The 56,570-nt window shown below is 68.6% G+C and carries 48 protein-coding genes and 1 riboswitch (2 of these 49 only partly in view); of the genes, 24 read left to right on the forward strand and 24 right to left on the reverse strand.

Annotated features, from left to right (window positions below):
- Window positions 1–293 carry the 5' portion of a hypothetical protein gene (locus ABDZ95_RS00985; protein WP_343788990.1) on the reverse strand. The gene continues 568 nt to the left of window position 1, outside the view, so the window shows 293 of its 861 coding nt (coding positions 1–293); the start codon lies at window positions 291–293; its stop codon lies beyond the left edge, outside the window.
- Window positions 294–349: 56 nt separating this feature from the next.
- Between ABDZ95_RS00985 and ABDZ95_RS00990 the strand changes: the two genes are divergently transcribed.
- The 3 genes from ABDZ95_RS00990 (at window position 350) to ABDZ95_RS01000 (ending at window position 2,856) form a co-directional block, all read left to right on the forward strand.
- Window positions 350–688, forward strand: a complete 339-nt coding sequence (locus ABDZ95_RS00990; protein ID WP_343788993.1) for a DUF1491 family protein — start codon at window positions 350–352, stop codon at window positions 686–688.
- Window positions 689–818: 130 nt separating this feature from the next.
- Complete coding sequence (locus tag ABDZ95_RS00995) at window positions 819–1,199, forward strand: hypothetical protein (protein ID WP_343788996.1); 381 nt, start codon at window positions 819–821, stop codon at window positions 1,197–1,199.
- 67 nt (window positions 1,200–1,266) lie between these two features.
- On the forward strand, window positions 1,267–2,856 hold the full coding sequence (locus tag ABDZ95_RS01000) for a hypothetical protein (RefSeq protein ID WP_343788999.1): 1,590 nt from the start codon (window positions 1,267–1,269) through the stop codon (window positions 2,854–2,856).
- Here the strand turns inward: ABDZ95_RS01000 and ABDZ95_RS01005 are convergent.
- On the reverse strand, window positions 2,853–2,987 hold the full coding sequence (locus ABDZ95_RS01005; RefSeq protein WP_343789002.1) for a hypothetical protein: 135 nt from the start codon (window positions 2,985–2,987) through the stop codon (window positions 2,853–2,855). The genes ABDZ95_RS01000 and ABDZ95_RS01005 overlap by 4 nt on opposite strands.
- Before the next feature lie 199 nt (window positions 2,988–3,186).
- Between ABDZ95_RS01005 and ABDZ95_RS01010 the strand changes: the two genes are divergently transcribed.
- Entirely contained in the window at window positions 3,187–4,818 is a 1,632-nt protein-coding gene (locus ABDZ95_RS01010; protein ID WP_343789005.1) for a peptide chain release factor 3, read from the forward strand.
- On the opposite strand, the gene yczE is transcribed toward ABDZ95_RS01010, so the two are convergent.
- Window positions 4,793–5,410 carry a membrane protein YczE gene (gene yczE / locus ABDZ95_RS01015; protein WP_343789008.1) on the reverse strand — a complete coding sequence of 206 codons (618 nt, stop codon included), beginning with the start codon at window positions 5,408–5,410 and terminating at the stop codon, window positions 4,793–4,795. The two genes, ABDZ95_RS01010 and yczE, sit on opposite strands and share 26 nt — an antisense overlap.
- A 60-nt stretch (window positions 5,411–5,470) precedes the next feature.
- Here yczE and yczR point away from each other — a divergent pair, with 60 nt between their 5' ends.
- From yczR to ABDZ95_RS01030, 3 genes are all read left to right on the forward strand, one after another.
- The gene (gene yczR, locus ABDZ95_RS01020; RefSeq protein ID WP_343789011.1) at window positions 5,471–6,910 is read left to right on the forward strand and encodes a MocR-like transcription factor YczR; all 1,440 of its coding nucleotides are present in this window, start codon (window positions 5,471–5,473) and stop codon (window positions 6,908–6,910) included.
- A gap of 367 nt (window positions 6,911–7,277) precedes the next feature.
- A complete protein-coding gene (locus ABDZ95_RS01025) occupies window positions 7,278–7,622 on the forward strand; it encodes a hypothetical protein (RefSeq protein ID WP_343789014.1) in 345 nt (114 codons plus the stop codon).
- A gap of 108 nt (window positions 7,623–7,730) precedes the next feature.
- Entirely contained in the window at window positions 7,731–8,972 is a 1,242-nt protein-coding gene (locus ABDZ95_RS01030) for a hypothetical protein (RefSeq protein ID WP_343789017.1), read from the forward strand.
- Here the strand turns inward: ABDZ95_RS01030 and cysQ are convergent.
- Entirely contained in the window at window positions 8,969–9,754 is a 786-nt protein-coding gene (cysQ, locus tag ABDZ95_RS01035; RefSeq protein WP_343789020.1) for a 3'(2'),5'-bisphosphate nucleotidase CysQ, read from the reverse strand. The genes ABDZ95_RS01030 and cysQ overlap by 4 nt on opposite strands.
- Window positions 9,755–9,843: 89 nt before the next feature.
- On the opposite strand from cysQ, the gene chpT reads away from it, so the two are divergent.
- The 5 genes from chpT (at window position 9,844) to recA (ending at window position 15,018) form a co-directional block, all read left to right on the forward strand.
- Window positions 9,844–10,500: a histidine phosphotransferase ChpT gene (gene chpT / locus ABDZ95_RS01040; protein ID WP_343789023.1), complete on the forward strand. Its 657-nt coding sequence runs from the start codon at window positions 9,844–9,846 to the stop codon at window positions 10,498–10,500.
- A 104-nt stretch (window positions 10,501–10,604) separates the two neighbouring features.
- The gene (locus tag ABDZ95_RS01045; protein ID WP_343789025.1) at window positions 10,605–10,976 is read left to right on the forward strand and encodes a response regulator; all 372 of its coding nucleotides are present in this window, start codon (window positions 10,605–10,607) and stop codon (window positions 10,974–10,976) included.
- Between the two features lie 5 nt (window positions 10,977–10,981).
- Complete coding sequence (locus ABDZ95_RS01050) at window positions 10,982–11,797, forward strand: CheR family methyltransferase (RefSeq protein ID WP_343789028.1); 816 nt, start codon at window positions 10,982–10,984, stop codon at window positions 11,795–11,797.
- Between the two features lie 63 nt (window positions 11,798–11,860).
- On the forward strand, window positions 11,861–13,753 hold the full coding sequence (locus tag ABDZ95_RS01055; protein WP_343789031.1) for a M20/M25/M40 family metallo-hydrolase: 1,893 nt from the start codon (window positions 11,861–11,863) through the stop codon (window positions 13,751–13,753).
- Between the two features lie 167 nt (window positions 13,754–13,920).
- Window positions 13,921–15,018, forward strand: coding sequence for a recombinase RecA (gene recA, locus ABDZ95_RS01060; protein WP_343791199.1), 1,098 nt, complete (start codon window positions 13,921–13,923; stop codon window positions 15,016–15,018).
- Window positions 15,019–15,182: 164 nt separating this feature from the next.
- On the opposite strand, the gene ABDZ95_RS01065 is transcribed toward recA, so the two are convergent.
- The 3 genes from ABDZ95_RS01065 to ABDZ95_RS01075 form a co-directional block, all read right to left on the reverse strand.
- Window positions 15,183–16,169 carry an alpha/beta hydrolase gene (locus ABDZ95_RS01065; protein WP_343789034.1) on the reverse strand — a complete coding sequence of 329 codons (987 nt, stop codon included), beginning with the start codon at window positions 16,167–16,169 and terminating at the stop codon, window positions 15,183–15,185.
- 2 nt (window positions 16,170–16,171) lie between these two features.
- A complete protein-coding gene (locus ABDZ95_RS01070; protein WP_343789037.1) occupies window positions 16,172–18,370 on the reverse strand; it encodes a TonB-dependent receptor in 2,199 nt (732 codons plus the stop codon).
- A gap of 118 nt (window positions 18,371–18,488) precedes the next feature.
- Complete coding sequence (locus ABDZ95_RS01075; protein WP_343789039.1) at window positions 18,489–18,935, reverse strand: hypothetical protein; 447 nt, start codon at window positions 18,933–18,935, stop codon at window positions 18,489–18,491.
- A gap of 59 nt (window positions 18,936–18,994) precedes the next feature.
- On the opposite strand from ABDZ95_RS01075, the gene alaS reads away from it, so the two are divergent.
- Window positions 18,995–21,640, forward strand: a complete 2,646-nt coding sequence (gene alaS / locus ABDZ95_RS01080) for an alanine--tRNA ligase (protein ID WP_343789042.1) — start codon at window positions 18,995–18,997, stop codon at window positions 21,638–21,640.
- 26 nt (window positions 21,641–21,666) lie between these two features.
- Here the strand turns inward: alaS and ABDZ95_RS01085 are convergent, their stop codons facing one another.
- From ABDZ95_RS01085 to ABDZ95_RS01100, 4 genes are all read right to left on the reverse strand, one after another.
- Entirely contained in the window at window positions 21,667–22,227 is a 561-nt protein-coding gene (locus tag ABDZ95_RS01085; protein WP_343789045.1) for a DUF2939 domain-containing protein, read from the reverse strand.
- A gap of 80 nt (window positions 22,228–22,307) precedes the next feature.
- Complete coding sequence (locus ABDZ95_RS01090) at window positions 22,308–22,925, reverse strand: DUF2939 domain-containing protein (RefSeq protein ID WP_343789048.1); 618 nt, start codon at window positions 22,923–22,925, stop codon at window positions 22,308–22,310.
- Between the two features lie 186 nt (window positions 22,926–23,111).
- The gene (locus ABDZ95_RS01095) at window positions 23,112–24,326 is read right to left on the reverse strand and encodes an NADP-dependent isocitrate dehydrogenase (RefSeq protein ID WP_343789051.1); all 1,215 of its coding nucleotides are present in this window, start codon (window positions 24,324–24,326) and stop codon (window positions 23,112–23,114) included.
- A 103-nt stretch (window positions 24,327–24,429) separates the two neighbouring features.
- On the reverse strand, window positions 24,430–24,762 hold the full coding sequence (locus tag ABDZ95_RS01100) for a hypothetical protein (RefSeq protein WP_343791248.1): 333 nt from the start codon (window positions 24,760–24,762) through the stop codon (window positions 24,430–24,432).
- On the opposite strand from ABDZ95_RS01100, the gene ABDZ95_RS01105 reads away from it, so the two are divergent.
- The 4 genes from ABDZ95_RS01105 (at window position 24,659) to ABDZ95_RS01120 (ending at window position 28,277) form a co-directional block, all read left to right on the forward strand.
- Window positions 24,659–24,871, forward strand: a complete 213-nt coding sequence (locus ABDZ95_RS01105; protein ID WP_343789054.1) for a hypervirulence associated TUDOR domain-containing protein — start codon at window positions 24,659–24,661, stop codon at window positions 24,869–24,871. The genes ABDZ95_RS01100 and ABDZ95_RS01105 overlap by 104 nt on opposite strands.
- Window positions 24,872–24,890: 19 nt before the next feature.
- Window positions 24,891–26,051 carry a DUF1176 domain-containing protein gene (locus ABDZ95_RS01110; protein WP_343789057.1) on the forward strand — a complete coding sequence of 387 codons (1,161 nt, stop codon included), beginning with the start codon at window positions 24,891–24,893 and terminating at the stop codon, window positions 26,049–26,051.
- A complete protein-coding gene (locus tag ABDZ95_RS01115) occupies window positions 26,048–26,962 on the forward strand; it encodes an NAD(P)/FAD-dependent oxidoreductase (RefSeq protein ID WP_343789060.1) in 915 nt (304 codons plus the stop codon). The genes ABDZ95_RS01110 and ABDZ95_RS01115 overlap by 4 nt, the downstream gene beginning before the upstream one ends.
- 358 nt (window positions 26,963–27,320) lie before the next feature.
- Window positions 27,321–28,277: a LysR substrate-binding domain-containing protein gene (locus ABDZ95_RS01120; RefSeq protein ID WP_343789063.1), complete on the forward strand. Its 957-nt coding sequence runs from the start codon at window positions 27,321–27,323 to the stop codon at window positions 28,275–28,277.
- Here the strand turns inward: ABDZ95_RS01120 and ABDZ95_RS01125 are convergent.
- The 8 genes from ABDZ95_RS01125 to ABDZ95_RS01160 form a co-directional block, all read right to left on the reverse strand.
- Window positions 28,274–30,082, reverse strand: a complete 1,809-nt coding sequence (locus ABDZ95_RS01125) for a DUF885 domain-containing protein (RefSeq protein ID WP_343789066.1) — start codon at window positions 30,080–30,082, stop codon at window positions 28,274–28,276. The two genes, ABDZ95_RS01120 and ABDZ95_RS01125, sit on opposite strands and share 4 nt — an antisense overlap.
- A gap of 29 nt (window positions 30,083–30,111) precedes the next feature.
- The gene (locus ABDZ95_RS01130) at window positions 30,112–31,950 is read right to left on the reverse strand and encodes a DUF885 domain-containing protein (RefSeq protein ID WP_343789069.1); all 1,839 of its coding nucleotides are present in this window, start codon (window positions 31,948–31,950) and stop codon (window positions 30,112–30,114) included.
- A 71-nt stretch (window positions 31,951–32,021) separates the two neighbouring features.
- Window positions 32,022–32,351 (reverse strand): hypothetical protein, encoded by a 330-nt coding sequence (locus ABDZ95_RS01135; protein ID WP_343789072.1) that lies wholly within the window; start codon window positions 32,349–32,351, stop codon window positions 32,022–32,024.
- Entirely contained in the window at window positions 32,351–34,402 is a 2,052-nt protein-coding gene (gene cckA / locus ABDZ95_RS01140) for a cell cycle histidine kinase CckA (protein ID WP_343789075.1), read from the reverse strand. Before cckA ends, ABDZ95_RS01135 begins: the two co-directional genes overlap by 1 nt.
- A gap of 225 nt (window positions 34,403–34,627) precedes the next feature.
- Complete coding sequence (locus ABDZ95_RS01145) at window positions 34,628–35,719, reverse strand: Glu/Leu/Phe/Val family dehydrogenase (RefSeq protein ID WP_343791201.1); 1,092 nt, start codon at window positions 35,717–35,719, stop codon at window positions 34,628–34,630.
- 85 nt (window positions 35,720–35,804) lie between these two features.
- Window positions 35,805–36,812 (reverse strand): alpha/beta fold hydrolase, encoded by a 1,008-nt coding sequence (locus tag ABDZ95_RS01150; protein WP_343789078.1) that lies wholly within the window; start codon window positions 36,810–36,812, stop codon window positions 35,805–35,807.
- Window positions 36,812–37,393 (reverse strand): uracil-DNA glycosylase family protein, encoded by a 582-nt coding sequence (locus tag ABDZ95_RS01155; protein ID WP_343789081.1) that lies wholly within the window; start codon window positions 37,391–37,393, stop codon window positions 36,812–36,814. The genes ABDZ95_RS01150 and ABDZ95_RS01155 overlap by 1 nt, the downstream gene beginning before the upstream one ends.
- A gap of 12 nt (window positions 37,394–37,405) precedes the next feature.
- Window positions 37,406–37,720 carry a DUF3253 domain-containing protein gene (locus tag ABDZ95_RS01160; protein WP_343789084.1) on the reverse strand — a complete coding sequence of 105 codons (315 nt, stop codon included), beginning with the start codon at window positions 37,718–37,720 and terminating at the stop codon, window positions 37,406–37,408.
- 83 nt (window positions 37,721–37,803) lie between these two features.
- Here ABDZ95_RS01160 and ABDZ95_RS01165 point away from each other — a divergent pair, with 83 nt between their 5' ends.
- Entirely contained in the window at window positions 37,804–38,241 is a 438-nt protein-coding gene (locus ABDZ95_RS01165; RefSeq protein ID WP_343789087.1) for a PaaI family thioesterase, read from the forward strand.
- Here the strand turns inward: ABDZ95_RS01165 and ABDZ95_RS01170 are convergent, their stop codons facing one another.
- On the reverse strand, window positions 38,242–38,844 hold the full coding sequence (locus ABDZ95_RS01170) for a TetR/AcrR family transcriptional regulator (RefSeq protein WP_343789089.1): 603 nt from the start codon (window positions 38,842–38,844) through the stop codon (window positions 38,242–38,244).
- A 132-nt stretch (window positions 38,845–38,976) separates the two neighbouring features.
- Here ABDZ95_RS01170 and ABDZ95_RS01175 point away from each other — a divergent pair, with 132 nt between their 5' ends.
- From ABDZ95_RS01175 to ABDZ95_RS01190, 4 genes are all read left to right on the forward strand, one after another.
- Window positions 38,977–40,173 carry an efflux RND transporter periplasmic adaptor subunit gene (locus ABDZ95_RS01175; protein ID WP_343789092.1) on the forward strand — a complete coding sequence of 399 codons (1,197 nt, stop codon included), beginning with the start codon at window positions 38,977–38,979 and terminating at the stop codon, window positions 40,171–40,173.
- Window positions 40,174–40,180: 7 nt separating this feature from the next.
- Window positions 40,181–43,423, forward strand: a complete 3,243-nt coding sequence (locus ABDZ95_RS01180) for an efflux RND transporter permease subunit (protein ID WP_343789095.1) — start codon at window positions 40,181–40,183, stop codon at window positions 43,421–43,423.
- Window positions 43,423–44,862 (forward strand): efflux transporter outer membrane subunit, encoded by a 1,440-nt coding sequence (locus tag ABDZ95_RS01185; RefSeq protein ID WP_343789103.1) that lies wholly within the window; start codon window positions 43,423–43,425, stop codon window positions 44,860–44,862. The genes ABDZ95_RS01180 and ABDZ95_RS01185 overlap by 1 nt, the downstream gene beginning before the upstream one ends.
- 137 nt (window positions 44,863–44,999) lie before the next feature.
- Window positions 45,000–45,815: a methyltransferase domain-containing protein gene (locus ABDZ95_RS01190; RefSeq protein ID WP_343789106.1), complete on the forward strand. Its 816-nt coding sequence runs from the start codon at window positions 45,000–45,002 to the stop codon at window positions 45,813–45,815.
- On the opposite strand, the gene gltB is transcribed toward ABDZ95_RS01190, so the two are convergent.
- The 4 genes from gltB to ABDZ95_RS01210 all read right to left on the reverse strand — a co-directional run bounded on the left by gltB (window position 45,816) and on the right by ABDZ95_RS01210 (window position 54,026).
- On the reverse strand, window positions 45,816–50,294 hold the full coding sequence (gene gltB / locus ABDZ95_RS01195) for a glutamate synthase large subunit (RefSeq protein ID WP_343789108.1): 4,479 nt from the start codon (window positions 50,292–50,294) through the stop codon (window positions 45,816–45,818).
- Complete coding sequence (locus ABDZ95_RS01200) at window positions 50,291–51,724, reverse strand: NAD(P)-dependent oxidoreductase (RefSeq protein WP_343789112.1); 1,434 nt, start codon at window positions 51,722–51,724, stop codon at window positions 50,291–50,293. The genes gltB and ABDZ95_RS01200 overlap by 4 nt, the downstream gene beginning before the upstream one ends.
- A 168-nt stretch (window positions 51,725–51,892) precedes the next feature.
- Complete coding sequence (locus ABDZ95_RS01205; protein WP_343789115.1) at window positions 51,893–52,576, reverse strand: TorF family putative porin; 684 nt, start codon at window positions 52,574–52,576, stop codon at window positions 51,893–51,895.
- Between the two features lie 91 nt (window positions 52,577–52,667).
- Window positions 52,668–54,026 (reverse strand): ammonium transporter, encoded by a 1,359-nt coding sequence (locus ABDZ95_RS01210; protein WP_343789118.1) that lies wholly within the window; start codon window positions 54,024–54,026, stop codon window positions 52,668–52,670.
- Window positions 54,027–54,278: 252 nt separating this feature from the next.
- Window positions 54,279–54,403: riboswitch (SAM riboswitch) on the forward strand.
- Between the two features lie 98 nt (window positions 54,404–54,501).
- On the opposite strand from ABDZ95_RS01210, the gene metX reads away from it, so the two are divergent.
- Both metX and metB read left to right on the forward strand, forming a co-directional pair.
- A complete protein-coding gene (gene metX, locus ABDZ95_RS01215) occupies window positions 54,502–55,506 on the forward strand; it encodes a homoserine O-succinyltransferase MetX (protein WP_343789121.1) in 1,005 nt (334 codons plus the stop codon).
- Window positions 55,503–56,570, forward strand: partial view of a cystathionine gamma-synthase gene (metB, locus tag ABDZ95_RS01220; protein ID WP_343789124.1) — the 5' portion only. Its footprint extends 126 nt past the window's final position; 1,068 of the gene's 1,194 nt are visible here — the first part of the coding sequence; it begins with the start codon at window positions 55,503–55,505; its stop codon lies off the right edge, out of view. The genes metX and metB overlap by 4 nt, the downstream gene beginning before the upstream one ends.

A 56,570-nucleotide genomic window follows, 5' to 3' on the forward strand; every position in this document is an offset into this window, starting at 1 on the left:
GGATCGTTGCACGACACGGCGCCGGCGCGGGAACGCGCCCGGGCTGCGACGGCGCCGAGATCGGTTTCGGCCGCGCCCGCACGCAGCGCCGCGCCGCGCGCCTGCGCCGTCGCCGCGGCCAGCGCGCGATCGATGTGGGGCTGGAACAGGTCGCAGCGCGCATGGGCGGCGACAACGAAAGCCCGTTCGTAATAGGTGTTGGCCGGATCCGCGAACGCCGTCGCCGGCGCGATCAGCGCCGCGGCCGCGATCATCGCGGCCTGGGTCCTCAGGGCGTTCTGCCGTATGGTCATGGACCGCACCCTACGCATGATGCGTTCCGGTCCGGTTTCCGAGCAGGGTTATCGATTTGCTACTGTCGAGCGACGTCTGGGTGGCCGCCCTCATCCGCCGCGCCGAGATCGGCGGCGCCTTCGCCACGGTCGCGCGCAAGGGAGACGCGCGCGCCGGCACGGTCATTGTCAAGGTGTTCAACACCGCCGAACGCCGCGCCCGACTCTATAGTGAGGCTTTCGGACCCGACGGCGAGCGCCTCTGGATGCAGCCGGTCGAGAGCGAGTTCGAAACCGAGCTCGACGACTACCTCCAGCGCCAGATCCGCTATGACCCCGACCTCTGGATCGTCGAGATCGAGGATCGGGAAGGCCGGCATTTCATCACGGAGAAGGTGGCCGGCGGATCGTCGTGACTGACCCGTTAACGCCGTCGCCGCCGGTGCGAAATCCTTAACTGCGTTCGCACACGGAACCTCAAGCCGGGGCGCCTATGGTCACCCTCAGCGGGCCGACATGAGCCCGCGGTGGTGGTGGGTGTTCCCGATGCTCTTTCTTCTGAACGACGTGGTGTTCGATCTGGACGAGACCTGCCCGGTCACGCCCGGCGACGCGCGCCGTTTCGAGAAGCTGAGCCTGGACTATGTGCTGGAACTGGGCTGCGAGCTGTTCGCCGAGGACCCGTTGCTGCACCTCAACGACCCACAGCGTGCGCGCCGTCTGGCCTGGCTGATCCACGACCGCTCGCCGGACGTCAACGCCGCCCTGTTCGCCGCGCCCGCCGCCGGCTGCAATCCCGATCTGGTCGAGCCGCAGTTCTGCGCCTTGCCGGACATGGTGATGCGCCAGCTGAAGACCCGCGCCTCGAAGGGCAAGCTGGACGCCGTGGCCGCCGACAAGGCGGTGTGGATGCGCCTCGCCGCCTGATCTGGCGCAGAGCTTGAACGATCCCGACCGCACCCGCTAGGGTAGCGTGGTCTCGGGGGAGTCGGGTGTGACGTTTTCAGTGTTGTTAAGGGGCCTGCCGGTCATCCTCGGCGCTCTCGTCGTCAGCCTCGCCGCGCCGGCGCATGCACAGTGGCGAATGGCGGAAAGCCGGAACTTCGTCATCTATTCGCAGGGCAGCGAGGCCACCCTGCGCCAGTACGCCCGGACACTGGAGCTCTACGACTACGTCCTGCGCGCGCGAATGGGCCTGCCTCTCGACGCCCCGCCTGCGCGGAAGCTTCCCATCTACCTGGTCCCCGGAACGGCGGCGCTGCGCGAGATTCGCCCCGACATCGGGTTCGAGGTGGCGGGCTTTTATGTGCCTGCGACGGAGGGAATTTTCGCCACGGCGATCCGTGATCGCGACATGGACTCGCTGCTGCACGAGTATTTCCACCACTTCAGCTTCCAGATCGGCGCGGCGGAAATGCCCGGCTGGATGATCGAGGGCCTCGCCGAGTATTTCATGACGGCCGAGGTGCGCGACAACGTCATCCGGGTCGGCGATTTCAACCGCAACCGCGCGGACTGGCTGCTCTACGAGACCTGGATACCGCTCGACGCCCTGCTCTCGAAACGCCCGGGCGAGATTCCGCGCGGCTCCCAGCAGAACACCTACTATCCGGTCGCATGGCTGCTGACCCACTGGTTCATGAGCGATGACGCGCGGCGCAACCAGCTCGCGGCCTATGTGAACGCCGTCCACGGCGGCGCGGACCCCGTGCGGGCCATGGAGGCCGCCACCGGCCTTTCCTTGCGGGAGCTCCGCAGCCAGTTGCGCGTCTACATGAACCGCTCGCTGCGGGTGCTGGTCTATGAGGTCGATCGGCCCGAGCCGGAGATCGAGATCACCGTCCTGCCCGCCTCGGCCAACGACCTTCTTCTGTTGGCGCAACGGCTGAAGGCCGGCGTTCCGGACGACCAGCGCGCGGCGACGGCGGCGCTTGTCAGACAGAGAGCCGCCCGACACCCGGATGACGGCTTCGCGATGCTGCAACTCGGCCATGCCGAACTGCACTTCGGCGATGCGGAGGTCGGCGAGACCGTCCTGCGGCAGTTGCTGGAGCGCGACCCCGCCAACGTCGAGGCCCTGCAACTGATGGCCAGTCGCCAGATGCAGCTGGCCCGTGAGACGACCGACGATGCGCGGCCCTATCTGTTGAACGCCCAGAACTACCTGCGTCGGGCCTACGCCGCAGACCCGCAGCAATACTACACCCTGTACCTGCTGGCCCAGGTCCGGGAGTCCGCGCCGGACTACCCGACCGAGAACGATCTGTTGACCTGGTCGCTGGCATTCGAACGGGCCCCGCAGTTGCCCGGAACCCGCTTGGGCTACGCGTCGGCGATGATGCGAAATGGCGAGTTCGAACCGGCGATCCGGTTGCTCAGGCCCTTGGCGAACGCCCCGCATGGCGGCTCGGCGGGCGAGGCCGCCCGGGAGTTGCTGTCACGCGCCGAAGCCGGCGAACCGCCGCTGACGCGCGAGGAGATCGAAGCCGCCGGAGACACCTCCGTCGAACCCGCCCCGGAAGAAGCCCCGGAGCCGCCGGCCGGCGGCGGTGAAGACGACGCTTCGGAAGGCGCTGAAGCCTAGATCACCGCGTTGAAGACGATGTGGACGATCGTTGCCCCCAAGGCGATCACGCCAAATCCCGTCAGAAGGCAGATCGCCGGGTGCGGGCCGTCGCGGGTCGGAGGGGGTTCGTGAAGCGGTTGCGTGGTCATCGGGCCATTCCTTCGTTTCCAAAGGCGGCGCTCCGATTGCGTGACCGGAACGTCTCGCCTCACTGAACAATGAACTCCGATATCCCTGCGTTGCCAAGGGATATTCACTTTCGGTGACAGACCGGAGGTCTGGCAGGCGTCGCCACGGGTGACTTTCGACGCCGTCCGCGCTAGGTCGCGCGGCTCCGAGGAACGCCCCATGTCGAAACTGACCGTCCCCGAAGAAGCCGGCCGTCGCCGGACCTTCGCCATCATCGCCCACCCGGACGCCGGTAAAACGACGCTGACCGAGCACATCCTGCTGTCGGGCGGCGCCATCCGCGCAGCCGGAGCCGTGCGGGCGCGTGGCGAGAACCGGCGCACCCAGTCCGACTGGATGAAGATCGAGAAGGAGCGCGGCATCTCGGTCTCGGCGTCGGTCATGACGTTCGAGCACGACGGCAAGATGTTCAACCTGCTGGACACGCCGGGCCACGAGGACTTCTCGGAAGACACCTACCGCACCCTGACCGCGGCCGACTGCGCCATCATGGTGCTGGACGCCGCCAAGGGCATCGAGCCGCAGACGCTGAAGCTGTTCGAGGTCTGCCGCCTGCGCGACATCCCGATCATCACCTTCATCAACAAGCTGGACCGCGAGGCGCAGGATCCGATGGCCCTGCTGGACGAGATCGCGTCGCGGCTTCAGCTCGACCCTGCCCCGATCTGGTGGCCCGCCGAGAGCGGCAACCGCCTGCGCGGCATGGTCGAGATGGGCACCGGTCGGTTCCAGCCCTATGCCCGCAAGCCGTCCGGTTCGAAGGAAGACGTCCCCCACCCTGACGCCCTGCCTCTGGCCGACGCCGCACAGTATTTCGAGGCGGGCGAGCACGAAGCCCTGATCGAGGCGCAGGAGCTGGTCGAGGCCGGCTATCCGGCGTTCAACGTTCAGTCCTTCCTCGAAGGCCATATGACCCCCGTGCTGTGGGGCTCGGCCCTGCGCCACTTCGGCATTGACGAACTGCTGAAGGCCATCGGCGACTGGGCGCCCGCGCCCAAGGTAATGAAGGCCCGCAAGGAAGCGCCGCCCGAGACCCGCAACGCCCCGGCCCCGGTCGACCTGACCGTCGAGCCAGGCTCGAACGAGGTCACCGGCTTCGTCTTCAAGGTCCAGGCGAACATGGACCCGAACCACCGCGACCGCATCGCCATGTTCCGCATGGCCTCGGGCAGCTTCAAGCGCGGCATGAAGCTGAAGGTCCAGAATACCGGCAAGTCGCTGTCGGTGAACGCCCCGATCATGTTCTTCGCCTCGGACCGCGAACTGGCCGAGGACGCCTTCGCCGGCGACGTGATCGGCATTCCAAACCACGGCGTGCTGCGCGTGGGCGACAGCCTGTCGGAAAGCGGCCTGATCCGCTTCGCCGGCCTGCCGAACTTCGCCCCTGAAATCCTGCAGCGCGTGCGGGTGAAAGATCCGCTGAAGGCCAAGCACCTGAAGAAGGCGCTGGAAGGTCTGGCCGAAGAAGGCGTGACCCAGTTGTTCCGTCCGGAACTGGGCTCGGACTTCATCGTCGGCGCCGTCGGTCAGCTTCAGTTCGAGGTCATGGCCGATCGTCTGGGCGAGGAGTACGGGCTGGATGTTATCTTCGAGCCGTCGCCCTACGCCGAGGCCCGCTGGATCGGCGGCGACAAGGCCGACGTCGAGGACTTCATGAGCAAGTACCGCCCGCAGATGGCCACCGACATCGACAGCGACCCGGTCTTCCTGGCCAAGTCCAGCTGGGAGACCGGCTACGTCGGCGAGCGCTTCCCGAAGATCGCCTTCACGAAGACGAAGGAACGCGGCTGACCGCCAGCGCGGGGGCTGCCTTCAGGGTGAACATCGGCAGGAAGATCTGAAGCAGCGGCCCGGTCGTCAGCACGAAGAGGATCGTGCCGAAGCCGACCTTGCCGCCCATCAGCCAGCCCAGCGCCAGCACCGTGGCCTCGACGCCGGTCCGGATCCACCGGATCTCCCAGCCCGTGACCTTCAGCAGGCCGGTAGTGATGCCGTCGCGCGGCCCCGGCCCCAGACCCGCGCCGATATAGGCTCCTGTCGCGACCGCATTGAGCGCCACGGCCGCGGCGAGGAAGACGGCCTGCAGCCAGAGCCCGTCCAGCACCGGCAGGAAGTGCAGGCAGAGATCGGCCGAGGCGCCGATCATGAAGACATTGGCGATCGTGCCGATCCCCGGCTTCGGGCGCAGCGGGATCCACAACAGAAGAACCAGCAGGCCGACGCCGTTGACGATCGTGCCCATGCTCAGGCCGGTCACGTCCGACAGCCCCTGATGGAAGACGCTCCACGGGTTCAGGCCGAGACTGGCCCTAACCATCAGAGCGATGGACAGCCCGTAGAGGAACAGGCCGAAGAAAAGTTGGGCGAGGCGACGAGCAAACATGCCGCCACTCTTGTTGAAATCGGCCTTGCTTTACAGGTCCACTTTACTGATGCTGGACCTATGACCGGCCCCGTCGTCAACCCGCTCGTTCTTGCAAGACATCTGGGAGCGGGCGCTGACAGTGCGTCGGGCGACGCCGCCTATCGCAGCCTCGCCGAGGGTCTGAAGCGGCTAATCCTTGATGGCCGCCTCCCTCTCGATGCCCGCTTGCCCGGCGAGCGGCGGCTTGCGGAAACCCTGGGCCTCAGCCGGATCACCGTGACCGCGGCGCTGGACCGGTTGCGGGCGGATGGGTTCGTGGTCAGCCGTGTGGGCTCAGGCAGCTATACGGCCCTGCCGCCCGGCCCCTCAGGCCGGCGCGATCCCGTGCACCATCGCGAGGCCGCGGGCGTCATCGACATGGCGACGGCGGTCATGCCGGCCAGCGAGCATGTTCACGCCGCCTATGCCGAGGCTCTGGCGTCCCTTCCGCTTCATCTTCCCGGCCACGGCTACAGCCCGGTGGGCCTTCACGCCCTGCGCGCGACCGTCGCTTCGACATATGACGCCGAAGGCCTGTCGACCTCGCCCGAACAGGTTGTCATCGCCGCCGGCGCCCAGAACGCCTTCGCCCTGTTGCTGCGGGCCCTGTGCCGACCGGGCGACGCGGTGGTCATCGATCATCCGACCTTCCATCACGCCATCGACGCGATCGTCCGAGCCGGGATGAAGCCCGTCCCGGTCGCCCTTCCGGACGAGGGATGGGATGTCGAAACGCTGACCGCGACCATCGCCCGGACGCGCCCACGCCTGATCTATCTCGTGGGGGCGCATCACAATCCGACAGGGCGCGTGATGTCCGCGGAAACCGAAGCCGCCATCGCAGCCAGCGCGGAGAACGTCGGCGCCGTGGTGGTCTTCGACGACACCCTGAAAGAGCTCTGGTTTGACGCACCGCCGCCCCGGCCACACGACCTCGGCAGACACGTCGTGCGACTGGGGTCGATCAGCAAGAGCTGGTGGGGTGGCCTTCGCATAGGCTGGATCCGGGCGGCGGAGCCGGTGGTGGAAGCCGTCGTGCGGACCCGCGCGTCACTCGGTCTGGGCGCCCCCATCATCGAGCAACTGGCGACCGCCTCGCTCCTTGCACAGAACGACGAGCCCCTGACCATCAGACGGGCTACGCTGTCGCGGCAGGAAGCCCATCTGCGCCAGGCTCTGACAAAGGCGTTGCCCGAGTGGGAGGCGCGGCGACCGCCGGGCGGGCTGTCTCTCTGGGTCGGCCTGCCCCGTCCGGTCAGCGAACGGCTCGCCGGGATCGCCGATCCTCTTGGCGTCCGGATCGTCCCGGGTTCGCGCTTCGGAGTGGACGGCGCCTTCCAACGCTTCGTCCGCCTGCCGTTCACACTTCCGGAGAGCGATCTCGACCAGGCGGTGGAGCGGCTGGCCCTCGCATGGTCGAGACTGAACGAAGCGACGCACGACCGCCCTCGATCCAATATGCGACATCTTGAGTTGTAGTCGCCGGGCAACCTGTACTGGACGCGATGTCACAAACCCGGCCGATGGTCCGGAGCGTCTTGTCGGGGTGTTGCTGGCGCGCGCCGAGATCAACTGTGGCGACGCAGCGGCCGGAGAGCGCGCGCTGCAACGGGCGCTCGAGATCGAACCCGCCCATGTCGATGCTCTGCTGCTTTCCGCCCAGAGACATATCGATGCCGGGCACGAGGGCACAGCGACGACTGGATGCCATCCAGACGCGACGGACTGCGAGCGGCTCGGCCGGGACTGCGACGTCGGCGGAATAGCGGACGCCTTCCTTCCGTCACGCCGCCGTGGTTCTCTACGACTCGACGAAACGGTGCGGGGGCGTGCCGCGGAGGTTCCGATGTTCGCGACGGCCGGACTGGCCATGCTGATCCTGAACGGCGCGCAAGCCGCGCCCGTGCAGGCGCTCGCCTATGAGGACATCGTCCGCTGCTCTGGTCTGGCCTCCGCCGCGTCCGAACTCGAGGGCGGCGAGAGCACCGAAGGTCGCGCCCTGTACGACGCCGCCCTCTATTGGTCCCTGACCGCGATCCAAGCCGCCCAGACCGCCGGCCGCTCGCCCGCAGTCGCCGAGGCCGACCAGACCCGCGCCCGCATCCGCGCCGTCCGCGAGCTTACCGCCGACAACGCCGAGGCGCGGACCGCCCTGCAGGCCTGTCGCGCCCGCACGCCCCGTCTGGGCTGATTTTTCTCCGACTACGCCGGATCGAACCACCGGCGCGGCGCTGCGTTTGCTTGGGTGCGCCCCGGGGACCAGTCGTCCGTCCCGAACCGGGACGGTGGAGAGGCGTGCATGTTCGAGTTCGGCCGCGATCTGAGAAAGCTTTTCGAGAAGGCGCGCGAAAGCGAGGACCTCGGCTGGCTGGAGCTGATCGGCGCCAATCTGGTAGCCAGCGAGGCGCGACGCGAAAGCATCGATGCCGGCCGGGTCTCCTGCGCTCGTCCTTTCGACGCCTGGATGCGCGCCTCGGTGTTGTGGCGCGAGCATGCCCGTCGCACCGGCTCGCTCGAAAGCATCGATCACGCCTCGGCCTGCGCCTCCGACGCCGCGCGCCACACTACGACACAGGATCAGACCGCGGCCGCCGCCATCGAATCCTGCGCCATCCATCTGCTGCGTTTCGATCTGTTCGGCGGCCCTGCGTCGCTCGATGTCGCCCTGTCCGACCTGCAAGGCCTGTCGGCCGAAAGATCGGCGACGCGCGCCCTTGCCGCCGCCGTGCATGCTCGTCTGACGGCCCGCCGCGCCACGCTGGCCGGTGACGCCGCGACGCTTCTGGACGCCGCCGCTCTGCTGGACTCGGCGCTTCACGAGGCCAGTAGCCTGCCGCCGGTGCTGGTCGACGACCTGCGTCTGGACCGCGCCGCCCTCGCTCTGGAAGCCGGGGTCAACCGCCGCGACGCCCGCCTGCTGGATCAGGCCGGACGCGATCTGCGCGAACTGGTCGAGAACGCCTCGCCGGACTACCGACCCATGACCCGAGCCCGGGCCCTGACGCTGGCCGGCGCCGGCATGGCCGCGCTGGCCGCGCTTGCAGGCGACGACGCTGCACTGGCGCAGGGCCGCGAGTTGTTCGAGGCCGCCGCAGAGCAGTTCACCTCCGATCACAGCCCTCTGGACTGGATCGCCGTCCAGTTGGCCCGTCCCGACCAGGACACGCCGCTGCTGACCTTGGCCGAAGCCGAAAGCCTGTCGGCCGAGCCGGGTCTGGTGCTGGGCGCCCTCGTGCGCGAACGCCGGATGAGCGCCGAGGCGTCTCTGGCCGAGACCATGGGCGATGTGCAGGCCATGGCCGGACTGGAAGCCAACATCCGCCGCCGTCTGGAAAGCCGTCTGAAGGTCCAGCCGCTGGCGTGGGCCGCCGACCAGATCGGCATGGCGCAGGTCGCCTGCGCCCGAGCCCGTCTGACCGGGACAACACCGAAGTCTGTCGGCATGATCCTGCATGAGGCGATCGAGACTGCGCGCGAAATGGGCGCCCCCTCCCTCGCCCGGCGCGCCGAGCGGGTACTGCCGGCGCTGGCCGCCGTCTAGCCGCCCATCGCCACGAAGGGACCGTTGCCGTAGCCGGGCTTGCCGTAGCGCAGACGTTGGCCGTCCTCACCCATGACCCGACCGCCTGCGGCCTCCAACACCGCCTGCCCGGCAGCCGTGTCCCACTCGGACGTGGGGCCGGTGCGCGGATAGGCGTCGAATCGGCCCTCGGCGATCAGGCAGAATTTCAGCGACGAGTCCGTGCCCTGCCACTGGCCGCAGCCGTAACGGGTGGCGAGGCGCGCAGCCTCGTCGTCGGTTATGCTGTGGCTCAGTAGGGCGATCGGCGAAGCCGGGCGCTCGCGCACCTGAATGGCCTGCCACGCCTCGCCGAAACGGCGACGGAAGGCCCCGCCGCCGGTCGGGCCGCTGCGCCAGGTCATCTGGGTCGCCGGGGCCGTCACCACGCCGGCCACCGGCACGTCGCGATGGATAAGGGCGATGTTGACGGTGTAGCTCTCGCGCCCCTCGACGAAGCCGCGCGTGCCGTCCAACGGATCGATCAGCCAGTACCACTCGCCCAGCGATGTCGGGGCCTCGCCGGCGGCGACCTGCTCCTCGGCCACCGCTTGCACTTCGGGATAGAGTTCCGCCAGCCGGGCCAGGATCAGGGCCTCGGCCTCGCGATCGGCCTGAGTGACCGGGCTGTCGTCCGCCTTGGCCTCGGCCACCACGCCCGAGCGCCAGTAGGGCAGGATCACCCGCGCCGCGTCCTCGGCGATGTCGGCGAGCGCCTCGGCGAGGGCTCCGGAGGCGAGGTCGGCGGTCAGGCGGTCGGTCATGCCGCTCCCGATAGAGCATCCGGGCGGTTTGAAGAAACGGCAAATCAGGGCAGCGTTCGGCCAAACCTCTTCCGCTGTTCCCGAGTGCCATGACCGACGCCGCGCCGACCTCCGCCCTGCCTGACGGACAAGCCCTCGCCACCCTCGTGGCGGGCAAGCTTTGCCACGACTTCATCAGTCCCGCGGGCGCGATCAGCTCGGGTCTGGACCTGCTCAAGGACCCGTCGGCGCAGGACATGCGCGACGACGCGATGAGCCTGATCGAGCAGAGCGCGAAGAAGATGGTGGCCCTGGTCAACTTCGCCCGCGTGGCCTTCGGCGCCGCCACCTCGGCCGAGCGCTTCTCGGGCGCCGAGCTCGGCGAACTGGTCTCCGGTCTGACCGAGGGCGGCCGGGCGACGATGGACTGGCAGGTGGGCGAGCGCAGCTTCTCCAAGCCGCAGGCCCGGGCTCTGATCAATCTGGCCTACCTGACCGTCGCCGCCCTGCCCTCCGGCGGGGCCGCGACCATAGGCGTGCGCGAGAGCGGCGACATCCTGACGCTGGAGGGCAAGGCCGAGGGCAATCGCGCGCGCCTGAAGGGTGAGGCCATCGCGGGTCTGGCCGGCCAACCCCTGTCCGAGGGACTGCCGGGCCAGTGGATTCAGCCTTACTGGCTGTGGCTGACGGTCCACGATGCGGGCGGCGAACTGGTCACCACCGCCGAGGAAGGCCGCGTGACGCTGTCCGCCCACATGCCTAACTGACGTTTAAGCCGGTTTCCCAAGGACTCGTTAACCGGCTCGGGGCGATTATCCGGCTTGCGGATCACGGGGCGGAATCGTGGTCTTTTCGCTTTCGGGACCACCACTTGACCCCCAGAACCTGCCTGATCGTCGACGACAGCCGGATCATACGGAAGGTCGCGCGGCGCATCGTCGAATCGCTCGGCTTCGAGGTCGACGAGGCGGCGGACGGCGCCGAGGCGCTGGCGTTCTGCGCCGGCGTCATGCCCGAGGTCATCCTGCTGGATTGGTCGATGCCCGTCATGGACGGCATGACCTTCCTGCGCCGCCTGCGCACCCTGCCGGGCGGGACAGGTCCCAAGGTCCTGTTCTGCACCATCGAGACGCGCGCCGAACGCATCGCCGAAGCCCTGTCGGCCGGCGCCGACGACTATGTGATGAAGCCGTTCGACGGCGAGATTCTGACGTCCAAATTCGCTGAAGTGGGGGCCGTCTGACCCTCATGACGCCGGAGGATTTCGATCGCCTGCAGTCGCTGCTGGCCTCGCGTGCGGGGTTCAGGCTGACGCGCGACCGGATGAAGCTGGCCGAACACCGCCTAGGCCCCGTCGCCCGGCGCGAGGGGTTCGAGTCCGTCGGCGCCATGCTGGCCGCCCTGTGGGCCAAGCCGGTCGCTTCCCTCGGCTGGGGCGTGATCGAGGCCCTGCTGAACACCGAGACCTGGTTCCGCCGCGACCGGGCCACCTTCGACACCTTCGGCATGGAGCTGCTGCCGGCCCTCGTTCGCGCGCGCGGCGATCAGCCGGTGCGCATCTGGTCGGCGGGCTGCTCGACCGGGCAGGAAGCCTTCTCTATCGCCATGGCCGCGCTGGACGCCGGCGCCCGCGTCGAGATCGTCGCCTCCGACCTGTCCCAGCGCGTGCTGGAGAAGGCCCGCAGCGGCGCCTATACCGGTTTCGAGATCCAGCGCGGACTGAAGGCCGAGACCATGCTGCGCTGGTTCGACCAGACCGACGACGCCTGGATCGCGAAGTCGGAGCTGCGCTCGACCGTCCACTTCGCGCGCACCAACCTGCTGGACCCGCCGAGCGACGACTTCCGCTTCGACGTCATCTTCTGCCGCCACGTCCTCACCGACATGGACGCCAAGCCCCGCGCCCAGGTGCTCGACAATCTGGAACGCCGGCTGGTCGATGACGGCGTCCTGTTCCTCGGCGCCGACGAGCGGATCGAGGGAGACAGCGTGGCTTTCCGCGCCGTCTCGGGCCGCAAGGGCCTGTTCGTGAAATCCCCCACGACGCTGCGCCGCGCCGCCTGATCCCTCTTCGCGCGCCAAGGGAAATGTCCTAGCCTTCGCCCCGGACCTTCGGGAGGGTGAACCATGCGGCTCGTCTGGCTGGCCGGATCTCTGGCGCTTGCCCTGCTGATCGCGGTTCTGACGCTTCAGGTCCCCCGCCCCTCGCCCGCCAGCGCTCCGGCTACCGACTTCTCCGCCGCCCGCGCCATGGTCGATATCCGTGAGATCGCGCAGCGGCCGCACCCGGTCGGCTCGGCCGATCACGCGCGGGTTCAGGCCTTCCTGCTGCAGAGGATGCAGACGCTGGGCCTGCAGACCTCGACCCAGACCGGCCCCATCTCGCGCGGCTCGGCCCAGTATCTGGAGCGGATGGGCGGAGATCCCGCTGCCGCCAACTACAGCGCCACCAATCTGATCGGCGTCCTGCCCGGCCGGAACCCCTCCCTGCCCGCCGTCGCCCTGATGGCCCACTACGACACGGTGCCGGATTCGGCCGGCGCCGCCGACGACACCACCGGCGTCGCGTCGATCCTCGAGGCCGTCCGGGCCATCCGGGAACGCGGCCCCGCCGACCGGACGCTGGTGGTGCTGCTGACCGACGCCGAGGAGATCGGACTGGACGGCGCCCGCGTCTTCTGGGGCGGCCACCCCCTGCGCGATCGCATCGGCGCGGTGGTCAACCTCGAGGCCCGCGGCGGCGGCGGGCGCGCCATGATGTTCGAGACCGGACGCGGCAACGCCGAGACCATCGCCCTGTTCGGCCGCTCGGCCGTCCGCGCCGAGGGCGGGATCACCTCCAACTCGCTGGCGGTGTTCGTCTATGAGCTGATGCCCAACGGCACCGACTTCACCATACCCAAGGACCGCGGCGTTCAGGGCGTGAACCTCGCCTTCATCGGCCGGCCCGAGCAGTACCACGCCGAGGTCTCCACGCCCGACGCCCTGGATCAGGGCAGCGTCCAGCACATCGGCGCCCAAGCTCTGGAAACGGCCGACGCCCTGCTGCGCGCTGATGCCCTGCCGGCCCGGACCTCGAACCTGGTCTACGCGGACGTCTTCGGCCGGTTCGTGATCGGCCATGCGCCGGCGACCGGCTGGGTGCTGCTGCTCGCTTCCGTCGCCCTGCTGGCCATCGCCGCATGGCGCGCCCGCAGCCGCGCGGGCCTGACCTCCGCCGACGCCGGTCGCGGGGCGGTGGACGGCCTGTGGTTCCTGTCGTCAGGACTGGTCGTGACCCACTTCGCGCGCCTCTTGGGCGGACCGATGTCCGGGCGGGCGGAGAGCACCGACGCCTACTATGTCCTGCTGGCCCGCCTGCCATGGCTGGAGGCCGGGGCGGTGCTGGCCATTCTCGCCCTGACGCTGGCCCTGCTGGGCGGACGGGCGCGGCCGGATCGCCGGGTGTCCGCCGGCGCGGTCGCCGCGATCGCCCTCGTCTCCGCCGTTCTGGGTGGTTTCAACCCGGTGATGCTGGGGGCCGCCGCCCTGTCCATCGGTCTGTCGTGGTTCCCCAACCTGTCGGCGCGCTCGACCTGGGGCGGATGGACCGGCGTGATCGCCCTGATCCTCGTACTCGGCTTCGGTGCCCAGGCCGCGGCGCCCGAGACTGCTTTCCTGTTCGTCTGGCCAGCCCTGCTGGCGACGCTGGTCGCGGCCATCGTCGCCTTCGTCGATCCCGGCGTGACCCGCCCGGCCGCCCTTGCCCCGCTTGCCGTCGCCGCCGTCCTTGGCGTCGGCTGGCTGATCGGTCTGGGTCACCCGGTCTTCCTCGGCATCGGCATGGACCTGCCCGGCGTGCTGGTCCTGCTGGCGCTCGTTGGCCTGATGTTCCTGCGGCCCTTCAGCCCCGAGACCGCCAGTCGGCGACCGCTCCTGATGGTTGCGATGGCGGTTCTGGTGCTGGGTGCCGGCGTATCCTTCTACGCCCGTGTCGCGGAGCCGATGCCGACGGCGGTCGAAGCCCCCGCCCACACCTGACCGCCCGCCGTCATGTTCTGATACGTCATTTTTTGTCGCACCATCGACAGAACATCGATGGACGAAAAGAGAACATCTTGTGAACCGGAACAAACCATGCACATATCGCCATCACTGAAGCGCGGGGCGGGTCCATGGCGGGTCTCTCCGAAAACCAGATGGGAATCATGGCAAGGGAGACGAAGGTGTCACAGGCGGCTTTGAAACTGGTGGGCAAGGAAGACGGCGACAAGCAACGCGCGCTCGAGGCGGCTATCGCCCAGATCGACCGTGCGTTCGGCAAGGGCTCGGTGATGAAGCTGGGCAAGGGCGGGGTGGCTGACGTCATTCCGTCGGTCTCGACCGGCTCGCTCGGTCTGGACATGGCGCTCGGCATCGGCGGCCTGCCGCGCGGCCGGGTGATCGAGGTGTTCGGTCCGGAAAGCTCAGGCAAGACCACCCTGGCCCTGCACACGGTGGCGGAAATCCAGAAGGCTGGCGGCGTCGCCGCCTTCGTGGACGCCGAACACGCGCTGGATCCGGGTTACGCCCAGAAGCTGGGCGTCAATCTGGACGACCTGCTGGTGTCCCAGCCGGACGCCGGCGAGCAGGCGCTGGAGATCGTGGATACGCTGGTGCGCTCGGGCGCCGTGGACATCGTGGTGGTCGACTCGGTCGCCGCCCTGACGCCACGCGCCGAGATCGAGGGCGAGATGGGCGACAGCCTGCCCGGCCTGCAGGCCCGCCTGATGAGCCAGGCCCTGCGCAAGCTGACCGCCTCGATCAACAAGTCGCAGTGCATCGTGCTGTTCATCAACCAGATCCGTCACAAGATCGGCGTCATGTACGGCTCGCCGGAAACGACGACCGGCGGCAATGCGCTGAAGTTCTATGCCTCGGTCCGTCTGGACATCCGCCGCACCGGCGCGATCAAGGATCGCGACGAGGTGGTCGGCAACACGACCCGCGTGAAGGTGGTCAAGAACAAGGTCGCCCCTCCGTTCCGCGAGGTCATCTTCGACATCATGTACGGCGAGGGCATCTCCAAGCTGGGCGAGATCATCGACCTGGGCGTGAAGGCCGGCGTCATCGAGAAGTCGGGCAGCTGGTTCTCCTACGACAGCCAGCGCATCGGTCAGGGCCGCGAGAACGTGCGCAACTTCCTCAAGGCCAACCCGGACGTCGCCGCCTCGATCGAGAAGGCCGTGCGGGCCTCCACGACCAAGATCGCCGACGAACTGCTGGGCACGCCCGAGCCGGACGAAGGTCAGGACCTCGAGGGCTAGGGTCGACCGACCACCGAAAAATGCATTGAGTGCACGATGTGCACGGAATGCACGCTTTCCTTCGGCCGGGTCCTGCACCCGCCATTCCGACCCGCCGGGCCGGGCCGAACGGAGCGGCCGCCTGACCTCGTGTCAGGCGGCCTTTTTTCTTTTTCGTCAGAGCATTAGCCGAACAGCCAGCCACGCCTGCGGGGCTTCACCACCCGGATGCGCCGCCCGATGTCGGCGATGGCCTCGCGCCCCACGCCGATCTCCCCCGCGAACAGGACGAAGGCGTGGATGGTCCCGGCCACCCGGACCTCCTCGGCCTCCACCCCGGCCTCATTCAGGGCAGCCACATAGGCCGCTCCCTCGTCCACCAGCGGGTCCAGCGCGGCGGTGATCGCCACCGTCGGCGGCTGCCGTTTCAACACGGCGCGCGACGCCAGCAGCGGTGACGCCGGCCCCTGCTCCCGCTCCGCCGCCTGGCCTTCGGTGAAGTACTCGGTTTCGGCCCGCAGGATGTCGAACTCCCTCAGGAAGTATCGCCCGTCTCCCAACGCCTTTCGCGACGCCAGCTCGGCATTCGCGCTGGCCGTCATCACCGGATAGACCAGCACCTGCAACGCCGGCCGGTGGCGCGTGATCTGACAGGCCGCGGCCGCCAGATGTCCGCCCGCGCTGTCGCCCGTGACCACCAGCCGGGCGGGGTCGCCGCCCAGCCTGCGTGCGTTGCGCACGGCCCAGTCGATGGCCGACAGACAGTCCTCCAGCGCCACCGGATGGCGATGCTCCGGCGCCCGGCGGTAGTCGACATCGACGACGATGCAGTCGCCCGCCGCGCAATAGGCCCTGACGACCCGTTCATAGGCGACCGGCCCGCCCAGCACCCAGCCGCCGCCGTGGATGTGGACTACGATCGGCCGCCGCCGCTTCGGCCCGACCGGTGTATAGACCCGCAGGGACACCGGTCCGGCCACGCCGGGCGCCTCATGCGGCGTGATGGACGCCACCTCGGCCAGCGGCGGGCCGTACATCTGGGCCGCCACCTCCAGGCCCTGCCGCCGCTCATCGACGGTCGGGTCTTCGGGCGCGCCGGCGAAGTCGGTCGCCATCCGGGCCAGCAGGCGTGCGGTGTCCGGCTCGACCCACGGCTCCTCGTTCGCCGCCATGGTCAGAAGCGAACGCCGGCAGTCAGGCGCACCGTGCGCGGCGCGCCGAAGTAGGCCAGCTGGTAGCCCAGCGAATCCGACAGATCGAAGCCCTGCTCGACATAGCGCTCGTCCGTCAGGTTCTTGCCGCCCAGCTCGACCGAGAACCGGTCGTTGCTGTCGGTCCAGCGCACGAAGGCGTCGACCAGGGTATAGCCGTCCTGCGCCAGCACCTCGCTGGACGAGACCGTCGGATAGACTTTGGAGCGGTAGGCGGCGTCGGCCCCGAAGGTCAGTCGTCCTGAGGTGCCCAACTCGGCGACATAGACCGCGCCCAGACGGCTCGACCACTTCGGCGCATTGACCAGTTCGCGCTGGTCGCTGATGTCCGCACCGCCCGGCCCGATGTACTCGTCGTATTGCGCGTCGAGGTACCCCACCGTCCCGTTCAGGGTTAGGCCATCCATCGGCCGCGCGGCCAGCTCCAGCTCGATGCCGCGGATGGTGGCGGCGCCGGCGTTGGTGAACAGCGCCTCGAACCCGCCCGAGCCGTCCGCCGTGAAGCTGGACAGCTGCAGATCCGTATAGTCGTTCCAGAAGGCCGCGAGGTTTGCGGTCACCCGGCGGTCGAAGAGGCTCGACTTGATGCCCGCTTCATACGACCACAGCGTCTCGGGATCATAGGGCCGCGCGCCGTCGGCGTCGTTCGCCCGGCCGTCGAAGCCGCCCGACTTGAAGCCTCGGCTGACGCTGACATAGCCCATCACGTCGTCGGAGATCTCGTAGTCCAGCCCCACCTTGGGCGACAGCGAGTCCCAGTTCGCCGAGGTGTCCAGATCGGTCAGGGTCACGCCCGGATCGTTCCGGCCCGGCACGGTCGTCGGCGCAGTCGGGTACAGGGTCTGGGTCCGCGCGAAATCCTTGTCCTCATAGGTGTAGCGCAGGCCCGCCGTCAGGTTCAGGCGATCCGTCAACGCATAGGTCCCCTGCCCGTACAGGGCATAGGACCGGTTGTGCTGGTCGTTGATCGAGCCGGTCACCAGCCCGATCGCCGGACCCAGAAGGCCCGAGTAGGTCAGGTCGGTCTCATCGAAATAGAACAGCCCGCCGACGGCCGTCAGCCGGTCGCCAACGTAGGACAGCTGGAACTCCTGGCTGAACTGGTGCTGGTTCTCGTCGACGAAGACGCCGAAGATCGGATCGGGCGTCGCGTCCAGATCCAGATGGCTGGCGTAGTCCATCGAGCGGTACGCCGTCACTGACTTGAAGGTCAGGGCGTCGCTGAAGGTGTACTCGGCCGTCACCGAGGCGCCGAAGGTGTCCAGATCGGCCAGATCATTGAAGTTGGCGTTGACCCGGAACGGATCGTCCATCGTCGCCGGATAGGCGCCGAACACCGGTGTCGCCCGCGCGGGGGTACGCGACGTGTCCGGGCGATCGCTGGACGCATCGACGTTCAGGCGGATCGAGAAGACGTCGGAGGGCCGATACTCCAGCGAAACCCGGCCGGCGATCTGGTTGCGGTCGCCGTCGTCCTGCCCGTCGAAGGCGTTCTCCGAATAGCCGTCGCGACTGGCGTAAGCGATCGCCGCCTTGGCCAGCACCGTGCCCTCGTCATTGAGCGCGCCGCCGAACGCACCGCGCAGTTCGCGCAGATTGTAGTCGCCGACGGAGGCCTCCAGCCGGCCGTTCGGCTCGGCGCTCAGGCGCGAGGACACGAACTTGACCGCGCCACCGATGGTGTTGCGGCCGTACAGCGTGCCCTGCGGCCCGCGCAGCACCTCGATCCGGTCGACATCATACACCGACAGGAAGGCACCCTGCGCCCGGCCCAGATAGACGTCATCGACATAGACGCCGACGCCCGGATCGGCGAACGCCAGACTGTCGACCTGACCGACGCCGCGCAGATAGATCACCGCATTGTTGGCGTCGCCCTCGTGCAGGGTCAGGTTCGGCACCGCGCCTTCCAGATCGCCGATGTCGCTGGCCTGAAGGTTCTCCAGCGTCTCGCTGGTCAGGGCGGTCACGGCCACCGGCACGTCCTGCAGGCGCTCATCGCGACGGCGGGCGGTGACGACGATGTCGTCCAGCGAGGCGGCCTGCTCGTCCTGCTGCGGCGGGGCGTCCTGCGCCAGCGCCGGCGCGGCCGTCAGGGCGAGCGTCGAAGCGCCCAGGATCAGGGCGGCGCGAAGCGCCAGCCGCGGGTTGCGTGCGATCATATCTCGATATCCTCCCCGGTCGCCCTTCTCCGGGCGATCTCAGTGAGGGAAGGAAGTCACGAAGCCCCGATGCGAACCAGCGTAGAGTTGCTGGCGAAACTGTCCGCAGATTCTGCGCCTATCCGTCCGTCAGCGCATCCAGAACGATCTGCCGGGTGCGCTGCAGATGGCCGATCATCAGGGCCTCCAGCTTTTCGGTCGGGCGCACCAGAGCGGCGCGGCCGTCGTCGCCGGCCCGCTCCTTGACCAGAAAGCCGTCGTCGACCGCCTTCTTGATCCGCTCCTCGCGCGTGCGGTTCGAGCCGCTCTTCATCGCCTGACAGGCCTGGCTCATGGTCATGGGCCGGCCGTTCCAGTTGGCGATCATGCAGCCGACCAGCAGGTACCAGAATTCCTGCGTGAAATAGCCGGGACGCTTGTCGAAGGTCTCGTCCCAGTCGCGCGCATAGGCCTCCAGCGCGTGGGCCCAGGCGACGATCTCTTCGGTGCTGGAGGAATCCATGCCGACATAGTGGCCAAGTCGCGTCCGGAATCCAGCCTTGGCCGTCGCAGGGCGATGATGCATTGCGGTTGAAAGACCTATATGACGCCCGTTCCTCTTCGCTCCCCGCAAAGTCCGCGACCATGGCCAGCCTGAAACAGATCCGCTCGACCTTCCTCGACTACTTCGCGGCCGACGGCCACGAGAAGGTCCACTCGGCTCCGCTGGTGCCGCAGAACGACCCGACCCTGTTGTTCGTCAACGCGGGCATGGTGCCGTTCAAGGACTACTTCACGGGCGCGGCCACGCCTCCGTATCCGCGCGCGACCAGTTCGCAGAAATGCGTGCGCGCCGGCGGCAAGCACAACGATCTGGACAACGTCGGCTACACCGCGCGCCACCTGACCTTCTTCGAAATGCTGGGTAACTTCAGCTTCGGCGATTACTTCAAGGAACACGCGATCGAGAGCGCGTGGAACCTGGTCACCAAGGACTTCGGCCTGGACGCCAAACGCCTGCTGGTCACCGTCTACATCGACGACGACGAGGCCGCCGCGATCTGGAAGAAGGTCACGGGCTTCGGCGACGACAAGATCATCCGCATCGCCGGCTCGGACAATTTCTGGGCCATGGGCGACAGCGGCCCGTGCGGTCCCTGCACCGAGATCTTCTGGGACTACGGCGACCACGTCCCGGGCGGCCCTCCGGGTTCGCCGGACGAAGACGGCGACCGCTACGTCGAGATCTGGAACAACGTCTTCATGCAGTTCGAGAAGGAGAACGACGAGATCGTTCGCAGCCTTCCGAAACCGTCGGTCGACACCGGCATGGGCCTGGAGCGCATGACCTCGGTGCTGCAGGGCAAGAACTCGGTGTTCGACACCGACCTGTTCCAGACCCTGATCGCCGCCTCTGAAGACGCCACCTCGACGAAGTCGGACGAGGAACGCGCCCCGAGCCACCGCGTGATCGCCGACCACCTGCGCTCGTCGTCCTTCCTGATCGCCGACGGCGTGACCCCGTCGAACGAGGGCCGCGGCTACGTCCTGCGCCGCATCATGCGCCGTGCCATGCGTCACGCCCACCTGCTGGGCGCGACCGATCCGCTGATGCATCGTCTGGTGCCGACGCTGGTGTCAGAGATGGGCGAGGCCTATCCGGAGCTGAAGCGCGCCCAGCCGTTCATCGAGGACACGCTGAAGCAGGAGGAGATCCGCTTCCGCACCACCCTGTCCAAGGGCATGAACCTGTTCGAGACCGCCGTGCAGGGCTTCCGCCCGGGCGACATGGTCGATGGCCAGACCGCCTTCACGCTGTACGACACCTACGGCTTCCCGCTGGACCTGACGCAGGATGAGGCCCGTCGCCGCGGCTACGGCGTTAACGTCGACGGCTTCCAGGACGCCATGGCCCAGCAGCGCGCCCGCTCGCGCGAGCACTGGAAGGGCTCGGGCCAGCAGGCCAATGCCGGCGAGTGGCTGAAGGTCCGCGACCGCCTCGGCCAGACCGTCTTCACCGGCTATGACAACACCGACGGTTCGGGCGAGGTCCTGACCATCATGAAGGACGGCCAGCCGGCCGACGTCGCCGCGACCGGCGACATCGTCGAGGTCCTGTTCGACACCACCCCCTTCTACGCCGAGAGCGGCGGTCAGGCCGGCGATCATGGCACGCTGGAATGGCCGGGCGGCTCGGCCGAGGTCATCGACGTCAAGAAACAGGCCGGCGACCTGCACGTCCTGTCGGCCGAGATCATCTCGGGCGAGCTGACGACGGGCGCCCGCGTGGCCCAATCGGTGGACGCGGCCAAGCGCGTGACCACCCGCGCCAACCACTCGGCGGCCCACCTGCTGCACACTGCGCTCAAGAACGTGCTGGGCGCCCACGTGGCCCAGAAGGGCCAGATGGTCGACGCCGAGCGCGCGCGCTTCGACTTCAGCCACAACGCCCCGGTCACGGAGGCGGAGCTGGAATCCATCGAGGCCGAGGTCAACGCGGTCATCCGCCAGAACACCCCGGTCGAGACGAAGCTGATGGCCCCTGAAGCGGCCATCGAGGCCGGCGCCATCGCCCTGTTCGGCGAGAAGTACGGCGACGAGGTCCGCGTGCTGACGATCGGCCAGTCGCTGGTCAGCGACAATGCGCCCTATTCGGTCGAGCTGTGCGGCGGCACCCACGTCGCCCGCACCGGCGACATCGCCCTGTTCAAGGTAGTGCAGGAAACCGGCATCGCCGCCGGCGTCCGCCGCATCGAGGCCCTGACCGGCGAGGCCGCGCGCCTCTACGTCGAGGGTCAGGCGAAGATCGCCCGCAATCTCGCCCGCGACTTCAAGGTCCAGCCGGCCGACGTGACCGGCCGCGTCGAAGGCCTGCACACCTCTGTCAAGGCGCTGGAGAAGCAGGTCGCCGAGCTGAAGAAGCAGCTGGCGCTGGGCGGCGGTTCGGGCGGCAACGCCGCGCCGGAAGAGATCAACGGCGTGAAGCTGATCGCCCGCGTCCTCGACGGCGTGGACGGCAAGGGCCTCCGTGGCGTGGCCGAGGACTTCCGCAAGTCGGTCGGTACGGGCGTGGTGGCCCTGATCGGCGTGACGGACGGCAAGGCCGCGGTCACCGTGGCCGTGACGGCGGATCTGGCCGGCAAGGTCAACGCGGCCGATCTGGCGCGCGCGGCCGTGCTGGCGATGGGTGGTCAGGGCGCGGGCGGCAAGCCCGACTTCGCCCAAGGCGGCGCTCCGGACGGCTCGAAGGCCGAAGACGGTCTTGCTGCGGTTCGCGCGGCGCTGGGCTAACGCTCGAGGGGGCTCGAGCGCCCCCTTTATTCCGCCTGCAGATCGATCGCCGCCAGCTTCCAGCTGAACAGGCCGCGACGCTCCATGATCAGCGCCAGGTGCTGGTCCGGCTGGTCGCGGTCCGTCAGGGTCACGGCGAACCGGTTCAGGTCGCGATAGCCCCAGGACTGATGGATGTCCTTGTCGTCGCGCCGGTCGGCGGCGTTGGGCTCGGACTCGCGCGTCTCGTCGTCGGTCGGATCGGGCGCCTCGGCCGTGGTGACCATCTGGGCGATCACCTCGGGCGTCACGAGGGTGTCGACCGCCCCGGACAGGACCATCGGCGCCAGCACATAGCCCAGCCCGCCCAGACCACTGTCGGCGACGCGCGGATCGTTGCGGATGCGGCGGGCCAGCTCGCGGCCCAGCTCGTCCTTCATGCTGGTGCGCAGGGCCGGGAAGTCGACCAGCTGCTCCAGCTTGTCGGCGTCGCCCGCCTTGGCAGCACGGATCAGCGCCTGACCGGCGAAGATCGGTGCGGCGGCCCATGCGGCGACAACGGCGATGACGGCCGTCGCGGCGATGCCGGTCAGCAGTTTCCTGGTCATGGATGTCCCTTCAGCGCCGAAACGCTTTCCCCGCCGCTACGGTTGCCCGAGTCGAGCGCGTTAGCCAGTGGGTGGAGGGATCAGCCGCTGGTCTTGCCGCTCTTGCCCACGGGCTGTTCCTCGACCGGCGGCGCGCGGCCGACCAGCGGACGGACCACCGGCGCCACGCCGTCCGGCAGGCCGATGTGCACCAGCCGCCATTCGAACGGGCCCCGACGCTCGAAAGTGAAGATGGTCTGCGAGCCGCCCTCGTCCGTCACGGCCATGCGGGCGCGGTTCACGCCCCAGAAGACCGGTTCAGGGAAGGGATTGCCGCGCTCGCCGTCGTTCAGGGTCGCCGTGGTCCGCTGCGACGCGTAGCGGCCCTCAGCCCGCGTCAGGGCGGCCAAGGCGGCGGGCGTCAGATAGATGTCGGGCGTCGGACCGGCGATGGGCGCGGCCTGCTCGAACTGGCGACGCACCGCGCCGATCGGATCCTCCAGGAAAGACGGCGCCGGTGCGATTGCGGCCGCATTGCCGGTCAGCTGTGGCCGCAGCGACTGACGCACCTCGGCGAAGTCGATCAGTTGCGCCAGTTCGGATGCATCATTGGCGTCCGCCGCCGAGCGGATAGCGAAGAACGCCACCGCCGGCGCTGCGAAGAAGCTCATCACTGCGACGATAGCCGCCAGCAGCAGCAGGTTTCCGATGACCTTCACGCGTCGTCTCCTGTTAACCGCGCCATCAATGCACAGACGCGGGCCTCATCAAAGCGAAGGCCCGCCCGACGCGAGTCGGACGGGCCTCTCTGGATTGACCGCGGTCAGAAGGCTCCGCCCTCTCGACCCGACGCGACCCGGCGCTCAAGCAGTGAGCGACCGCGTCGCGAGCGTTAGCGCCTTCTATTAAGCCGCCAGTTCCTTGGTCAGGTTCTCGGCGACCTTGTCGAGGAAGCCCTCGGTGGTCAGCCAGCCCTGCTGGTCGCCGACCAGAAGCGCCAGGTCCTTGGTCATGAAGCCAGCCTCGACGGTGTCGACGACGACCTTCTCGAGGGTGTCGGCGAAGCGGTCCAGCTCGGCGTTGCCGTCCAGCTTGGCGCGGTGCTTGAAGCCGCGGGTCCAGGCGAAGATCGAGGCGATCGAGTTGGTCGAGGTGGCCTCGCCCTTCTGATGCTGACGGTAGTGACGGGTCACGGTGCCGTGGGCGGCTTCCGTTTCCAGCACCTTGCCGTCCGGGGTCATCAGGACCGAGGTCATCAGGCCCAGCGAGCCGAAGCCCTGCGCCACGATGTCCGACTGCACGTCGCCGTCATAGTTCTTACACGCCCAGACGAAGCCGCCCGACCACTTGATCGCGGCCGCGACCATGTCGTCGATCAGACGGTGTTCGTAGGTCAGACCACGCGCCTTGAACTCGGCGGCGTAGTGCTCGTCGAAGACCTGCTGGAAGATATCCTTGAAGCGGCCGTCGTAGGCTTTCAGGATCGTGTTCTTGGTCGACAGATAGACCGGGTAGTTGCGCGCGAGGCCATAACCGAACGAGGCATGGGCGAAGTCGCGGATCGAGTCATCCAGGTTGTACATACCCATGGCGACACCAGCGCCCGGCGACTTGAAGACCTCGTGCTCGATCACTTCGCCGTCGTCGCCGACGAACTTGATCGACAGGGTGCCCTTGCCAGGCATCAGGAAGTCGGTGGCCTTGTACTGGTCGCCGAAGGCGTGACGGCCGACGACGATCGGCTGGGTCCAGCCCGGAACCAGACGCGGCACGTTCGAGCAGATGATCGGCTCGCGGAAGACGACGCCGCCCAGGATGTTGCGGATGGTGCCGTTCGGCGACTTCCACATCTTCTTCAGGCCGAACTCGGCCACGCGGGCCTCGTCAGGCGTGATGGTCGCGCACTTCACGCCGACGCCATGCTTCTGGATGGCGTGGGCCGCGTCGATCGTCACCTGATCGTCGGTGGCGTCGCGGTGCTCCATGCCCAGGTCGTAGTAGTCCAGCTCCAGATCCAGGAACGGGAAGACCAGCTTGTCCTTGATCATCTGCCAGATGATGCGGGTCATCTCGTCGCCGTCGATGTCGACGATGGGGTTGGCGACCTTGATCTTGGCCATGCGGATTGCCTCTGACGTGTGGGAAATGAAGGGTCGGGCGGGGGTATAGCCCCCTGGAGCCGGAGCGCAAAGTCCGCGCGGCCTGTGCATAACTTATCGACGTTTACCCTGCCCCGAAAAAGCCGCCTGCTGCCAAGCTGAACGTCGGCTTGCCGACTTGCGTTGGCAGTTCATGGACGGGGCAGATCGACCGCAGGACCTGACGCAAGCCGAAATGGACCGGCTCATCGACGAGTGGATCCTGACCTTTCTCGAGGCGCCCGTCCTTCTCGATGCGGAACTGATACGCCGCGTACTCGCTCAAACGAAGCAGGAGCGAAAGGAACGAGCGGATGTCCGAAAAGTCGTTCAGGCCGGGCGACCGGGTGAAGTGGGAGCACAGCCAGGGCACGAGTACGGGCAAGGTAGTGCGCAAGGTGACCAGCCCGACCCGCATTCAGGACCACAAGGTCGCCGCCTCGGCAGACAACCCCGAATATATCGTCGAGAGTGGGAAAACTGGAGCACGGGCGGCGCACAAACCCTCCGCCCTGCGCAAAGCCTGACCTTCCGGGGATACAGAAGATGCGAACCTTGATCCTGGCGACCACCGCCGCCCTCGCCTTGGCCGCCTGTGGACGTGAAGCCGCGTCGGAGAAGACGGAAGGCGCCGCCTCGGCGCCTGGTGCGCCCAACCAGCTTGCGGTCACCCCGGCTGCGGCGGCCCCGGCCATGCAGACCGAGAACCGGACCTTCCGCGACTGGCGCGTGGTTTGTGACAACGGCAATGCCTGTGTCGCATGGACCGGCGGCGACGGCGGCTGGCTGCGTGTCGCGATCCAGCCGGGGCCGGGACAGGTTCCGAGCATCGAGACCGGTAGCTGGTCGCTGGGCGAGGTGGGCGAGGACGCGCCAGCCCTGACCCTGCTTATCGATGGACGACAGCGACAACCGCGCGCCGGCCCGCAAAACGCTGCCAATGCGCAGGATCACGCCGACCGCATGCGTCGCATCGTTGCGGAGATCGCCCAGGCCAAGACCATCGCCCTGGCGAGTTCCTCGCAGCGCGAAGCGATCCCGGCCACCGGCGCGGCTGCGGCCTTCCTCTGGATCGACGAACGGCAGGGCAGACTGGACACGACCGGCGCGCTAATGCGCCGGGGCGCTCGTCCGGACAGCGCCGTGCCGACCGCCCCGCCCCTGCCACGAGTCACACCGGCGCGTGCGGTCGATCAGGGCGCATTCCGCGGGGCAGAGAATCCGATGGAGAACGATCCGCCCAAACTGGCTGTGCCGGCGTCTCTGGAGAGCCGAACCGACGTTCGCGAGTGCCGCACGGAAGGCAACCCGACGCTCAACGCCGCGACCTTGGCCGTGAAGCTGTCCGCCAACACCGAGCTGTGGGGCATTCCCTGCGGAAGCGGCGCCTATAACGCGACCTACAAGCTGTTCCTGACCGGCCTGAACGGCGCCAATCCGCGTCCCGCCGCCCTGCCCGAGCGGTTGCCGCGCCGCGAAGGCGACATCGGCGGTGAAGGACCGTGGCTGGTGAACCCGGTCTATGACACGGCGGCGCAGACCCTGACGGTCTTCCCGCGCGGACGAGGTCTCGGCGACTGCGGGACCATCACGACCTGGACCTGGACAGGCACGGCCTTCGCCCTGTCGGAAGAGCGTGGCATGGGCGATTGCTGGGGCATCAGCCCGGATCATTGGCCGACCTACTGGCGCACGCAGCGGGGATGAGTTTCGAGCCCGAGGTCCTCGTAATCGGCGCCGGCCCGGCCGGCCTGACAGCGGCGACTTATCTGGCCCGCTTCCGGCGGAGGGTTCTTGTGGCCGACGGCGGACCGTCCCGCGCGTGCTGGATTCCGATCAGCCATAATATGCCGGGCTTCCCGCGCGGCATCACCGGCGACGCCATCCTGAGCCGAATGACAGAACAGGCCGAGGAATACGGGGCGGTGCTGGAGCGCGGCCTCATCGAGAATTTGCGCGTCGAAGGCGAAGGCTTCTTCGCGCGGCTGAATGGAAGGACGTTGCACGTGCGCTCCGTGCTGCTGGCGACCGGCGTCATCGATCACCACCCAGACCTGCCCGGCGTCGAACGAGCTATCGAGCGGGCGTTGGTGCGCATCTGCCCGATCTGCGATGGCTATGAGGCCATCGACAAGTCGGTCGCCATCATCGGCGAAGACGACAAGGGCGTGCGCGAGGCCGCCTTCCTGCGCACTTACTCGGATCGCGTGACCCTGATCCACATCGGCCCGCGCGAGGCGCTGGAGGGGCAGAACGATCTGGAGCGGCTGGGCATTGAGCTGATCTGCTCCCCGATCGACAATGTGCGGCTTGAGCAGGACCGGGTCACGGCCCTCAGCTGGGGTGGCGCCTTCCGCAGTTTCGACCTGGTCTATTCGGCGCTGGGCACCTCGCCGACCGCGGAGCTGGCTTCAGGACTGGGCGCGGACCTCGGCGAGGACGGGCGGCTGTATGTCGATCCGCATCAGCAGACCAGCGTGCGCGGTCTGTATGCCGCGGGCGATGTCGTGCGGGGCCTGAACCAGATCGCCGTGGCGACGGCGGAGGCGGCAGTGGCCGCGACCGCAATCCACAACTGCCTCAGGGACGCCGACGGGCAGACCGCGCAAACCGTCTGAGGCGGCTCGACCCGGCCCCGGGAGCAGGAGACTCCGGGACCGGGCCACGGCCCCTTCGGGGAGGGCCGACGATCGCTGCGGGGGAAGGGAAATTCGCCTGCGAACGACCGGATTTCCGGAACCGCGATCAGCGGGCGGCGGGCGTGTACTGGCCCGCTACGGCGCGGAGACGACGGCGCGTGCGGCTGCGACGCCAGTCCTCAAGCACCGACATCCAACCCCATGCGGGTTCCTTATGCGTACGATGCAGCTCTTCCATACCGGCCTCCTCTGATTGGCGTTGGCGACAGGGCAGAGCATCGGCTTGACAGCGTCTGAGAACAAACCAGATTGTCGGCCCTCTTCATAAGGTTCGCTTATGGCCGATCCACTCGCTGGCATCCCCCTCGCCTCCATCCGCGTGTTCGAGGCTGCCGCGCGGCTGAAGAGCTTTACGCGCGCCGCCGAAGAGCTGGGCATGACCCAGGCGGCGGTCAGCTGGCAGATCAAGGCGCTGGAGGGCCGGCTGGGCCAGAGCCTGTTCCGCCGCCTGCCGCGCGAGGTGCAGCCGACCGAGGCGGGCGAACGTCTGTCCAGCGCCTCGACCGAGGCCATCACCCTGCTGCGCCGCGCGATCACCGACCTGACCGAGGCGGACGAGCACATCCTGTCGGTGACGACGCTGGCGACGCTGGCGACCCAGTGGCTGGCGCCGAGGCTGGGCGCCTTCCAGCTGGCCAACCCCGGACTGGCGGTGCGGCTGGACACCAACCCGGCCCTGCTGGACCTCAACCGCGAAGGCTTCGATGTCGGCATGCGCTCGGGCCACGGTGACTGGCCGGGGCTGGAGAGCCAGATGGTCATGCCCAGCGTCTTCACGCCACTTTGCAGCCCGGCCATGGCCGAACGGCTGAAGCTGAAGACCCCGGCCGACCTGATCGAGGCGCCCCGAATCGGGCTGGAGAAGGAGTGGGCCGTCTGGTTCGCCGCCCTCGGGCTGAGCAGCGAGGGGCGGAAGCAATCCACCCGCCTGACCGCCGACTATCAGGTGCTGGAGGTCGCCGCGGCGCTGGGGGATCAGGGCGTGGCGCTGGCCTCTCCCATCCTCTTCGCGCGGGAAATCGCGGCGGGCCTGCTGGTCCGGCCCTTCGAGGAGATGGTCTCCTTCCACACCGGTTACTACCTCGTCTGGCCTGAGGGCCGGCGACGCTCGCCCAAGATCAAGCGCTTCCGCGACTGGCTGATGGCGCAGGCGGATGCCGATCCTGCGGTGGTTGCCGCCCGCGCCGGTAATGAGGAGCGGACGGCGGAGAAGGCCAAGGCGCTCCGGCCCTAGCCTTCCCGGATCAACTGCTCCAGCACCGCCAGCGGCACCGAGCCGTTGACCAGCACCTTGTCGTGGAAGGCGCGCAGGTCGAAGCCGGCTTGGGCGGCCTGTTCGGCGCGGAGGCGGGCGATAACGGTGTGGCCGATCTTGTAGGCGCAGGCCTGGCCCGGCATCGAGGCGTAGCGGTTGATCTCGCTGTTGGCCGCACCGATCGGCTTGGCCCCCGAGGCCGCCATGTAGTCGACGGCCCGTTCGCGGCTCCAGCCCTTGGCGTGCATGCCGGTGTCGACGACCAGGCGGACGGCGCGGAACAGATAGGACATCAGGAAGCCGACGCGGCCCAGCGGATCCTCGGCATAGACGTCGAGGTCATCGGCGGCGACGGCCTCGGCGTAGAGGGCCCAGCCCTCGTTGTAGGCCGAGAAGCCATTGGCGCGGCGGTACTGCGGCAGGCTCTCGGTCTCGCGTTGCAGGGCGACCTGCAGGTGATGGCCCGGCGAGGCCTCGTGATAGGTCAGGGTCGGCAGCGAGAATTTCGGCCAGTTCTTGGTCTCGCGCAGATTGATGTAGTAGGCGCCCGGCCGCGAGCCATCCAGCGGCGGGCCCTGGTAGTATCCGCCCGGTGCGCCGGCCTCGATGGCGGGCGGCACGCGGCGGACCTCGACGGCGGCGCGCGGCAGTCGACCGAAGACGCGGGGCAGCAGGGGCTGGAGCGCCTGCACCTGCCGGTTCAGCGAGGCGATCAGCGCGACCTTGTCGGCATCGGTTTCGCCCCACAGCTGGGCCGGGTCCTTGTTCAGGGCGTCGATCCGCTCGCCGACCGTGCCCTGGGTCATGCCCTGCGACTTCAGGATGGTGTCGATGCTGGCCGAGATTTCGGCGACCTGCTCGACGCCGATGGCGTGGATCTCGTCGGCGGTGAGGGTGGTGGTGGTCCAGTGCTTCAGGACGTGGGCGTAGAAGGCCTCGCCGTCTGGCAGGCGCTGGACGACGCCGGCGTCGTGGACCGCTTGCGGGCGCAGGACCTCGAAGGCGGCGATCTGGCGAGCCAGCGCCGGCTTGACCTCGGCCTCGACGATGCGGGCCGCGCGGTCGCCATAGCCGGCGACGCCGAGGGACGACGCCTTGCGCTCCAGCGAGCGGACCATGGCCATGTCCGGGCCGGGCTGGGCGGCGAGCGCCGATAGCTGGCGGGTGGTCAGGTCGATGACGAAGTCGGGCGGAATGACGCCCCTGCCCGCGTCCTCGCGAATGCGCGCGGTCTCGTCATCCAGCGCCGGGCCGAAGGCGGACAGGCGGGCGAGGAAGGCGTCGGCGCCGGCGGCATCCTCGACCCGGTGCTGGTTGTCGAGGAAGTCCGGGACCGTGAAGTAGGCGCCGCTTAGCTGGTTGACGACATAGGGGCCCATGCGGCCGCCGCCCATGACCGAGCCGTAGTCGAAGCCGGCGCCGGTCGCCGCTGTTTCTGTGCGGAAGTCGGCGACGGCGTGGTTGACCTTGCCGGCCTCCGACAGGCCATCCGTACCCCCGAAGGCCCGGAAGACACGACGGCGCTCGACGGCCTTCGCGCGATCCGTTTGCCAGGCCGCCTCGCTGAGGTCGCTCAGCTTCGACGACAGGCCGGCGCGGGCTCCGCGATCGAGGCCGAGGTTGGTCGCGGTTTCCGGTGCGCTGTCGATATCCTGATCGAACCAGGCCTGAAGCATGGCGTCGAGCTCGGCATCGGCATTCTGTCGGCCGATGACGGGGCCTGCGAAGGCCAATGTCGCGCCGGCGGCTGCGGCGGTGGTCAGAAGGCTGCGGCGGTCGATCATGGGTCCCTCCCCTCGGGTTCTTGTGCTTCTCAGGCGCGGCCGGCGGCCCAGTCGTCGATGACCCGCTCCAGCACCTGCAGCGGAATGGCGCCGGCGGCCAGGCCGGTGTCGTGGAAGCCGCGAATGTCGAAGCGGTCGCCCATGGTCGTCTTCGCGCGCTCACGGACGCGATCCCAGACGGTGTGACCCAGCTTGTAGCTGCAGGCCTGCCCCGGCCAGACGCAGTAGCGTTCGATCTCGGTGGTCATGGTCGTCTCGGCGTCGCCGAGGGTCTCGACCATGTACCGGACCGCCTGCTCGCGGCTCCAGCGCTTGTGGTGCAGGCCGGAGTCGGCGACCAGACGGGCGGCGCGGAACATGAAGGATTGCAGGTAGCCGAGCTGGCCCCACGGGTCGTCGGCATAGACGCCCATCTCGTCCGCCAGCTGTTCGGCATAGAGACCCCAGCCTTCGGTGTAGCCCGAGAAGAGCGGCATCTTGCGCAGGGTCGGAATACCGTCGGTCTCCAGCGCGATGCAGATCTGGAAGTGATGGCCCGGCGACGCCTCGTGATAGGTCAGGGTCGGCAGGGTGAAGCGCGGCCACTCGGCCGTGTCGCGCAGGTTGATGTAGTAGACCCCCGGGCGCGAGCCATCGAGCGAGGGCATCTGATAGCTGCCGCCCGGAGCCCCGGCCTCGATCGCGACGGGGACACGGCGGATCTCGACCGTGGCTCGGGGCAGGACGCCGAAGGCCTCGGGCAGGCGCGTCTGCATGGCCGCCATCTGGGCGTTCAGGTCGGCGATCAGCTGGGCCTTGCCGGCGTCGGTGTTAGGATAGAGCTGGTCGGGCCGCTGGCCGACCGAGGCGATGCGCTCGCCGATCGAGCCCTGCGTCAGGCCTTGCGCCTTCAGGATTTCATCGGCGCGGGCCGACAGCTCGGCGACCTGCTCCTGACCGATGCGGTGGATCTCGTCCCCGTCCATGTCGGTGGTCGTGTAGCTGAGCACGCCGTAGCGGTAGTAGGCCTCGCCGTCCGGCAGGCGCCAGCAACCGGCGTCGGAGGTGGCGCCCGGCAGGGCGGCGGCGATGACTTCGGCCTGACGCTGCATGGCCGGATAGACGGCGTCGCGAACGATGGCCTCGGCGCGGGCGGCCCAGTTGCCCGGCACATTGGCCTCGCGCGCCCGGCGGACGAGGGACTCGGTCATGCCGGATTCGGCCGGGGAGACGCCGAGGGCCGCGGTGAACTGTTCGCCGGTGCGGCGCAGGATGAAGTCCGGCGGGACGACGCCCTTGGCGAAGTCGGAACGGACGCGGTCGGTTTCGACGTCCAGCACGCCGGCGAAGGCCTGCAGGCGGTCGAGATAGGTCCCGGCGTCGTCGGCGTTGCGGATCTGGTGCTGGGTGTCGAGGAACTGCGGGACGCCCATGTAGGCGCCGGTCAGCTGGCTGACGACATAGGGCGCCGCGCCGCCGACCACCGCTTGGGCGCCGTAGTCGAACCGATCGGAGACCGCGGCGCTGTCGAGCATGAATTTGGTCGTGTCGTAGTTGACCGCGTCCATACCGGACAGGGCGGTGCGGTCGATGGTCGCCAGTTCGGCGCTGTAGCCGCGGTAGACGCCATGGGCGCGGTCGAGGAAGGCCTGTGACCGGTCGTCCAGTCGCGAGCGGACGGCGGCGGCGGGGCCGGTGTCGAGGCCCAGGGTGGTCATGAACTCCGGCGACTCGGCGAGGAACTCTGCCATCATCCGCTCGAGCAGGGCCGTGACCTTCGCTCCGCCTTCGGATTGCGGGACGGCCCGCGGGAGGGCCAGGGCGGAGCCGGCGGCAGCCGCGCCGGCGGCGGCGACGGACGACAGGAGCAGGCGGCGACGGTCGATCATGGCGGGTCTCCGATTTATCCGGGTCGTTAGATGAGTGGTCCGTCACGGACCTGACAACCCCCATCCGGTCCCTATCCCCGCTGTTCAGCCTTTCGCGACCAGGCCTCCGAGAGCTCGGGTTCGCCTTGCTCACGGTAGTAGATGGAGAGGTTACCCGCTGCCGTCAGGGAGCCTCGGTCATGGGCCCCTTCATGCAGGGCGATGATCTCCGCCCGGTTTGCGTGACTGTCGGCATCACTCAAATGAATGGCCAGCAGGTCCATGGCACGGGGCTCACCGAGCCCGGCGAGTTCTCGCAGCGGTTCGGCAATGTCGGCGAGGTCGTTCCAGTCGACGTCACGAACCAGCTCGCCGTAGCGCTTGGTCAACTCTTCCAGATCGTGTTCGCCGACGTCTGTCATCACCCCGCGTGAAGCTCCTGCTTCACGCGCTCGGCGAGGGTCTTGATGTCCAGCGGCTTGGGCAGGAAGGAGACGCCGACCTCGTCCTGCAGCAGGTCCGAGAAATCGCTCTCGGCATAGCCCGAGATGAACATGACGGGCGCGTCGCCGAGGAACGGGCGGGCCTTCTTGAGCAAGGACGGGCCGTCGAGGCCCGGCATGATGACGTCAGAGATCATCATGTCGATCTGGCCGGCGTGCTCCTCGGCCAGTTCCAGCGCCTGCTCGCCATCCTCGGCCTCGATGACCTCGTATCCGCGCTGGCGCAGCAGACGGGCGGCGATGCCGCGCACGGCGGCCTCGTCCTCGACGAACAGGATGCGGCCGGCGCCAGACAGGTCGCGCGGCGCCTTGGCGATCTTCTCGACCACCGGCGTTTCGGCCAGCTCGGCCTCGGCGGCCTCGGGCAGGAAGATGCGGAAGGCCGCGCCGGCCCCCTCGATGTTGGCGACGTTGATGTGGCCGCCGGCCTGTTCGACGATGCCGTAGACGGTGGCCAGGCCCATGCCCGTGCCCTCGTTCACCGCCTTGGTGGTGAAGAAGGGCTCGAAGATCTTGTCCAGCAGCTCGGGCGGCACGCCGGGGCCGGTGTCCGACACCTCGATCAGGGCGACGGCCGAGGTCGAGGGATGGGCCCAGCCCATCTGGCGGGCCTCGTCGGCGGACAGGCGGGCGGTGCGAATAGTGACGACGGCGTCGCCGGGCTCGACCACGCCGCGCATCGCGTCGCGGGCGTTGACGGCCAGGTTCATCACCGCGGTCTCGAGCTGGCTCTTGTCGGCCAGAACCACCGGCAGGTCGCGGCCGTAGTCGGTCTCGAGACGCACGTCCTCGCGCAGCAGGCGACGCAGCAGGACGGCGAACTCGCCGACCAGTTCGCCGAGGTCCAGACGCTCGCGACGCACCGTCGACTTGCGCGAGAAGGCCAGCAGCTTGCGCACCAGATCGGCGGCGCGGATGCCGGTCTGACGGATCTGGTTCAAACCGTCGTAGGAGGGGTCGCCGACCGGGTGGCGCTCCAGCAGCTCCGAAAGCTGCATCTGGATGGCGGTCAGCAGGTTGTTGAAGTCGTGGGCCACACCGCCGGCCAACTGGCCCACGGCCTGCATCTTCTGGGCCTGCGACAGCTGGAGCTCCATCGACTTCTGGGTCGAGACGTCGAACAGCCAGATACGGCTGCGGTCGCCCTCCGGCGCGACGTAGAGGTGGAGCATCTTGTCGGGGTGGGCGCGGGCGACCAGCTCTATCGGGCCGGAGGAACCGGCGGCCAGCTTGGTCCGGGCCTCGGCGACGCCGGCCGGATCGAACAGATGGCCGAAGGCGGCGTCGCGAGCGACGGCCGGGCCGGTCAGCAGGGCCAGCGCGGCGTTGGGATCCTCGACCTTGCCGGAGAACAGGTCCTCGCCGGCGATGACGGCCGAGCCGAAAGGCGCGCCGGCGGCCATGGCGCGGCTCTCGGCGGCGTTGCCCTGCCCCTGCTGGCGCTCGGTCGGGGCGGCGGCGACGGGCAGGACGGCTTCGGGCGCGGCGCGGAGCAGGAAACGCCCCTCGCCCGCCTGACCGATCAGAACTTCGTACTCACGAGCGCCGATCTCGACGATAGCCCTGCCCTGCTCTCCGGCGCGGGCCTGGGCGAAGGCCATGTAGAGGGCGGAGGCGGACTTGTTACCCGACCGCGTCGGCGGCAGGGCGGAGGTCGCCCCGCCCGCCTCGGCCCAGGCCGCGTTGAAGGCCAGCACCTGTCCGGTCGACCAGACCAGGGCCGCCGGCTCGGACATGGCGTCCAGCAGGTCGACGACGGCGTCGGCCAGCGGCTGTTTCGTCTCGCCGCGATTGAAGGTGAACAGGCCGATCAGGGCGACGGCGCCGACCGTGAAGATCAGCACCAGCCCAGGCGCGCTCATCGGGTCGGCGCGGAAGGCCGGATAGGCGAGGGCTCCGATCGCGACCACGAAGCCGATCGCCATCACGATCAGGAGGGGGTCGAAAGCCTTGCGGGAGGTTGCGGTCATGGCGCCTCGGCCCGAATCAGAAGGGGCGGTTCCGGCGATAGTGGGCCGGATGCGCCTGACGCGCGAATCCGATGCAATGGATGCAATTGATGCAATGGATGCATCGGTTCGGATCGCCACTCAGGGACGCCAAGGGCCAGCGGCGAATATGGGCGCCAAAACAGAAACGGCCACCCTGCGGAGCAGGATGGCCGAATGCTGCATCAGATCCGGTCGTATGACCGATCAGGCGGCCTTGCGCTGCTCGGCCTTGAGGTCGCGGGCGGCGTTGATGCGGGCCTCGGCGATGGCGTCGGCGATCTCGTGGGTCGGACGCTTTTCGACGGCCGAGCGGTCGAGGACCTCTTCCAGCGTTTCCATCAGGCGCGACAGCTTGGCCTCGACCCAGGCCGGGTCATAGGAACCGCCCGTGTTGCGGGCGTTCAGCTCGGACGCGACATTGATGATGCCGCCGCCGTTCACGACGTAGTCCGGTGCGTACAGGACGCCACGATCGAACAGCTTCTGGCCGATGTCCGGCGTGGCCAGCTGGTTGTTGGCGGCGCCGACCACGGCCTTGACCGTCAGGCGGTCGAGGGTCTGCGGGTTCAGCGTCGCACCCAAGGCGCACGGGGCGTAGATGTCGGCCTTGACGTCATAGATGGCGTCCGGAGCGACGATCTCGGCGTTGGTGCGGGCGGCGACCTCGGCCAGCAGGGCCGTGTTGACGTCCGTCATGACCAGCTTGGCGCCGGCGGCGTGCAGCTTGTCGGCCAGATAGCCGCCGACGTGACCGATGCCCTGAACCGCGATGGTCAGGCCGGTCAGATCGTCCTGCTTCCACAGGCGCCGGGCGGCCAGAAGGGTCGAGCGGAACACGCCCTCGGCGGTGACCGGTGACGGGTCGCCCGAGGCTTCCGGACCGTCCGACAGGCCCAGCACATAGGGAGTGACCTTGCGGGCGACGGCGATGTCGGCGACCGACACGCCGACGTCCTCGGCCGCGTAGTAGATGCCGCCCAGGGTGTCGACGGCGCGACCGAAGGCGGCGAACAGCTCCGGCGTCTTCTGGGTGCGGCTGTCGCCGATGATGACCGACTTGCCGCCGCCCATCTCCAGATCCGCGACAGCGTTCTTGTAGCTCATGCCCTTGGACAGGCGCAGGACGTCTTCCAGCGCCTCGGCCGACGAGGCGTAGTTCCACATGCGCGTGCCGCCGACGGCCGGGCCGCGAGCGGTCGAGTGAACAGCGATAATCGCACGCAGGCCGGTCTTTTCGTCAAAGACCGCATGGACGCCTTCGTGGTTCGCGAAGGATGGGGAATCAAACAGGGTCATGCTCATAAGCGCTACTCCCGGGGTATTTTTTGTTGCGCGGCGTGTACGCGCCCCGGATCAACACCGCAAGCGTGGCGCTTTCGCGTCAGTGAGCGTGTCTTTCCAGCGCCGGCAGCACCGGACCTGCCCCTGAGGGCAGCGGCGCATCGGCGTTCCGCAGCCAGGCCTCGACGTCACGAAACATGGTCTGCGCCTGATAGTCCCGGTTCAGGATGTGCCAGCCCGAGGGATACCAGGCCGTGCGGAAGCCGGGGCGTTCGCCGGCGCGCTGAAGGGCCAGCCGCATGGCCGGCTTCTGGATCACGTTGTCGTTGGCGCCGTAGAGCAACAGGGTCGGCGCGCGCATGGCGCCCAGCTTGAGCGAAGCGCTCTCCATCAGGCTGACCAGCCCGTACAGGGTGTCGAACCGGGTCGAGATGATGCTGTTCGGATCCCGGCCGTTACGGAACAGCTCGAGCATGTTGTCCGAGGCCGGGTGATCGCGGATGGCCCACTCGGGCGCATCGACCGCGCGCGGACCAAGGGTGCGGGCGGCGACCCACAGGCCCGCGGAGTTCACCGGGCCCTGCGCGGTCCAGCCCCAGACCGCGGGCGCCAGCAGGATGGCGCGGTCGGCGGCCGGCGGGCGGTCCGAGCCGAAGGCGGCGACGGTGACCGCCCCGCCCATGCTCTCGCCCGCCACGGCGATGATCGCGCGCGGGTGGCGGGCGCGAGCCAGGGCGACGGCGGTGCGCAGGTCCTCGGTCATGCGCGCCTCGCCGGCCCAGACGCCGCGGCCGGGCGCCTGGCCGAAGCCGCGCTGGTCGATGGCCCAGGTCTCGATCCCCCGCTCGGCCCACCACGGACCGGCGAGACGGAAGGAAGCCCGACTGTCGTTCATGCCGTGCAGGGCGACGATGACCGCCCAAGGCTCGCCCGTCTCCGGCGCCCAGCGGGCCAGAGGTAGACGACCGCCGTCGTCCATGATCAGGGCGTCAGCCTGCAACGACGGCCCGGCGAAGTTCGCGGGCGGCGCCAGCGGCGACTGGACGGCGGGCGTGGCGCAGGCGGCCAGCGTCAGAGTGGTCAGCAGGATGGCGAGCGCGCGCAACATCAGGCCAGAATGCCCCGAACCCGCTGGCGAAGGTAGGGCACGATCTCCGCTTCGAACCACGGATTTCGCCTCAGCCAGGCCGTGTTACGCCACGAGGGGTGCGGCATGGGCAGGATGTCGGGGGCGTAGTCGCGCCAGGCGCGGACCGTCTCCGTCATATTCGCCTTCGCCCGGTCGCCCAAGGCCCAGACCTGAGCATAGCCGCCGACCAGCAGGGTCAGCTCGACGTTCGGCAGTTCGGACAGAAGCTGAGGCCGCCAAAGTTCGGCGCAGCGCTTCGGCGGGGGATAGTCGCCGCCTTCCGGCGCGGTGCCCGGATAGCAGAAGGCCTGCGCCGCCACACCGAGACGGTGATCGGCGTAGAAGGTCTCGTAGTCCACGCCCATCCAGTCGCGCAGGCGATCGCCCGACGGATCGGTAAACGGCAGACCGCTTTCATGCACGCGGCGGCCGGGCGCCTGGCCGCAGATCAACAGGCGCGTCTCCGGAAAGACGCGCACGACAGGACGCGGGGTGTGCGGCAACTGGCCGAGACAGGCCCGGCAGGCGCGGATGTCGGAGAGAACGGCCTCGAGGCCCATCCCGTGAACCGATCAGTCCTCGTCTTCGTCCGTCTTCGGCGGAAGCGCGGCGAGGGCGGCGGCGGTTTCTTCCGGCGTCGGCAAACGCAGACGGGTGACGCCCTTGAAGTCGTTCGGATCGACCGGCTTGCCCTTCTTGGTGATGGTCAGCTTGCCCTGACGCATCAGGCCCAGCGCCGTCGCCTTCACCTTGGGCAGCATGCGCTGCCACTGTTCGGGCTGCAGCTCCTTGGCCACGTCCGAGGGTTCAATGCTCTTGCCGCCGACGCCCTTGGGGTCGGCCTTCGCCAGTTTTTCGAAAATGGCGGCTTCGATGGGATCGCTCATCGCGCCTATATGCTGCATTGCGAGAGCGATAAGAAGGCGCCCGGCTCAAGTAGCGCGACGCGCGGTAGTCCAAGAGGAATGAGATGGTAGCCAAGGTCACCGTGACGGAGGGCGAGTTCGCGGGCTGGCAGATGTACGATCTGCACGGCACCTTCGATCAGGTCGTGGGCCCGTTCTACTTCAAGCCGGACCCCGACGGCCGCATGCGCTGCGCCTTCCGCGCCGAGCCCAAGCACATGAATGCGGGCGACCGGATGCACGGCGGCTGCCTGATGACCTTCGCCGACATCTCGCTGTTCCAGACCGCCTATCAGGAGATGGAAGGCGCCTCGGGCGTGACCGTGTCTCTGGATTCCACCTTCATCGACGGCGCCTATGTCGGCGAACTGGTCGAGGCGACCGGCGAGGTGGTTCGCGCGGGCAAGAGCCTGATCTTCGTGCGGGGTCAGATCAATGCGGGCGAGCGCATCCTGATGACCTTCTCGGGCGTGATCCGGAAGTTCGAGAAGCGCGGCGGCTGATCAGCCGTCGATGATGTCCTGGAGGATCCGGCCCATGCGGGCTTCCAGGCGCTTGCACTCTTCGGGGTTCAGCCCGAAGCCGCCGGTGATCTCGCGGCTCACGGCCATTCCCATGATCGTGGCGGCGGCCAGACGGGCGCGGACCATGGCGTCCTCGCCGCCGACCCAGTCGGCGAAGGGGCCGAAGAAGCGTTCGGTGCCTGTGCGCTGGACGATCTCCATCGCCTTGGTCGAACCGACCGAGCGCAGCATGATCAGCAGGCCCTTCAGCTTGCCTTCTTTCTTCGGCTCGAAAATCACGGCGTGAGCGACGCGCAGGCCGAACCCGGAGCGCGGGCCGTCCATCAGCTCGCTGCCGTTGGAACAGCTGTCCAGAACCGACGCGAACAGGTCTTCCTTGGAGCCGAAGTAGCGGGACACGAGGGCGGCATCGACGCCCACGTCCTTTGCAATGTCGCGCATGCCGACGTCGTCGTAGCTCTCGCGGGAAAACCGCTCGAGCGACGCGTTCAGAATAGCAGCGCGGGTCGCCTCGGCGTTACGCGGCCGAGGCGCAGCATGACAAAACAACTGGATAGGTCTCCGGAATAGCCCCAAAGGCAATATGGCTTTGTCATCGACCGTTGACAAGAAGCCCCCGGATCACCATTAAGTCACCGGGCGTTGACTAGCGGCATCCTCCCCATCGCTGCGCGTCGACATGACAGGGATTCCTCCCATTCGGAGATTTGGTTTATGCGCACGGTGAAGATCGTGGCCGCGTCCGCCCTCATGGCGGCCGTGCTTTATGGCTGTTCACAACCGAGCGAGGCGCAGGCGCCGCCCGCTCCGCAGGTGACGGTCTCGACCCCGCTGATGCAGACCATCCAGGACTGGGATGAGTTCACCGGCCGGTTCGAGGCGACCCAGTCGGTCGAGGTTCGCGCCCGCGTCGGCGGCTACATCCAGGCGGTCCACTTCCGCGACGGACAGTTCGTCCGCCGCGGCCAGCTGCTGTTCACGCTTGACCCGCGTCCGGCCCAGGCCGCGCTGGCCGCCGCGCGCGCCCAGCTGTCGCAGGCGCAGGCCCAGCTGAACCTGGCGCAGACCGAGTTCACGCGCGCCGAGACCCTGCTGGCCTCGCAGGCCGTGTCGCAGGCCGAGTTCGACACGCGTCGCGGCGCCGTGCAGCAGGCCGAAGCCGCTGTCGCCTCCGCCAACGCCGCCGTCCGCGCGCGCCAGCTGGACCTCGAGTTCACGCGCGTGACCGCCCCGATCTCGGGCCGGGTTTCGGACCGCCGCGTTGACGCCGGCAATCTGGTCGGCGGCGGTTCGTCGGCCGCCGACGTGCTGACCACCGTGGTCTCGAGCGCTCCGATCCACTTCGTCTTCGACGGCTCCGAAGCCGTGCTGCTGAAGTACCAGCGTCAGGCCCGCACGGGCGCGGCGCCGATCCAGGTGCGCCTGCAGGACGAGAGCGGCTTCTCGCGCTCGGGCACGCTGGACTTCACCGACAACGCCGTGGACACCGCCTCGGGCGTCATCCGCCTGCGCGCCGTGATCCCGAACGCAGACGGCTTCCTGAAGCCGGGCATGTTCGGTCAGGCCCGTCTGGCCGGCGCCGGCAGCTACCGCGCCATGCTGGTGCCGGACGCCGCTATCGCCACCGATCAGGCCCGCCGCGTGGTCTATGTCGTGGCGCAGGACGGCTCGGTCGCTCCGCGCGCCGTGCAGCTGGGACCGCTGGTCGACGGCCTGCGCGTCATCCGCGGCGGCATCCGCGAGACGGATCGCGTGATCATCAACGGCCTGCAACGCGTGCAGCAGCCGGGCGTGAAGGTGCAGGCCCGCAACGGCCGCATCCAGCCCGTCGCCCAGCAGGCGCAGACGCCGGTGACGACCATGGCCCCGGCCTCGAGCGCCACCTTCGCCAACAGCGTGTCCGGCGACTGATCGCGTCATGAACATCTCACGCTTCTTCATCGACCGGCCGATCTTCGCGGCCGTGATCTCGGTGTTCATCACCCTGATCGGGATCTTCGCCTATCCGCTGCTGCCCCTGTCGCAGTATCCGGAGATCGCGCCCCCGACGATCACCATCAACACCGCCTATCCGGGCGCTTCCGCCGAGACGGTGGCCGAGACCGTGGCCGCGCCGATCGAGCAGGAGGTGAACGGGGTGGAGGGCATGCTGTATCTGTCGTCCTCGTCCACCTCGGACGGGACGGTGGGCATCACCGTGACCTTCCAGCCCGGCACCGATCTGGATGCGGCGCAGGTGCTGGTCCAGAACCGCGTCGCCCTGGCCGAACCCCGCCTGCCTGCTCAGGTCCGTCAGATCGGCGTGACCGTGAACAAGCAGGAATCCGGCTTCCTGATGATCCTCGGGCTGACGTCTCCGGACGGCAGTCTCGATAACGACTACGTCGGCAACTACGCCAACTCCCAGCTGCGCGACCGCCTGTTGCGTCTGGAAGGCGTGGGCGCGGTCCAGATCTTCGGCGGCGGCAACTATTCGATGCGGGTCTGGATCGATCCGGGCAAGGCCGCCGCGCGCGGCCTGACCGGGCCGGACATCGTGGCGGCGTTGCAGGCGCAGAACGTGCAGGCCGCGGCCGGCGCGATCGGCCAGCCGCCCTTCCCCACCAACGCCGCAGCCTTCCAGCTGCCGGTGCAGGTGCAGGGCCGCCTGAGCAATCCGGACGAGTTCTCGAACATCGTCATCAAGACCGACGCCGAAGGCCGCGTGACCCGCATTCGCGACGTCGCCCGCGTCGAACTGGGCGCGCAGGACTACGGCATCAACGGCTATTTCGACGGCGAGCGCGGCGTCGGCATGGCCATCATCCAGCAGCCCGGCGCCAACGCCCTGGGCACCGCCGATCGCGTGCTGGAAGAGATGGAAGCGTTCCGGTCCGAACTGCCGCAGGGCATGGAGGTCTCGGTCGCCTACAACCCGACGGAGTTCGTGGCCGCCTCGGTGGAGTCGGTCCAGCACACCCTGATCGAAGCCGTCATCCTCGTTGTGCTGGTGGTCATCGTCTTCCTGCAGACCTGGCGCGCGGCGATCATCCCGATCGTGGCCATCCCGGTCGCGCTGGTGGCGACGTTCGCCGTGCAGCTGATGCTGGGCTATTCGATCAACTCCCTGTCGCTGTTCGCCCTGGTGCTGGCCGTCGGCATCGTCGTCGACGACGCCATCGTCGTGGTCGAGAACGTGGAGCGGTACATCCGCGAGGGTCTCACACCCAAGGAAGCCGCCCACCGATCCATGCAGGAGGTGTCCGGCGCGCTGATCTCGATCGGCCTGGTGCTGGTCTCGGTGTTCGTGCCGACCATGTTCGTGCCGGGCATTCCGGGCATCTTCTACCGCGAGTTCGCCATCGTCATCACGACGGCGTCTGTGGTGTCGCTGCTGGTGTCGCTGACGCTGTCGCCGGCCATGGCCGCGCTGCTGCTGAAGCCGCATAAGGCGCATGACAACCAGCGCAAGCCGGGCCTGCTGGGCACGGCGACCTACTACGGCGGCTGGGCCGGCCGGAAGTTCAACGAGGGCTTCGACTGGCTGTCCGACAAATACGGCCGCCTGACCGCGCGTCTGGTACGCACCGTCGGCATCGTGCTGGTGGTTTATGTCGCCCTGCTGGGTCTGACCGGCTGGCGTCTGATGGACACCCCGTCGGGCTTCATTCCCGAGCAGGATCAGGGCTTCCTGATCGGCGTCATCCAGCTGCCCCCCGGCTCTTCGCTGGAGAGAACCGAAGCGGTGATGCGTCAGGCCTCGGACACCATCAAGGCGACCGAGGGCGTCGAGGGCATGGTCGCCTTCGCCGGTCTGGACGGGACCAGCTTCTCGTTCGGCTCCAACGCCGCGACCATCTTCATCCGCCTGGACGAGTTCAAGGAGCGCAAGACCGCCGAACAGGGCGCAGCCGCCCTGGCCGGCGCGATCACCGGCGCCACCATGGGGATCGAGGACGCACAGATCTTCGTCATCGCCCCGCCGGCGGTGCAGGGTCTGGGCAACGGCAACGGCTTCCAGCTGATGGTGCAGGACACCTCGGGCGCGGGCTACCGCGCGCTCGAAGGCGCCACTTTCGCCATGATGGGCGCCGCCGCGCAGACACCGGAGCAGGTGCAGCAGGTCTTCTCGACCTACAACACCGGCTCGCCCCGCATCGCCGCCGACGTCGACCGCGACAAGGCGCTGATGATGGGCGTGCAGCCGTCGGCCGTGTTCGACACGCTGGGCGTCTATCTGGGCTCGGCCTACGTCAACGACTTCAACTTCCTGGGCCGCACCTTCCGGGTGACGGCGCAGGCGGAGCCGACGGCGCGCGATGACATCGCCGACATCGCCAACCTGCAGACCCGCTCGGCCACCGGCGCCATGGTGCCGATCGGCTCGGTCGCGACCCTGCGCGAGGACTCCGGTCCGGCGCGGATCGTCCGCTACAACCTGTTCCCGGCGGCCGAGCTGCAGGGTTCGGCGGCGGCGGGCGTCTCGTCCGGTCAGGCCATCGCCCACATGGAAGAGCTGGCGGGGCAGGCCCTGCCTCCGGGCTTCTCCTACGAGTGGACCGGTCTGGCGCTGCAGGAGAAGGAAGCCGCAGGCGGCGCGACCGTGGTGTTCGCCATGGCCGTCGTGCTGGTCTTCCTGGTGCTGGCCGCCCAGTACGAGGCCTTCACCCTGCCGCTCGCGGTCGTGCTCATCGTGCCGATGTGCATCCTGGCGGCGATGATCGGGGTGAACATCCGCGGGCTGGACAACAACATCCTCGTGCAGATCGGTCTCGTCGTGCTGATCGCGCTGGCGGCGAAGAACGCGATCCTGATCGTGGAGTTCGCCAAACAGGCCGAGGACGAGGGGCTGAACCGCTTCGATGCCGCGGTCCGGGCTGCGAAGACCCGTCTGCGTCCGATCCTGATGACCTCGTTCGCCTTCATCTTCGGCGTCGTGCCGCTGATGCTGGCGACCGGCCCCGGCGCAGAGATGCGCCAGTCGCTGGGCACGTCGGTCTTCTCGGGGATGCTGGGCGTGACCTTCTTCGGCCTGATCTTCACGCCGGTCTTCTACGTCGTGATGCGCTGGGTGGCCTCCAAGCTGCCCAGGGAGCCGCAGAAGGAACGCGAAATCCCCACCACCGGCGGCCTGCCGCCGCATGAAGCCGACGCCGCCCCGGCGCGCTCGGGAGACCACTGATGACCGTTCGACCCTCTCTCCGGTTCCTGACCGCAACCGCCGGAGCCAGCTTCCTGCTGGCCTCGTGCGCGGTCGGGCCGAAGGCGCCTGACGCTACCCTTCCCCCCTCGGCGTCGGGCGCCTTCGTAAGCTCCACCGGCTCGTCCGTGACGGCGCAGGCCGCCGCGCGCGACGACTGGTGGAGGCTGTACGACGACCCGGTTCTGGATCAGCTGATCGGTCAGGCGCTGACCGAGAACAACGAGCTGGAAGCCGCGGCCGCCAACCTGCGTCGCGTCCGCGCGGCGCTGGGCGAGGCCCGCGTCGGCCGCTTCCCGGGCACGACCAGCTCGGCGACCTACCAGCGCAGCCGCCCGTCGGCCGCGACCGTTCCCGGCCTTCCCGCCGGAACGGAGGCGCCGGAGGTCGAAAGCTATGACGCCGGTCTGGACGTCTCCTACGAGGTCGACCTGTTCGGCCGCGTCGAGTCGACCATTCGCGCGGCCCGCGCCGATGCAGCCGCCGCCGAGGCCGCCCTGGACATCGTCCGCGTGACCGTGGCCGCCGAAACGGCCCGGGCCTATGCCGACGCCTGTTCGGCCAATGCCCAGATCGCGGTGGCGGAGCGCACCATCCAGCTGCAGACCGACACCGTCGGCCTGACCCAGCGTCTGCTGGACGCCGGTTCGGGCAACGGTCTGGATACGGCCCGCGCCCGCTCGGCGCTGGAATCGACCCGGGCCTCGCTGCCGCCCCTGCGGGCCCAGCGAGACGGCGCCCTGTTCCGTCTCGCCACCCTGACCGGGCGCACCCCGGCCGAGGCCAGCGAAGCGGCGCGTGCCTGCCAGCGTCCGCCACAACTGTCGCAGCCGATCCCGGTCGGCGACGGCGCCCAGCTGCTGGCCCGTCGTCCCGACGTACGTCAGGCCGAGCGCAACCTCGCCTCGGCCGCGGCGCGTGTGAACGTGGCGACCGCCGATCTCTTCCCGCGTATCTCGCTGGGCGGTTCGCTCGGCGCCACGGCTGGCGAGGCCGACGGTCTGGGCGACAACGAGAACTTCCGCTTCTCGTTCGGCCCGCTGATCAGCTGGTCGTTCCCGAACGTCTTCGCCGCCCGCGCGCGGATCGAACAGGCCTCGGCCGGTTCGGACGCCGCTCTGGCGACGTTCGACCAGACGGTGCTGGTGGCGCTGCAGGAGACCGAAACGGCCCTGACCAACTACGCCAACGAACTGGACCGCCGCTCGGCGCTTCAGTCCGCGCGGGATCAGGCCGCCAACGCCGCTCGCCTGTCCCGTCTGCGCTTCGACGCAGGCGCCGACAGCTTCCTGACGGTGCTTGATGCCGAGCGCACCCTGGCCTCGGCTGACGCCCAGCTTGCGGCTTCGGATGCGCTGGTCACCACCTACCAGATCGCCCTGTTCAAGGCGCTGGCCGGCGGATGGAACGGCGAGGCCTGAGGCCTTCGCAACACCGGAAACGATGAAGGGGAGGCCGCAGGGTCTCCCCTTTTTCGTTTGTACCCGCCCGTCGATTCCCGCTTGCGGCGCGCGCGGCTTTCTTTCTACTTCGCGACCCGACAACGGAGCGCCTCGTCTTGGAAGATCGCGACTATCTGCTGGGCACGCACGACCTTGAGGTCCGGCGGCTGGGGCATCAGCACCGCGTCTGGCGACCGCGAGTGCTGGATGCGTGGCGACGTGCGGGGATCAAGACGGGCTCGACCGTGGTCGACGCCGGCGCGGGCCCGGGCTGGGCCAGTCTGGATCTGGCCGAGATCGTCGGCGAGGACGGCAGGGTCATCGCCCTCGAACGCTCTGCACGCTTCTCCGAGATCATGATGGCGGCGGCGGCCCAGCGCGGCTTCGCGGACGTCATCGTCCCACACGTTCTGGATCTGGTCGAAGACGACCTGCCAGAGGGCGAGGCCGACGCCTTCTGGATCCGCTGGGTGCTGGCCTTCGTCAGCGACCCCGAACTGGTCGTCGCCAAGCTGGCTCGTTCGCTGAAGCCGGGCGGTACGGCGGTGATCCACGAGTATCTGAACTATGAGAGCTTCACTGTCGTGCCGGACGACGGCGCGATCCGCGGCTTTACCGACCATGTCGTCGAGGACTGGCGCGCCAGCGGCGGCGAGCCGGACATCGGCCGGGACCTGCCCGCCCTACTGCTGAAACAGGGCATGCGGATCGTGCAGATGAACCCCATCGTCGACGTGGTCCAGCCCAGCAGCTTCATCTGGCAATGGCCGTCCAGCTGGCTGCGGAACTATCCGAAGCATCTCGTCGAGGCCGGCAAGCTGACTCCCGACTGGGCCCAGCGGGTGCCGGCGGCCCTTGAGAAGGCCGAGGCCGATCCGGCCGCCATCATGATCACCCCGACGGTGATGGAGATCATCGCCGAGAAGCTGTGATCAGGCCCGCTTCGCGCTGACCGCCACGGCCTCCTCGCGGGGGAGGATGTGGCGGAAGGTCAGCACCGCGGTCGGCCAGGTTTCCAGCAGTTTGCGAGCCAGCGGCGACCCTGTCTCGCGGGCGTGGCGGGACACCAGGGTGTGGAGGCGCGTGGCGGCATCGCCGATAACCGGGCCGGTCAGGACCGAGGCGGCGTTCAGGCGAAGGTGGGCCTGACTTTCCGGGTCGTGGATGAAGGCCTCGCCGCCGCTCATGCCGGCGCCGAAATTCCAGCCGGCCGAGCCCAGCACCACCACCGAGCCGCCGGTCATGTACTCGCAGCCGTGGGCGCCGACGCCCTCGACCACCGCCGTGGCTCCGGAGTTGCGAACGGCGAAGCGCTCGCCCGCGGCGCCCGCCGCGAACAGGGCGCCCGAGGTCGCGCCATACAGGCAGGTGTTGCCGATGACTGCCGCGCCGGCCTGCCACTGAGGCGGCCGGACGATGACCTCGGCGCCCGACAGCCCCTTGCCGACATAGTCGTTGGCCTCGCCGTCCAGCTCGATCCGCAGGCCCTTCATGCCCCAGGCCGCCAGCGACTGGCCGGCGGCGCCGCGCAGGTTCAGGGTCAGGTGGCCGTCAGGCAGGTCAGAGCCGTATTTGCGGACGATGCGCGAGGACAGGCGCGTGCCGATGGTGCGCTGGGTGTTGGCCACCGCATAGGTCAGCTGCATCTTCTCGCGACGTTCGAGGAAGGGCGTGGCGTCGCGTTCGATCTGCGCATCCAGCGCATCCGGCACGGCGTTGCGCGGCGCCTCGGCCGGGCGGCCATCGCCCTCCCCGACCCGCACCAGCAGAGGGTTCAGGTCGAGATCGTCCAGCTGGGCGCCGCCGCGCGAGACCTGCTTCAGCAGATCAGTGCGGCCGACCGCCTCATCCAGCGAGCGCAGGCCGAGCGAGGCCAGAACCTCGCGCGTCTCCTCGGCGATGAAGCTGAACAGATTGACCACCTTCTCCGGCGTGCCGGTGAACATGGCGCGCAGACGCTCGTCCTGAACGCAGACGCCGACCGGGCAGGTGTTGGAGTGGCACTGGCGGACCATCAGGCAGCCGACGGCGATCAGGCTGGCGGTGCCGATGCCGAACTCCTCGGCGCCCAGCATGGCGGCGACCACCACGTCGCGACCGGTCTTGATGCCGCCGTCGGTGCGCAGGCGGACGTGGCCGCGCAGACCGTTCAGGCTGAGCACCTGATGAGCCTCGGCCAGACCCAGCTCCCACGGCATGCCGGCATGCTTGATGCTGGCCAAGGCCGAGGCACCGGTGCCGCCGTTGTGGCCGGCGATCAGGATGATGTCGGCCTTGGCCTTGGCGACCCCTGCGGCCACCGCGCCGATGCCGGACGAGGCGACCAGTTTGACCGTGACGCGGGCGTCCGGATTGATCTGCTTCAGATCGTAGATGAGCTGGGCCAGATCCTCGATCGAATAGATGTCGTGGTGCGGCGGCGGCGAGATCAGGCCGATGCCCGGCGTCGAATGGCGCATGCGGGCGATGAATTCGGTCACCTTGAAGCCGGGCAGCTGGCCGCCCTCGCCGGGCTTGGCGCCCTGGGCCACCTTGATCTCGATCTCGCGGCACTGGTTCAGATATTCGGCCGTGACGCCGAACCGGCCCGAAGCGATCTGCTTGACCGCGCTGTTCGGATTGTCGCCGTTCGGACGCGGGTGGTAGCGCTCCGGGTCCTCGCCGCCCTCACCCGAGACCGAGCGGGCGCCGATGCGGTTCATGGCGATGTTCAGCGTCTCGTGCGCCTCGGGCGACAGGGCGCCCAGCGACATGCCCGGGGTCACGAACCGCTTGCGGATCTCGTTGACGCTCTCGGTTTCCTCCAGCGGGATCGGCAGGGCCTCGCGGAAGTCGAGCAGGTCGCGCAGGTGGACCGGCGGCAGCTCGCGGGCGCGACGGCTGTAGGCCTTGAACCGCTTGTAGTCGCCGCGCGTGGTGGCGTCCTGCAGGCGGTGGATCATCTCGGCGTCCCAGGCATGGGTCTCCTCGCCGGCGCGGATGCGGTGCGCGCCGCCGATGCGCAGACGGGCGCGATCCGAGGCGAAGCCCCGCTCCGCCCGCGCCGCGGCACGCGCCTCGATGCCGGCCAGACCCAGGCCCGAGATGCGCGAGGTCATGCCGGGGAAGAACTCAGCGACAAGCGCCCGCGACAGGCCCAGCGCCTCGAACTCGCAGGCGCCGCGGTAGGCCGAGATGATGGAGATCCCCTTCTTGGCGAGGATCTTCATCAGCCCCGCCTCGACCGCCGCCTTGTGGTTCAGGCAGGCGTCGCGCAGCGTCAGGCCCGGATAGCGGCCGGCGTCCAGACGCTCGAGGAAGGTCTCCTGCGCCAGCCAGGCGTTGACCGCCGTCGCGCCGCAGCCGACCAGCACCGCGAAGGCGTGGGCATCGATCGCCTCGGCCGAGCGGACCACCAGCGAGCAGTAGGTACGCAGGCCCGCGTCGACCAGCCGGTTATGTACGGCGGAGGTCGCGAGGATCATGGGGATCAGAGGGCGCCCCTCGCCCGCCCGTTCGTCGGTCAGGACGATCAGCCCCGCCCCGCCCTTCGCCGCCGCAACGGCCTCGTCCCGGATGCGGTCCAAGGCGGACTGGAGGGCGTCGCCGGACCGGGCCTCGGCCTCGGGCGCAGCGAAGGTGCAGTCGATGACCGTGGTCGCGCCGGCGCCGACGACATCGAGCATCCGCTCGTACATGCCCGTCGTCAGGACAGGGCTGTCGAGCACGAAGACGCGGGTCTGGGTCTCGTCCTGGGCCAGGATGTTGCCGAGGTTCTTGAACCTAGTCCGCAAGCTCATCGCCCCGGCTTCGCGCAGGGAATCGATCGGCGGATTGGTGACCTGGGCGAAAGCCTGACGGAAGTAGTGGGCGAAGGGGCGCGACTGGTCGGAAAGCACCGCCGGCGGGGCGTCGTCGCCCATGCTGGCGACCGCTTCCTTGCCGTCGCCGGCCATCGGATCCAGCAGGGCGTCGATGTCCTCCTGCGTCCAGCCGACCGCGGCCTGGAAGCGGGTCAGGGCCTCGCCCTGCAGGCGGCGCGGCTCGTCGCCCGGCCCGATCACCGTTTCCAGCTCGACCATGTTGGCCAGCCACTCGCGATAGGGATGTTCGGCGGCCAGACGGTCGATGGTCTCGGCCTCGTCGTAGAGGCGGCCGGCCTCCAGATCGACGGAGATCATGCGCCCGCCGTTGATGTGCAGGCGCCGGGCGATGCGGTCGTCGGGCACGCCGGTCATGCCGGCCTCCGAGCCGCAGATCAGCAGGCCGTCAGTGGTCTCGGCGGCGCGTAGCGGGCGCAGGCCATTGCGGTCCTTGCCCGCCACGACCCAGCGGCCGTCGGTGGCGCAGACGGCGGCGGGGCCGTCCCACGGCTCCATCACCGCATTGCAGTAGGCATAGAGGGCGCGGTGGTCGTCCGAGATGACGCCCTCGATCGGCGCCTCGGGCATCAGCAAGGCCTTGACCATCGGGGCCGGGCGGCCGGCGCGGACGAGCACCTCGAAGACGTTGTCGAGCGCGGCGGAGTCCGAGCCGGAGGCCTGGATTACCGGCTTCACCGTCGCGTCGTCGGCGCCGAAGGCCTCGGCCGTCATGCGGATCTCGTGGCTGCGCATCCAGTTGGCGTTGCCGCGCAGGGTGTTGATCTCGCCGTTGTGCGCCAGCATCCGGAACGGCTGGGCCAGCCGCCATTCGGGGAAGGTGTTGGTCGAGTAGCGCTGGTGGAACAGGGCGACATTGGCCTCGACCCGCGGGTCGTTGAGGTCGGGATAGAAGTCGGCCAGCGCCTCGGCCAGCATCATGCCCTTGTAGATGACCGAGCGGGCCGACAGCGAGCAGACGTAGAAGTCCTTCAGCCCGGACTTCAGCGCCTGGTGCTCGATCTTGCGGCGCAGCAGGTAGAGGGCGCGTTCGAGATCCTCGCCCTCCAGACCGTCGGGTGCGCTGAGCATGATCTGCTCGATCTCGGGGCGGGTCGCGGCGGCGCGTTCGCCCAGCACCTCGACGCGGGTCGGCACCTGACGCCAGCCGTACAGCCAGAAGCCGGCGGCCATGACCTCGCGCTCGACGATGGTGCGTGCCTGTTCCTGGGCGCCCAGATCGGTGCGCGGCAGGAAGACCATGCCCACGGCGATGGGGCCGGGCCGGGGCTCGTGGCCGGCGTCACGAACCTGGGCCTCGAAGAAGGCGCGCGGCAGGCCGATCAGGATGCCGGCGCCGTCGCCGGACTTGCCGTCGGCGTCGACCGCGCCGCGGTGCCAGATGGCCTTCAGCGCCTTGAGCGCCAGTTCGACCACCTCGCGGCGGGGCGAGCCGTCGATGGCGGCGACGAGGCCCACACCGCAGGCGTCGCGCTCGGACGCCGGGTCATAGGCGTGGGCGTCGATCAGCTTCTGCCGGTCGGCCTCGAACTGGTTCACATCGAAGGTCATGCCGCGGCCCTCCGCTGCGAGGACAGCCAGGCGTCGATCTCGGCGGCGGCGTCCTGCCCGTCACGCACGGCCCAGACGACCAGCGAGGCGCCGCGGACGATGTCGCCGGCGGCGAACACCCCCTCCAGCGTCGTCGCCTTGGTGTGGCCGGCAGTGCGGATGGTGCGCCAGTCGGTCAGGGCCAGGTCGGGGGTCTCGAACAGGGTCGGCATGTCTTCGGCTTCGAAACCCAGCGCCTCGATGACCAGATCGGCGGGCAGATCGAACTCGCCGCCCGGCAAGGCCTCGACGGACCAGCGGCCATCGGCGCCCTGGGCCGCCAAGGCCATGCGCTGGGCGCGGACGCCGGTGACGCCCGAGGCGCCGCCCAGCACCGCGCGGGGCGAGGCCAGCCACTCGAAGACCACGCCCTCCTCCTCGGCATTGGCGGTCTCGCGCGCGCTGCCGGGCATGTTCTCGCGGTCGCGGCGGTACAGGCAGGTGACGGCCGTCGCGCCCTGACGCACGGCGGTGCGGACGCAGTCCATCGCCGTGTCGCCGCCGCCGATGACCACCACCCGCTTGCCGGCGGCGTTCAGCGCGCCGTCGTCATACGCGGGGACGGCATCCCCGAAACCCTTGCGGTTGGAGGCGATCAGATAGTCCAGCGCCGCGACCACCCCGTCCGAGCCGCAGCCCGGAGCCGTCAGCCGCCGCGCCTGATAGACGCCGGTCGCGACCAGCACGGCATCGTGGGCCGCGCGCACCTCGACGAAGGGCAGGTCGCCTCCGACGTCGACACCGAGACGAAACTCGACCCCGCCGTCCGCCAGCCGGTCGACGCGACGTCCCACGACGTGCTTCTCCAGCTTGAAGCCGGGGATGCCGTAGGTCAGCAGACCGCCCGCGCGGTCGTGCCGGTCATAGATCGTGACCGCATAGCCGGCCGAGCGAAGACGGTCCGCCGCCGCCAGTCCGGCGGGACCCGCGCCGACGATGCCGACCGACTGGCCCTTCTCCGCGCGCGGGCGGATAGGGTCGACCCAACCCTTCTCGAACGCCATGTCGCCCAGCCAGCGCTCGACCGAGCCGATGGTGACCGTTTCCCATCCGGATTGTTCAAGCGTGCAGGAGCCTTCGCACAGCCGGTCCTGCGGACAGATGCGACCGCAGATCTCGGGCATGGTCGAGGTCGCCTCGGACTGACGCCAGGCCTCCTCGGCGCGGCCCTCGGCGGCCAGACGCAGCCAATCGGGAATGTTGTTCTCCAGCGGGCAGGCCGACTGACAGAAGGGGACGCCGCACTGGGCGCACCGGCTCGACTGCACCTTGCCGTCGGCGAGGGGGAAGTCCGCGTAGATTTCGTCGAAATTCGCGACGCGACGCGACGCGTCGGCCTTCGTCGGCGCGCTGCGGGGAATGATCACGAAAGTCTGGTTTGCGGACGCCACGGCTACCTCTTCGCAACTGCACAGCCGTTGTAGCAGGGTGTAACGGAACGGCAATTTCCGCCTGTTGCGTGCCGGATCAAATGTTCTTCACGCAAATGAAAACCGGCAAGACGGCGCTGATTGCAACGTCTTGCCGGTAGATGGTGGGCGCCCGCGAAGACGCTGGCGTCAGAAAGTGAACTTCAGCGTCGCCGTAAAGCGGTCGTCGTAGAGTGGCGCATCCACGTCGGTGTCGTGGTAGCGGACGTCCACCGCAACGTTCTCGGTCAAGGCGTACGCGACCCCGGCGTTCCACGTGGTGTAGTCGTCGCTGACGTCGAGCGCCTGATGCCCGACCGCGCCACTGACGGTCCACTTTTCCGCGGGCGTGAAGGCGGCATTTGCCTCCACGTAGGTCGCCTGCTCATCCAGGCCGTAGAAGTCCGGCGACCAGTAAAGCGCCGCGCCGAGCGTCACCGGACCGATCGCGCGCGAAGCCGCCGCCTTGAACTCCACGAAGTCGTAGTCTGAGCCCGACGGCGCATTGACGTAGAAGTAGGCGACCGCGCCGAAGTCGAGCGCGAAACCGCCCGCCTCGGTGCGGAAGCCGCCGTAGAGATCGACCTCGGCATCGGTGTCGTCCCCGAAATCGACGCCCGAGGCCCAGGCGCCGGCATAGAAGGATCCGGCCGTCAGATCGACGCCGCCCTGGATCGTCGGATCCTCATTGGTCTGGCTGGCGCCGCGGAAGACGTAGTCGGAAGTGGCCGAGACGTTCCACGCGATCTCGGGCGACTGCGCCCGGGCGTCGGCCGGAACGGCGGCGGTGAACAGGGCGGCCACGGCGGCCGCAGAGGCGAAGGCGAGTCTCATCATCGTATCCCCTGTTGTTCGATGTCGGCACGCGCACGCTTACTGATGCCGGGCGCGGGGAGAGGACCGCGCCCGGCCTCGTCGACTGTCGTCAGACGCTTTCGAGAGCCTCCCCGTGCAGGTGGGTGTCGAGGCCTTCTTCCTCGCCCTCGGCGCTGACCCGCAGGCCGGTTGTGAACTTGCAGACGAGCAGGATCACGAAGGTGCCGACGGCGCTGTAGGCGATGGTCCAGAGCAGCCCGATCGCCTGGTTCATGACCGTCGCACCCTCGGACAGGCTGTTGATCGCGGTGGAGGCGAACACGCCGGTCAGCAGGGCGCCGACCAGACCACCGGCGCCGTGGATGCCGAAGGCGTCCAGGCTGTCGTCGTAGCGGAGCAGCTTCTTGATCCAGACCGAGGCCGCATAGCAGGCCGGGCCGGCGATCAGACCGATGATGACCGCGCCCTTGGGATCCACGAAACCGGCCGCCGGAGTGATGGCGACCAGACCTGCGACGATACCCGACAGCACGCCGATCAGCGACGGCTTCTTCTTCTCCATGACCTCGATGATCTTCCACGACACCGAGGCGGCCGCGGCGGCCAGGATGGTGTTGACAAGGGCCACGCCGGCCAGGGCGTTGGCGCCGCCTGCCGAGCCGGCATTGAAGCCGATCCAGCCGACCAGCAGCAGGCTGGCGCCGATCATTGTCAGGACCGGGTTGTGGGCGGTGATCGGCTCGACGCCATAGCCCTTCCGCGGTCCGAGGAAGAGGGCGCAGACCAGCCCCGCGACGCCCGAGTTGACGTGCACGACCGCGCCGCCGGCGAAGTCCAGCACCCCGGCCGAACCGAGGAAGCCGCCACCCCAGACCCAGTGCGCGATCGGCGCGTAGATCAGCAGCGACCACAGGGCGGTGAACAGCAGCAGGCCCGAGTATTTCAGCCGCTCGGCGAAGGCGCCGGTGACCAGGGCGGGCGTGATGATGGCGAAGGTCAGCTGGAACGAGATCCAGACGAACTCCGGAATGCCCGGCAGCAGGCTGTGCGCCGTCTCCATGCCGACCCCGTTCAGGAAGATGGCGTCGAAGCTGCCGATCACCTGATTGACCGTATCGGCGTCGTAGCCTGCCAGAGCGCCAGCCTTGCCGAAGGCGATACTGTAGCCGGCGATGAACCACACGAGGGTGGCCACTGCGAAGACGCCGACCGACTGTGTGATGGTGGCGATGACGTTCTTGCGGCGAACCATGCCGCCGTAGAACAGGGCGAGACCCGGCAGGGTCATCAGAAGCACGAGAGCGGTCGAGGTGATCAGCCAGGCGGTGCCGGCTCCGTCCAGTTCCAGAGGAACCTGATGCGCGAGAAGCGCGGGCGCCGGAGAGGCCGGCGCGGCGCTGGCGGCGGTCGCCAGCGCGGTGGTGATAAGGGTGAGGCCCCATACGAGGCCGCTGCGAAGTCGAACCATCTCAATCCCCCAAAAGGATGCCGTTACGCAGTTGCGAACTGTTTACCGCATCTGCGAAATGCACAAGTGGCCGGACGATGTTTCGTGAATTTTTATTGCTTCTCAGATCAAACCAGAGGCCTAAATCGCACGATAGGCCCCAGAAACATCACCATAAAGCATCAATGTTCCACGATATGGGGCGCTTCGATTTTTGCGATCGCAACATGAAAGCGGGGTTGACGGCTTCCGGAGCCTCCTTCACGGTAAGCGCACTCATCAAGACCGGCTGAGGGATAGGCCCTTTGACGCCGGGGCAACCTTCCAGTGATCCACCCGATCTCTGGAGATGGTGCCAACTCCTGCGGGGCGTCTTCGGAAGCCGCGAGAGATGAGTGAAACGAGTGCGCCCTGGCGGGTGCAAACGGTTCACGGGTCTGTCACCGCACAAGTTGGTTCGCCCCATCGGTTTCGCTGAGCGGAATCGGAGCGGACCTTGGCGTCCACGCAAGACATCACCGCCGGACAGGACTGGCCTGTCGAGGAAGCGCCAGGCGTCGACGTGCGCGCCGCCCTGTCCGCCGACTTCAGGCTGCAGTCGGGCGAGGCTCTGGCCGCCACCGAGGTGGTCGGCCGGATTTATGGCGTGGCGGGCGCACCGCTGGTCGTGGTCGCGGGCGGCATTTCGTCGGGACGTGACGCCGCACGCTGGTGGTCGTGGGCCGTGCGCGCCGGAGGCCCGATCGACCTGAACCGCATTCGCGTCCTCGCCATCGACCTGGCTCCGGGCCGCGACGAGACCGTGACTCTCACCACGACCGATCAGGCGCGGCTGCTGGCCGTCCTGTTGGACGCACTGGGCGAGCCGGTCGTGGACGCCTTCGTCGGCGCCTCGTACGGCGGCTGCATCGGACAGGCTTTCGCGGCGGCCTTCCCCGAGCGCATCGGCGAGCTGGTCGTGATTTCCGCCGCGCACCGCGCCCACCCGTCCGCCACAGCCTGGCGCGGGGTGCAGCGCCGTCTGCTGGCCTTCGCCCGCGACTGCGGTCGTGAGGCCGAAGGCATCGCCCTGGCCCGCGAGCTGGCCATGACCACCTATCGCACCGCCGACGAGTTCGACTGGCGCTTCAGCGGCGCCGCTCCAGCCGAGGCGGGCCAGCCCTATCCGGTGTGCGACTATCTGATCTCGCGCGGCGCCAACTATGCCGAGGTCACCTCGGCCAGCCGCTGGATCGCCCTGTCGGACTCGCTGGATCGTCACGCGGTCGCGCCCGAAGCCATCGCCTGCCCGCTGATCGTGCTGGGCTTCACCTCGGACCGCCTCGTGCCGATCGAGGACATTCGCGAACTGGCCCGTCGCGCCCCCAATCTTCGTCGCCTCGAGGAAGCCCCCTCGATCTTCGGCCACGACGCCTTCCTGAAGGAGCGCGAGGTCGTCGGCCGCGCGCTGCACGCCGCCCTTTCTCCCCTCTACGCCCGTCCCTCGGAGCTCGCCGCATGACCGCCCCTTCGAACTGTCATCCCTGTACGACCGCCGCGCGTCACGGGGTGAACGCCGACCCGACGCACGGCGCGGTGATCCCGCCGCTCTATCTGTCGTCGAACTACAGCTTCGACGGGCTCGATGGAAAACGGCGCTACGACTACACGCGCTCGGGCAATCCGACGCGGGACGTGCTGGGTGAGACCCTGGCCGAGCTTGAGGGCGGCTGCGGCGCGGTCGTGACTGCCACGGGCATGGCGGCGGTCGATCTGGCCCTGTTCTCGCTGGAGCCCGGCGACCTGCTGCTGGCCCCGCACGACCTCTACGGCGGCACCCATCGCCTGCTCTGCGCGAGGGCGCGCAAGGGGCATTTCGAGGTCACCTTCGTTGACCAGAACGATCGCGAGGCGCTGGACGCGGCCTTCGCCCGCCAGCCGAAACTGATCCTGATCGAGACCCCGTCCAACCCGCTGATGCGCGTCGTTGACGTGGCCGACATCTGCAAGCGCGCCCGCGCGGTCGGCTGCAAATCGGCGGTCGACAACACCTTCCTGTCGCCGGCCCTGCAGCGCCCCCTGTCGCTGGGCGCCGACCTGGTGATCCACTCGACCACCAAATACATCAACGGCCACTCCGACGTGGTCGGCGGCTGCGTGGTGGCGAAGGATCCGGCCGATCTGGAGCAGCTGACCTGGTGGGCCAACTGTCTGGGCGTGACCGGCTCGCCTTTCGACGCATGGCTGACCCTGCGCGGCGTGCGCACCCTGTTCGCCCGCGTCGAGCGCCAGCAGTCCAGCGCGGGCAAGATCGCCGAATGGCTGGATGCCCACCCGGCCGTCGCCGGCGTCAACTATCCGGGCCTCAAGAGCCATCCGGGTCACGCCATTGCGGCCCGCCAGCAGGCCGGCTTCGGCGCCATGCTCAGCTTCGAACTGAAGGGTGGGCTCGACGCCGCGCGCGCCTTTGCCGACACGCTGCAGGTCTTCACCCTGGCGGAATCGCTGGGCGGGGTCGAAAGCCTGGTCGCCCATCCGACCCTGATGACCCACGCCGCCATGACGCCCGAGGCGCGCGCTGTCGCC

This window comes from Brevundimonas kwangchunensis (assembly GCF_039523815.1).
Taxonomy (GTDB): Bacteria; Pseudomonadota; Alphaproteobacteria; order Caulobacterales; family Caulobacteraceae; genus Brevundimonas; species Brevundimonas kwangchunensis.

Coding starts and splice junctions, on each gene's coding strand:
- ABDZ95_RS00995 (WP_343788996.1), top strand. CDS start 819: ATGCTCTTTCTTCTGAACGACGTGGTGTTCGATCTGGACGAGACCTGC.
- ABDZ95_RS01135 (WP_343789072.1), bottom strand. CDS start 32,351: ATGACAGACGTCGGCGAACACGATCTGGAAGAGTTGACCAAGCGCTAC.
- ABDZ95_RS01005 (WP_343789002.1), bottom strand. CDS start 2,987: ATGACCACGCAACCGCTTCACGAACCCCCTCCGACCCGCGACGGCCCG.
- yczR (WP_343789011.1), top strand. CDS start 5,471: ATGACCGGCCCCGTCGTCAACCCGCTCGTTCTTGCAAGACATCTGGGA.
- ABDZ95_RS01030 (WP_343789017.1), top strand. CDS start 7,731: ATGTTCGAGTTCGGCCGCGATCTGAGAAAGCTTTTCGAGAAGGCGCGC.
- ABDZ95_RS01155 (WP_343789081.1), bottom strand. CDS start 37,393: ATGGGCCTCGAGGCCGTTCTCTCCGACATCCGCGCCTGCCGGGCCTGT.
- ABDZ95_RS01175 (WP_343789092.1), top strand. CDS start 38,977: ATGCGCACGGTGAAGATCGTGGCCGCGTCCGCCCTCATGGCGGCCGTG.
- ABDZ95_RS01055 (WP_343789031.1), top strand. CDS start 11,861: ATGCGGCTCGTCTGGCTGGCCGGATCTCTGGCGCTTGCCCTGCTGATC.
- cysQ (WP_343789020.1), bottom strand. CDS start 9,754: ATGACCGACCGCCTGACCGCCGACCTCGCCTCCGGAGCCCTCGCCGAG.
- chpT (WP_343789023.1), top strand. CDS start 9,844: ATGACCGACGCCGCGCCGACCTCCGCCCTGCCTGACGGACAAGCCCTC.
- cckA (WP_343789075.1), bottom strand. CDS start 34,402: ATGACCGCAACCTCCCGCAAGGCTTTCGACCCCCTCCTGATCGTGATG.
- ABDZ95_RS01150 (WP_343789078.1), bottom strand. CDS start 36,812: ATGTTGCGCGCGCTCGCCATCCTGCTGACCACTCTGACGCTGGCCGCC.
- ABDZ95_RS01025 (WP_343789014.1), top strand. CDS start 7,278: ATGTTCGCGACGGCCGGACTGGCCATGCTGATCCTGAACGGCGCGCAA.
- ABDZ95_RS01130 (WP_343789069.1), bottom strand. CDS start 31,950: ATGATCGACCGTCGCCGCCTGCTCCTGTCGTCCGTCGCCGCCGCCGGC.
- ABDZ95_RS01070 (WP_343789037.1), bottom strand. CDS start 18,370: ATGATCGCACGCAACCCGCGGCTGGCGCTTCGCGCCGCCCTGATCCTG.
- ABDZ95_RS01160 (WP_343789084.1), bottom strand. CDS start 37,720: ATGAGCGATCCCATCGAAGCCGCCATTTTCGAAAAACTGGCGAAGGCC.
- ABDZ95_RS01205 (WP_343789115.1), bottom strand. CDS start 52,576: ATGAGACTCGCCTTCGCCTCTGCGGCCGCCGTGGCCGCCCTGTTCACC.
- ABDZ95_RS01085 (WP_343789045.1), bottom strand. CDS start 22,227: ATGACCAGGAAACTGCTGACCGGCATCGCCGCGACGGCCGTCATCGCC.
- ABDZ95_RS01145 (WP_343791201.1), bottom strand. CDS start 35,719: ATGACCCTGTTTGATTCCCCATCCTTCGCGAACCACGAAGGCGTCCAT.
- ABDZ95_RS01110 (WP_343789057.1), top strand. CDS start 24,891: ATGCGAACCTTGATCCTGGCGACCACCGCCGCCCTCGCCTTGGCCGCC.
- ABDZ95_RS01075 (WP_343789039.1), bottom strand. CDS start 18,935: ATGCATCATCGCCCTGCGACGGCCAAGGCTGGATTCCGGACGCGACTT.
- ABDZ95_RS01065 (WP_343789034.1), bottom strand. CDS start 16,169: ATGGCGGCGAACGAGGAGCCGTGGGTCGAGCCGGACACCGCACGCCTG.
- ABDZ95_RS01210 (WP_343789118.1), bottom strand. CDS start 54,026: ATGGTTCGACTTCGCAGCGGCCTCGTATGGGGCCTCACCCTTATCACC.
- ABDZ95_RS01115 (WP_343789060.1), top strand. CDS start 26,048: ATGAGTTTCGAGCCCGAGGTCCTCGTAATCGGCGCCGGCCCGGCCGGC.
- ABDZ95_RS01100 (WP_343791248.1), bottom strand. CDS start 24,762: ATGCGGGTCGGGCTGGTCACCTTGCGCACTACCTTGCCCGTACTCGTG.
- ABDZ95_RS01010 (WP_343789005.1), top strand. CDS start 3,187: ATGTCGAAACTGACCGTCCCCGAAGAAGCCGGCCGTCGCCGGACCTTC.
- ABDZ95_RS01165 (WP_343789087.1), top strand. CDS start 37,804: ATGGTAGCCAAGGTCACCGTGACGGAGGGCGAGTTCGCGGGCTGGCAG.
- ABDZ95_RS01125 (WP_343789066.1), bottom strand. CDS start 30,082: ATGATCGACCGCCGCAGCCTTCTGACCACCGCCGCAGCCGCCGGCGCG.
- gltB (WP_343789108.1), bottom strand. CDS start 50,294: ATGACCTTCGATGTGAACCAGTTCGAGGCCGACCGGCAGAAGCTGATC.
- ABDZ95_RS01185 (WP_343789103.1), top strand. CDS start 43,423: ATGACCGTTCGACCCTCTCTCCGGTTCCTGACCGCAACCGCCGGAGCC.
- recA (WP_343791199.1), top strand. CDS start 13,921: ATGGCAAGGGAGACGAAGGTGTCACAGGCGGCTTTGAAACTGGTGGGC.
- ABDZ95_RS01180 (WP_343789095.1), top strand. CDS start 40,181: ATGAACATCTCACGCTTCTTCATCGACCGGCCGATCTTCGCGGCCGTG.
- ABDZ95_RS01095 (WP_343789051.1), bottom strand. CDS start 24,326: ATGGCCAAGATCAAGGTCGCCAACCCCATCGTCGACATCGACGGCGAC.
- ABDZ95_RS01120 (WP_343789063.1), top strand. CDS start 27,321: ATGGCCGATCCACTCGCTGGCATCCCCCTCGCCTCCATCCGCGTGTTC.
- alaS (WP_343789042.1), top strand. CDS start 18,995: ATGGCCAGCCTGAAACAGATCCGCTCGACCTTCCTCGACTACTTCGCG.
- yczE (WP_343789008.1), bottom strand. CDS start 5,410: ATGTTTGCTCGTCGCCTCGCCCAACTTTTCTTCGGCCTGTTCCTCTAC.
- ABDZ95_RS01050 (WP_343789028.1), top strand. CDS start 10,982: ATGACGCCGGAGGATTTCGATCGCCTGCAGTCGCTGCTGGCCTCGCGT.
- ABDZ95_RS01105 (WP_343789054.1), top strand. CDS start 24,659: ATGTCCGAAAAGTCGTTCAGGCCGGGCGACCGGGTGAAGTGGGAGCAC.